Consider the following 55,652-nt stretch of genomic DNA (forward strand, 5'->3'; position numbering starts at 1 on the left):
CCCCAGGGCGAGCTGGTCGCCTTCGGCGCGCTCACCTATGCGCTTCTGGAGGCGGGCCGGCTGCCGGGCACGGTGTGGCTCACCGCGGCCTTCGGCGCGCTCGCCTTCGCCTTCGATCTCGCCGCATCGCTTAGCACCGGGATCGACGCGAGGAAACTCGCCCGCAGCGCCGGCCTCACCCTCGCCCTGCCGGCGGCCCTCCTTGCCGTCACCTATGGGGTGGCGGGGGCGGGCTTCGGACCCGGCGTGCACATCCTGCTCACCCTCGCCCTCGTCACGCCGCTCGGCCCCTACATCTACCGGGTGGCGTTCCAGCCCATCGCCTCCGCCTCCATCCTGGCCCTGCTGATCACCGCCGTGGGCGTGCATCTCGCCCTGGTGGGCCTCGGGCTCGTCTTCTTCGGCGCCGAGGGGGTGCGGGCACCGAGCCTGTCGGAGCTGACGCTGGAACTCGGCCCCCTGCTGGTGAGCGGGCAGAGCCTCGTCATCTATGCCGTGACGCTGCTTGCCATCGGCGCGCTCTGGCTGTTCTTCGAGCGGGCCTTGTGGGGCAAGGCGCTGAAGGCGACCGCGGTCAACCGCCTCGGCGCGCGTCTGGTGGGCATCCGCACCACCTTCGCCGGCGCCCTCGCCTTCGGCCTCGCCGCGCTCGTCGGCGCGCTCTCCGGCGTCCTGATCGCGCCGGTGACCACCATCTATTACGACACCGGCTTCCTCATCGGCCTCAAGGGGTTCGTGGCCGCCATCGTGGGTGCGCTGGCGAGCTATCCGCTCACCGCCCTCGCCGCCCTGGCGGTGGGCATCGTCGAGGCCTTCTCCTCCTTCCTCGCCTCGGACCTGAAGGAGGTCATCGTCTTCATGCTGATCATCCCGGTGCTGGTGTGGCGCTCCCTCACCCAGCCCCATGTGGAAGAGGAGGACTGAGCCCGTGACACTCCCTCCCGCCGCGACCCATGCCCACCCCCTCCGCTCCGAGGCGCCGATGACCGCACGCTCCGAAGCCGCGCTGCCTCCGACCGCCGCCGGCGGGCCGCAGACCGACAATCAACGCAGCATCCCGCGCGGCCGGCTGAAGCTGCCGCCGCTCGAACCGCGCATCGCCATCGCCGTGTTCGCGGCGATCATGGCGGCGCTGCCGCTTGTCCCCGGCGTGCCGCTCTTCGCCATCACCCTGATCGGCAATGTCGGCCTTGCCGCGCTGGTCGCCCTCGGCCTCGTCCTGCTCACCGGCGTGGGCGGCATGACCTCGTTCGGGCAGGCCGCCTTCTGCGGCTTCGGCGCCTACACCACGGCGGTGCTCACCACCGCCTACGGTTGGTCGCCCTGGGCCACCCTGCCGGTGGCCCTGCTGGTGGCGGGCAGCGCGGCGGTGGTGCTCGGCCTTCTCACCGTGCGCCTGTCGGGACACTTCCTGCCGCTCGGCACCCTGGCCTGGGGCATCAGCCTCTATTACCTGTTCGGCACCCTCGACATCCTCGGCCGCCACGACGGCATTTCCGGCATCCCGCCCTTCTCCATCGCCGGACATGACCTGACCGACCCGCGCACGGTGCATTACCTCATCTGGGGCCTGGTCATCGGCGCAGTAATCCTCACCATGCACCTGCTCGACAGCCGGGTAGGCCGGGCCATACGGGCGCTGCGGCGCGGGCAGATGGCGGGCGAATCCTTCGGCATCGACGCCGCGCGCATGAAGCTCGTGGTGTTCGTCTATGCCGCACTCCTCGCCGGCCTCTCCGGCTGGCTCTACGCCCATGTGACGCGCACCGTCACCCAGACCCCGTTCGGCATCAATGCCGGCATCGAATATTTGTTCATGGCGGTGCTGGGCGGCGCCGGGCAGATCTTCGGCGCGGTGGTGGGCGCGGGCCTCGTCACCGTGCTGAAGGAGGCGCTCCAGCGCGTGCTGCCGCAGGTCTTCGGCCATGGCGTGCAGCTGGAGGCGGTGGTGTTCGGCATCCTGCTGGTGGGGCTGCTGCAGGTGGCGCGGGAAGGCGTGTGGCCCCATCTCGCCGCTCTGTGGCCGGCGCGCAGGCGGCCACTGCCCCCCGACGCCCCGGCCCTGGCGCGGCGCGTCGCCTCCGCGGCACCGGTGGAGAAGCTGCTGGTGCTCGACGGCGCGGTGAAGAAATATGGCGGCCTCACCGCCGTGAACGCCGTGTCCTTCGCCGTGGGGCGCGGCGAGATCGTCGCCCTGATCGGGCCGAACGGCGCCGGCAAGAGCACCACCTTCAACCTCATCACCGGCGTCACCCGCCTCACCACCGGCGCGGTGCGCTTCGAGGGCATGGACATTACCGGCGCCCCGCCGCAGGAGATCGCGCGGCTCGGCATCGCCCGCACCTTCCAGCATGTGAAGCTCAATCCCGAAATGAGCGTGCTCGAAAACGTGGCGCTGGGCGCCCACCTGCGCGGCCATGCCGGCATCCTCGCCTCCATGCTCCGCCTCGACCGGCGCGACGAGGCCCGCCTGCTGGCGGAGGCCCGCCGGCAGATCGAGCGCGTGGGCCTCGCCGAGCACATGATGAAGCCCGCCGGCAGCCTTGCCCTCGGCCAGCAGCGGGTGGTGGAGATCGCCCGGGCGCTGGCCCTCGACCCGGTGCTGCTGCTCCTCGACGAGCCGGCCGCCGGCCTGCGCCACAAGGAGAAGGAGGCGCTCGCCGCGCTGCTGCGCAGCCTGCGCGCCCAGGGCGTGAGCGTGCTGCTGGTGGAGCACGACATGGGCTTCGTGATGGGGCTCACCGACCATATCGTGGTGCTCGATTTCGGCACCAAGATTGCCGAAGGCCCGCCCGCGGCCATCAAGACCAACCCCCAGGTCCTCGAAGCCTATCTCGGAGGTGTGGCATGAGCGTCGAGCCCGGCATCCGCCCCGGCACCGTGGAAGCCGCGCTGCTTCTCGACATTTCGGGCGCCTCCATCGCCTATGGCAAGGTGCGCGCGGTGGAGGGCGCATCCCTGCGCGTCGGTGCCGGCGAGATCGTCACCGTCATCGGCGCCAACGGGGCCGGCAAGTCCACCCTGCTGAACGCCGCCATGGGCGTGCTGCCGCTCGCCGCCGGTGCCATGAGCTTCCTCGGGCGCGACGTCAGCCGGCTGGCCGTGGAGGAGCGCGTCGCCCTCGGCCTCAGCCTCGTGCCCGAGCGGCGCGAGCTGTTCTCCACCATGAGCGTAGAGGACAATCTGGTGCTGGGCGGCTTCCGCGTGGCCCGCGCCACGGCGCGCGACACCCTCGCCGAGGTCTATGACCGCTTTCCCCGCCTCAAGGAGCGGCGGCGCCAGCTCGCCGGCACCATGTCCGGCGGCGAGCGGCAGATGCTGGCCATGGGCCGCGCCCTCATGGGCCGCCCGAAGCTGCTGATGCTCGACGAGCCCAGCCTCGGGCTTGCCCCGCGCATCGTTGCCGACGTCTTCCGCATCATCGCCGATTTGCGCGCGTCCGGCGTCTCCATCCTGCTGGTGGAGCAGAATGCGCGCGCGGCGCTCGCCGCCGCCGACGTCGCCCATGTGATGGAGCTCGGCACCGTGACCCTGTCCGGCCCTGCCGCCGTGCTCGCCCGCGATGCGCGGGTGATCGAGAGCTATCTCGGCCTCCACTGATCCTTCCGATACCCCGAGGGCGCCATGACCTATCGTCCGCCGATCGACGAGATCCTGTTCACGCTGGCCCAGGTCGCGGTGCCGCCCGGCAGCCCGCCACCCCTGCCGGCGGAGGAACTGGCCGCCATCCTGGAAGAGGCGGGCCGCTTCTGCGCCGAGCGCATCGCCCCCCTCGACCGCACCTCCGACCTTGTGGGCGCGCGCTGGGAAGACGGCCGCGTCACCACCCCGCCCGGCTTCAGGGAGGCCTATGCGGACTGGATCGCCGGCGGCTGGAATGCGGTGGCCCAGCCGGAGGCATACGGCGGCTCCGGCCTTCCCGTATCGGTGGGCACCGCCGCCATGGAGATGTTCACCTCGTCCTGCATGGCGCTTTCCACCCTGCCGGTGCTGTCGCAGGGCGCGGCGGACGCCATCGAGGCCCACGCCTCGGAGGCATTGAAGGCGCTCTATCTGCCCAGGCTCGTCTCGGGCGAATGGACCGGCACCATGAACCTCACCGAGCCGCAGGCGGGCTCGGACCTCGGCCTCCTGCGGACCCGCGCCGAACCCCTCGGTGACGGGCGCCACCGCATCACCGGCTCGAAGATCTTCATCACCTTCGGCGCCCACGACCTCGCGGAGAACATCATCCATCTGGTGCTGGCCCGCCTGCCCGATGCTCCGGCCGGGGTAAAGGGCATCTCCCTGTTCCTGGTGCCGCAGCGCTTCGTGGCGGCGGATGGGACGCTGGGGGCGGAAAACGACCTGCGCTGCGCCGGCATCGAGCACAAGCTCGGCATTCGCGGCTCGCCCACCTGCACCATGGTGTTCGGCGATGGCGGCGGCGCCATCGGCTGGCTGGTGGGGGAGGAGAACAAGGGCCTCGCCTGCATGTTCACCATGATGAACAAGGCCCGCCTCGCCACCGGCCTCCAGGGCGTCGCCATGGCGGAGAAGGCGACGCAGAAGGCCGCCGCCTATGCGCTGGACCGCCGGCAGGGGCGCGCCTCCGGCTTCGACGGTGCGGCGCCCATCGCCGCCCATCCCGACCTCGCCAAGACCCTCGCCCGCATGAAGGCGCTGACCACCGCGGCCCGGGCCATCGCCTATGCGGCGGCCGCCGCCATCGACGGCGGAGCCTCCGGCGATGCGCGCGCCAGCCTGCTCACGCCGGTGGTGAAGGCATTCTGCACCGACATCGGCTGCGAGGTGGCCTCTCTCGGCATCCAGGTCCATGGCGGCATGGGATTCGTGGAGGAGACCGGCGCCGCCCAGCTCCTGCGCGACATCCGCATTGCGCCCATCTATGAGGGCACCAACGCCATCCAGGCCATTGACCTGGTGATGCGCAAGATCGTCCGCGAGGGCGGCGCCGAGGTGGCGCGCCTCATCGCCGAATGCCGGGCGGACGTGGCACGGGCCGAGAACCGGGTCGGCCCCTCGGCGGCGATCCTGGCCGATGCGCTCACCGCGCTCGAAGCCGCCACCGCCCACCTGCTGTCCCCCGCCACCGGCGAGGCTGCAAAGCTGCTGGTGGCGCAGACCTATCTGCGCCTGTTCGGCCTCGCTTTGGGCGGCGCGCTGCTGTCGCGCGGCGCCGCGGCGGCGGGGACAAGGCAAGCCGACTGGACCCGCCTTGCGCGCATCTATGCGGAAGACATCGCCGCCGAGGCCGTGGGCCTTGCCGGGCAGGTCCTCTCCACCCGCCGCGATCCCGCCGACTACCGCGCCCTCGCCGGCGTCGGCTGACACGGCCCGAGCAAATGGAAAGGGCTCCCGGATCGCCTCCGGGAGCCCTTTTTCATGGACCTCATCGAGGAGCGCGCGACCCCCTCCTCACTCGACCAGAACCCACTTGCCGTCCTTGACCGTGATCAGGATGCGGGCGCGGTCGTCCACGCCATAATGGTTGGTGGGGGTGTAATTGTAGACGCCCTGGCTTGCCTTCAGTTCCTTCTCGCTCTCCAGCGCATCGCGCAGGGCGGCGCGGAATTCGGGCGTGCCCGGCCGGGCGGTCTTGAGCGCCACCGGCAGCACCCGCTCCAGCAGTTGGAACACGTCGTACATATGGGCGCCGAACTGGGTGACGCTGCCCTCGCCGAACTTGGCCTCATAGGCCTTGGTATAGGCGATGCCCGGAGCCTTGGTGGCACTTGCCTCCGGCTGCTCGGCGGCGGCCACCACCGGACCCGAGGTGAAGATCACGCCTTCCGCGCTCTTGCCGGCGATGCGGATGAAGTCGCGCGTCACCGCCCCGTGGGTCTGGTAGATGGGGCCCTTGTAGCCGCGTTCGCGCAGCGCGATGACCGGCAGGGCCGCGGCCGTGCCGGAGGCGGCGACCAGCACCGCATCCGGCTTCTGGGCGAGGAGCTTCAGCGTCTGCCCGGCCACGGAGGTGTCGGCGCGCGCGAAGCGCTCGTCGGCCACCATGGACAGGCCCAGCGGCTCCCCGTTGGCCTTGAACTCCTTCACCCAGAGGTCGCCCCAGCTGTCGGAAAAGCCGATGAGCGCCACCCGCTTCACCTTGCGCTTCAGCATGTCCTCATAGAGGCCCTTGGCCATCAGGGACACGGGCTGGGGCATGGCGAAGCTCCATTTCTCCTTGCCGGGCTGGAAGGGAATGGGGCTGAGCGCGAAATGCGGCACCTGCGCTTCCGCCGCCACGTTGGCGACGGCCAGGGTGGCGGGCGTCACCGCCGAGCCGACGAGCACGTCCACCTTGTCCTCGGTGGCGAGGCGCCGGGCATTGGTGGTGGCGACCGTGGGGTCCCCCGCATCGTCGAGCGGGATGATGTCCAGCTTCAGCCCGGCGATCTCCCTGGGCACCACGTCGAGGGTGTTCTTCTCCGGGATGCCGAGGGCCGCGCCCTGCCCGGTGGTGGAAATGGAGGCGCCGATGCGCACCACATCATCCGCCAGGGCGTTCGTGCTCCCGAGGGCAAGAAGCAGCGCCGCACCTGCGAGCGGACGCCGAAAGGCATAGGTCATTCTCGTCTCCTCCCCTGTTTGATTTGCCCCGGCCGCCCCGCTTTGCGGTGGTGCTCCGGCCAAAGGATTGGTTGCCGCTCAGCCTTCCGAGAGCCGCCGGATCACCTCCTGCGGGATCGGGCGGGATTTCAGTCGCTTGGGATCGTCGGGATGCGGACCGACCCAGACGCGGGTCTCATAGCCCTCGATGGCGAGCACCTCGCCTTCCGGCACCGGCTTCAGCACCTTGTGCAGCACGTCGAAGCTGGAGGTGCGGATGGCGCTGATGGTGGTCTCGATGATGATGTCGTCGCCGAAGGAGGACGGCACCATGAATTTCGCCCGCGTATCCACCATGGGGTAGCCGACGATGTCGAACTGCCGGATGAGGTCCCGCTTCAGCCAGCCCGCCTTCTCGAACAAGGCGTGGGTGGAGGCGTCGAACATGGCGAAGTAGCGCGGGTAGAAGACGATGTTGGCGGCGTCGCAATCCCCCCATTCGATGCGCACGGTCCGGCGGTTCACCAGCATGGCTTCCTCCTTCAGCGGGGCGGCAGGCGCAGCGCGCCGTCGAGGCGCACGGTCTCGCCGTTGAGGAACGTGTTCTCCACCATATGCACGGCGAGGGCGGCGAACTCCGCGGCTTCGCCGAGGCGGGAGGGGAACGGGATGGAGGCGCCCAGCGCCCGCTGCACCTCTTCGGGCAGGGTCTTCAGCAGCGGCGTTGCGAACAGGCCCGGCGCGATGACGTTCACCCGGATGCCGAAGGCGGCCAGCTCGCGGGCGATGGGCAGCGTCATGCCGACGATCCCGGCCTTGGAGGCGGCATAGGCCGCCTGCCCCACCTGCCCCTCGAACGCCGCCACCGATGCGGTGGAGACGACGACGCCGCGCTCGCCATCTTCCAGCGGGTCGAGCCTCGCCATGGCGGCGGCGGCCAGGCGCAGCATGTTGAAGGTGCCGAGGAGATTGACCCGCACCACTTTTTCGAAATCGGCCAAAGGCTGCGGGCCATCCTTGCCCACCACGCGCTTCGCATTGCCGATTCCCGCGCAATTGACCAGGATGCGGGCCGGCCCGTGGGCTGCCGCAGCGACCGCAAGCGCGGCCTCTGCCGAGGCGGGATCGGCCACGTCGCAGGGCGCGGCGACGCCGCCGATGGCACAGGCCACCTGTCGCGCCGCGTCGGCATTAAGGTCCAGCACCGCCACTCTGGCGCCACGCGCCGCCAGCGCCTGCGCGGTGGCACGGCCGAGGCCGGAGCCGCCGCCGGTGACGATGGCGGCCGTCTGTTCGAATTTCATCTGTTGCTCCCGCGTCCGCTCAGGCGACTTCAGGGTTTTCAACCAGCATGGCGATGCCCTGCCCGCCCCCGATGCAGGCCGAGGCGATGCCGTAGCGCAGGCCCGACCGCTTCAGTTCGCGCGACACGGTGAGGGCGAGCCGAACGCCGGTGGCGCCAAGCGGATGGCCGATGGCGATGGCGCCGCCGTTCACGTTCAGCCGGTCCGCGTCGAGGTCGAGCTCACGGGCGCAGGCCATGATCTGGGCGCCGAACGCCTCGTTGATCTCGATGCGGTCCACGTCGGCGACGGCGATGCCCGCCTGGGCGCAAACCGCCCGGATGGCCGGCACCGGGCCGATCCCCATGATGTGCGGCGGCACCCCCACGGCGGCGCTGGCGACGATGCGGGCGAGCGGCGCCCTGCCCTTCGCCTTCAGCCAGCCGCCGGAGGCGAGCACCACGCTTGCCGCCCCATCCACCACGGCGGAGGAATTGCCGCCGGTCTGCACCCCGCCGAAGGCCGGACGGATCTTCGCCAGCACCTCCAGGGGCGAGGGCCGCACATGGCTGTCCTCCTTCACCACCTCGCCCTTGGCCTTCAGCTTGATGGCGCGGGGCTTCAGGCCCTCCGCCTCGAAGGTCTCGTCGGTCACGGCCACGATCTCGCCGTCGAAGAAGCCCGAGGCGCGGGCAGAGAGCGCGCGCTCGAAGGAGCGGGCGGCGAAGGCGTCCACCTCTTCGCGGGTGATCTGGAAATCCCGGGCGAGGTTCTCCGCCGTGCCGCCCATGGTGGTGTCGCAATCGGTGTCGAGCAGGCTTTCCCAGAGAAAATCCTTGAACTCCACCTGGCCCATGCGAAAGCCGCCGCGATGGGTGTAGGCGGCCACGGGATTGCGGCTCATGGATTCGGTGCCGACGCACAGCCCCACCTCCGCGCGCTTCTGGGAAAGGGCGTCGGCGGCCTGGGCGATCACCTCCACCCCGGTGCCGCAGATGCGCTGGACCAGATGGGCCGGCACCTCGGTGCGCGCTCCGCAATAGAGCCCTACGTGGCGGGGCAGGAAATAGGCATCGAAGCTGGCCTGCGCCATGTTGCCGGCCACCACCGTGCCGACCTCGGCCGGATCGACGCCGGCGCGGCGCAGCGCCTCCCGTCCGGCCTTGATGCCGAGGTCGGTGGGCGAGACCTGGGACAGGGCGCCATTATAGTCCACGAACGGCGTGCGGGCTCCGTCCACGAGAAATACGTCGTCGAAACTGAGCGTGACCGCGCCTGGAACCGTGCTCATGGAACAGCCTTTCTTGCGACATGCGTCGGACCATCGGGCGCCGGCCAAGCCGTGCGCCCACAAGATCGTCAGGGTATTGGGAGGCTAGAGCACGCGCCGATCAGCTTGCATCGCAAGCAGATCGGATAACGCGTTCTCTATCCTTAAGTGAGAGGGCGATTCACCGATCAAATTGACTCAATTTGATCGGATCGCGCTCTAGCCGGGAGCGGCGGGCGCCGCAGCCGGCCGGCGGCAGCTCTAAAGTTTCACCACGTTGGGCGCGCCCTCGGCCGAATAGAGGATCTCCACCTCACCGGCACGGTTGGCGAGCACCGCACGCTGGTTCAACGACCCCTTGTCGGTGGATTCCCCAAGGTCGATGGAGGGCGGCTCGGCCAGAAGAGCGACGCGCATCACGCGGGTGGAGGATCCGGTGGAGAGGCTGGCAAGCTCCGCAAGCCGCCCACGGAAGGCGTCATGTACCGCCGGATCACTCAGCACCTCGGACAGGGGCGCAAGACCGGGCAGATGGGGCACGAGGGCGCGGACCGCCCCCTCCTCGGGAAACACCAGCATGCCGATGTCGTCGCGGTCGTGGCCGGTGACCACGGCATCCCTCACCAGCGGATCGAGCTTGCCGATGAAGTCCATGCGCAAGGGTCCGACACTGACCCAGGTTCCGGTGGCCAGCTTGAAGTCCTCGGAGACACGCCCGTCGAATTCGAAGCCCGCGGCGAAATTGTTCGGCTCGGCAAGCCGCAGCGCGTCGCCGAGCAGATAGAAGCCTTCGGCGTCGAAGGCGCTCTGGGTCAGGTCCGGGCGGCGCCAGTAGCCGGGCGTGATGTTGGGACCGCGCAGGCGCGCCTCCAGCTTGCCGGCGTTGGGCACGAGCTTGAGCTCGACGCCGCGATGGGGCACGCCGACGATGCCCGGACGATCCACCTCACGCACGCCGATGAGCGCGCCGGGGGCGGTCTCGGTGGCGCCGAGGGACGTGGTCATGGTGATGGGATGGCCCACCGTCTCGATGGAGAGGTCGCGGTAGGCATCCCAGACGGGCTTCGCCAGCCCCGCCCCGGCATACATCATCAGCTTGAGCCGGGAGAAGAAGTTCAGCCGCAGCGCCTCGTCGGCCTGGAGATGGGGCAACAGCGCCTCGAAGCCTTTCGGCACGTTGAAATAGATGGTGGGCGCGATCTCCCGCAGATTGCGCACCGTTGCGTCGAGGCCGTTCGGCACGGGCTTGCCGGCGTCGATGTAAAGGGTGCCGCCATTGTAGAGAGCGATGCCGAAATTATGGTTGGAGCCGAAGGTGTGGGCCCAGGGCAGCCAGTCCACCAGCACCGGCGGCTCGTCCTTCAGGAAGGCGATGGCTTCCGCCAGCATGACCTGGTTGGCGCAGATCATGCGATGGGTGTTGGTGACCGCCTTGGGATAGCCGGTGGACCCGGAGGTGAGCAGGAATTTGGCGATGGAATCCGGCCCCACCTGGGTGCGCGCGGAGACCACCGCCGAGGAGATGGGGCGCTCCATCAGGCTGGCGAATGCGGTTGCGCCCAGTTCCTCCGCACTGTCGTCGGAGACGACGATCTCGACGCCACGCTCCTTCACCTTCTTCAGCGCCCGGGCATAGGCCTTGCCTTCGGCGGCAAAGACGAGCCGCGGCGTGAGCAGGTCGAGGGCATAGCTGAGCTTGCCGAGGTCCTGCGACACCAGCGAATAGGCCGTCGACATGGGGCAGGTGGGCACGCCCACGGCCATGCCGGCGAGGGAGAGGAGGGCGTGGTCAATGCCATTGCCGGAGAGAATGAGCACAGGCTCGTCGTCCGACAGGTCGCGGGCAAGCAGTGCTGCACCGATATGCAGGATCTGCTCGAAGGCGGCGCCGTAGGTCAGCTCGCGCCAGCCGCCGCCGGCCCGGCGCTCGGCGAGGAACACCCGCTCGGGCGTCACCTTGGCCCAATGCTCCAGCCGATCCACCAGCGAGGCGGCGTAATGGGGCAGAGGCTTGGCCGAACGGACCACGATGACCCCGTCCGGCCGCGTTTCCACCACTGGGTCGAGCTTGCCGAACAGGCGCAAGGGTGCGCTCGACGGAATCATGGCGTGCATCATTCCCTCCCGCAGGCCGTCGCCGCCTCGCGGCGCGACGCCTCGTCGTTTCCTCGGCCCCGCCCGTTCTCCGGCGTGGCCCTCCTGCCGGTTGATCCGGCGTGATGCTTGGACCGCCCGGATCAGTCCGGGCGGGTCACCTTGGCGGCGCGCTTCTCAAGGAAGGCACGCACGCGGGTCTTGGCTTCGCGATCGCCCTGGGCGACGGCGGAAACGAGGGATTCCATCAGATAGCCCACGCGCGGATCGCTGTCCGCAATGCGCGGCAGGGCCTGGATGACGGCGAAATTGGTGAGCGGGGCATTGCCGCAGATGCGACGGGCGAGGTCGAGCGCGTGGGCGAAGCCCTCGCCCTCCCCCACCAGATATTGCGAAAAGCCGAGGCTGACGCCCTCCGCCGCCGAATAGGAGCGCCCGGTCAGCATCATGTCCGCCATGCGCGCGACACCGATGAGCTTGGGCAGCCGCACCGACCCGCCACCGCCCACGAAGATGCCGCGCTGCCCCTCGGGCAGGGCATAGAAGGCGGAAGGCTCGGCGACGCGGATGTGGGCGGCGCAGGCGAGTTCCAACCCGCCGCCGATGACCGCGCCCTGGAGCACCGCCACCACCGGCACGCGGCCGAACTCGATCTTCTCGAAGCAGCGGTGCCAGGCACGGGAGTGGAACACACCGTCGGTCACGTCCCGTTCGGAGATTTCCGAAAGATCGAGCCCGGCGGAGAAATTGGGGCCGATGCCGCGGATCACCACCGCCCGCACATCGTCGGGAATGGACGAGAAGCACGCATCCAGCGCCTCGATGGTGGAATCATTGATGGCATTGCGCTTGGCCTGCCGATCGAGACCCACGATGAGAATATCGCCGTCCCGCGCAATCGCCAGGGGACCTTCCGTGAGGCGATGATGCGCCCCACCGAACGCGCTCGCTACCTGAGCCGGCGCCGCATCAGCCATGGGCCTCCCCCTCTCGCATTTCCATTTTTTGTTATTATCTATAACATTATTTGGAAGTCAATCGGCCCCGTCGCGGGCACGGTGTTTTTTGATGCGATGGGGCGGGCCTGCGACGCAGGCCGCCAGCACGAACAGGGCGAGGAAGACGGCGCGATCCCCCGCTCCGCTTCCGCCGAACAAGCCGGACGGCATCGTCCGCTTGCCATCTCTTGCGGGACGAGACCTACACCTTCAGCTTATTTCCGCCGTGCATTTCTCCGGCATTGTTCTGCATACCGCCGTAGATCCAGTCGACGCTCTGGTACCATTCCTCAGGCGTCTTGTTGCGCATGATCGCATTGCGCAATTCGGCATGAGCGCCGGCCGGGTGATAGATGTGCTCGCCGATCCAGCGCGACTGCAGTTGCACCCGGGCCGTTCTGAGATGCCGCTTGCTGACATAGGACGCGATCGCGCGCGCGACGTCGCCGGTGGCGGCTTCGAACTCGACGCCGAGGCAGACGGCATCCTCCATCGCCATGCACGCACCCTGGGCGAAATACTGCATCATGGGATGGGCGGCATCGCCCAAAAGGACGACCCGGCCGTCCTGCCATTTGCCGACCGGCTCCCGGTCGCACAGCACCCAGAGCTTCCAGTCCTTGCCGATCTCGATGATCTTCTGTGCCTTTTCATGGATATGGGTGAAGCCGCGCCGGACCTCGTCATGGCTGACCGGCTGGCCGGCCACCGGCTCCGGCGCGTCGTTGTGATAGGTGACGACGAGGTTGAAGAGCTTCCAGCCCGACAATGGATAATGGACCAGATGGCATTTCGGCCCGGCCCAGAGGGTGGCGGCATTCCAGCGCAGATCCTCGGGCATCGCTTCGGCCGGAATGACCGAGCGATAGGTGGTATGACCGGAAACACGCGGCTTGACGTTGCCGACCACGCGCTTGCGGACATTCGACCACAGGCCATCGGCCCCCACCAGCATCCGGCCCCGCACCCGCTCGCCATTGGCGAGAATGGCCGTCACCGTGTTTTCGTCCTGCTCATAATCGACGACTTCCGAACTGGTGCGAAGCTCAACCAGGGGATTGTCGCTGCAGGCCTTGAGAATGACGCCGTGCAGGTCGCCGCGATGGATGACTCCGTAAGGATTATTATAGCGCCTGCGAAAAACATCATCGAGCGGGATGCGGGCGACCTCCTGCGCGGTCATCGCATCCATGAAGCGCAGGCTGTCGATATAGACGGCCATGGCGCGGGCCTGTTCGCCGATGCCGAGCGCATCGAAGCAATGAAAGGCATTGGGACCGAGCTGGATGCCGGCGCCGATTTCGCCGAGCCTTTGGGCGCGTTCGAGCACGATCGAGCCCCGGCCGCGCTGGGCCAGGCCGATGGCGGTGGAAAGGCCACCGATGCCGCCGCCGGCGATCAGGATGGGGAGCTGTTCAGTCATCGTCGGGGTCCTCCAGAATTGGCGCCGCAATCTTGTGTACGGCCGTAGGAACAGCGTTTGCCGTCCGGTATCCGGCGGCATTGGTGCGGCTTGGTGCAGGTGGCGAGCGGTCGCCGCAGCCGGCGACCGCGGTTGTCAGTCTTCGGCGTCCGGCTGGCGGCCGGGCACGGCCTCCGCAAATGCCGGCAACGCCTGGCAGGCGGCGCGGATTTCGGCGAGCCGCGTCAGGTCGGAAATGTCCACATGGAACCGATCCGCCGAGGCAAGCTGCGGGATCAGGCAGATGTCGGCGAGGGAGGGCGTATCGCCGAAGGTGAATGCGCCGCCATGAGTCTGACGACGGGCGAGCGCCTCGCAGGCTTCCAGCCCCGGCCTGATCCATGCGCCGCACCAGGCGTCCTTGACCGTCTGGTCGGCGCCAAAGCACCGTTCGAGGTCATTCAGCACCCGCACATTCTGCAACGGATGGATATCCGCCGAAATATCGAGCGCAAAGGCGCGCACTTTGGCCCTGAGGGCGCGATCTTCGGGGATCAGCCGGACATCGGGAAAGGTCTCGTCCAGCCACTCGATGATGGCGAGCGACTGATTGAGCACCAGGTCGCCGACAACCAGCGTCGGCACCAGTCCCTGCGGGTTGAGCGCCAGATAATCGGGTGCCCTTTGCTCCCGGCGCCGCAGATGGACGGGCCTGAACTCGTAGCCCAGCCCTTTGAGATTGAAGGCGATGCGGCAGCGCCAGGCGGCCGAGGACCGGAAATAGCCGTAGAGGATCATTCGGCAGCTCCGATCGTCAGCTTGACCGGATCGAGCCCATCAATGCCGCCGGTGATCACATGGCCCGGGACCACCGGGCCGACGCCGGCCGGCGTGCCAGTATAGATGAGGTCACCGGGGGCGAGGTGATAATAGTGCGAAAGATGCGCGAGCAACTCGGTCACGCTCCAGATCAGGTCGGAAAGATGGGCGTCCTGCTTCCGCACGCCATCGACGTCGAGCCAGATGCGCTGGGAACCGACCGCGCCGAAGCCGGCCGCCGGGGCGATGGGAGCGATTACCGCGGAGCGCTCGAAATCCTTGCCGAGATCCCAGGGACGGCCGGAGCCGCGCGCCTTCAGCTGCAGGTCGCGCCGCGTCATGTCGAGGCCGCAGGCATAGCCGAACACGGCGTCGGCCGCCTCGTCCTTCGACGCCTTGAACAAGGGCTTGCCGACGGCGACGACGAATTCCATCTCATAATGATAGTTTTCGGTGCCTGAGGGATAGGCGACCGTCTCGCCGGACTGGACCAGCGACAACGGGTTCTTGAGGAAATAGAACGGCGCCTCCCGGTCCACTTCGACGCCCATCTCCTTGGCATGTTCAGCATAATTGCGGCCAACGCAGAAAATCCGGTGTACCGGATAGACATCATCCGTGCCGTTGACCGGAACGGTGGGAAAGGACAGAGCGGCAAACAGGTGCTTGGTCTCAGGCATGGAAATTTTCCTTTTCTACAATGTCCGCATTCGGCCGGAACGCCGGTGAAGCCAGGGCGGCGATGCGCTGCTGCAAGTCTTCGACGGTTCCGGCCGCCGCCCCCGATCCGCAACCGCAGAGTCAATGGGCAAGGTCGTGCAGGGGGCCCTCCATCACCCGGCCCGCCACGGCGATCCTGCCGCCACCGTCATGGCAGGCGGACGCGGCAAGCGCCGGCTCCATTCGGCCGGTGCAATTCCACGTCCGCCAGTTCATTGAGCTTGCGGGCAAAATAGGCGGCGCCCCGCCGCGCCCAGCCCCTGGCGCAGGCGCAGCGCCTCTCGGGCCGCATCCAATGGTGTGGATCGGGCAGCCTCAGGGCTCACGGCCGTCCACCTGAACGCGGTCGAAATGCAGCCGTTCCATGATCGGCGCATCCGAGAAGCGAAACAGGTCGAGCGTGGTCTCCGCCTGAAGCGACCACGGTATCCATGACGGGATGACAAAGATGTCGCCCTTTTCGAGCGCCTTAGTCTCGCCGTTCAACATCACCGCCCCGCGGCCTTCGAACACCTGGAACACGGTGGAGCCCACTTCCCGCCGCGTCGCGGTCTGCGTGCCTTCGCGCAGGCGATGGAATTCGGCGCGGATGGTGGGCATGACATCGCCGCCAGTGGTCGGATTGACATAGCGGATCGCCGCATGCCCCTGGCCGACGGTTGCCGGGACGCCCTCCTCCTCCAGCAGGAGCTGCTCGGTCAGAGCCCGATCGGTGAATTCCCAGCGATAGGCGCCGATGGGCGAACTGACGGTATTCTGCAGGCCCGACAGCGGGCGCAGGCCGGGATGGCACCACAGCCGCTCGCCGCGCGAAAAAGCCGGAGTCGCATAATCGGTGACGCGCTCGGCGCCGAACTCGAAGAAGCCGACGTCGTTGATCTGCGCGAAGGGAATGTCGAGCCCGTCAATCCAGGCCATCGGCTGGTCGGTGTCGTTGTGGTGGCCGTGGAAGTTCCAGCCGGGGGTCAACAGGAAATCGCCGCGGCTCATTCTGACAGGATCGCCGTTGACCACGGTCCAGACGCCCTCGCCTTCGCACACGAAACGGAATGCATTCTGCGAATGCCGGTGTTCCGGCGCGGTCTCGCGCGGCCCGAGATACTGGATGGCGCACCACAAGGTGGGGCTGATATAGGCATGGCCGCCCAATCCGGGATTGCCGAGACCGAGCGCCCGGCGCTCGCCGCCGCGGCCGACCGGCACGAGATCGCCGGAGCGCCTGGCCAGCGGATAGAGTTCGGACCATTTCCACAGATGAGGAACCGCCTTCGGCTTCGGATGGCGCGGCATCAGATCACCGAGCTGCGTCCAGAGCGGGAGGATGTGGTTGCGCTCGAAATCGGCATGGAGCTGGCGGAGCTCCGGCGTATCGTCCGGCGCCATGGCATGCGCAGCCGCAGTGTCCTTCATGTTTTCCTCCCGCCGTTGGCGCCTGTTCCCGGCCCTCGCGGTGGGGACCGGATTGGGTGGCGCTTCCTTGTTTGATTGCTCCGCCGGTCGGCTCCGGCAATTACTAAGTATGCTTAGTATTTTGCGCTGTCAACAGCGCAGGAGTTTTCTAGGATGGCCCCATCCGGTACCCAGAGTGGATCGAGAAGTGCCAATGCCGCCCCGACACGCCGCGCCACAAGACCCTGACCAATCGCCGCTTTTCGACCTACCGGGGCATCTGATCCGTCGTCTCCAGCAGATCGCCGTCTCGATCTTCATCGTCAGATGCGAAGCGGCCGGCTATGACCTGACGCCCGTGCAGTTTGCGGCGCTGACGATGATCCGCAGCCATGGCGGCCTGGCGCAGACGACGCTTGCAGGCCTGATCGCCTACGACGCGGCCACCCTGGGCGGTGTGGTCGAACGGCTGGTGCAGAAGGGGCTGGTCCGCCGGGAAACCTCAAGCCAGGATCGCCGCGCCAAGAGCCTCCATGTCACCGCCGAGGGTGAAGCACTGCTTGAGGCGGTCGCGCCCGTCGTCGCCGATGTCCAGAAGGCGATACTCGCAGGTCTGACGCCGGCCGAGCAGCGCACCTTCATGCATCTGCTGCGAAAGGCAACCGATGCCGGCAATGCACTGAGCCGTGTGCCGCTGCGCAAGTCCGGGGATACGCTCTAGTGGATCAAGGCGTTGTGGTTCGACCTCGTCGCGTCTTTCGTTCGCCCCATCTGCCCCATCGACGGGAGCCGGCCGAACGCTGTCGCCGGAAACCCGCGGCCACCCGGAGCGCGGCGGCCACCACTCCGCCATCGCTGTTGGTCGCCTTGGCACAGGTGCCCAAGGGATGCTGGGTGGGCAGTGCCCGGGCGCGGATATAGTCGTCCAGCGCGGCATCGGTCCGCCCCACCGCCACCCGCCCCCTTGAAACGGGGCGAGCGCCGGGCGCGCGGCAATGTCCTGGGCCATCCGGATAGCCGCCCTCCTCGAACTCCCGCAGCACCGGATAGATGGTGCCCTCGGTGGGGGAGCAGCAGCCGTTGGTGGTTGCCTCCACCGCCCGTGCCACGTCGTAGCCGTGCATGGGCCGCTGGTGCAGCACGCACAGGATGAAGAACTTGGACAGGCTCGTCTTGATGGTGCCGTTCCAATAGGCCCGGCTCAGGAAATCGGGGCCCGGCTTCGGCACCGGCGCCGGCGGAACGGATGGAGCGGCCGATGGAGCGGTTCGAGATATGCGGGAAGGCTATGCATTGATCATTGATGCGTCAATCATCAACGCATGCTTGAAAGCGCTCCCTTCAGCAAACGCGCCGGCCCTCGGCATCGATCACGACCTCGCCATCCTCCTTCGCGAACGGCCCCGTCTGCGGCGCGGGCAGAATGTCCAGCACCCGTTCCGACGGCCGGCACAGCCGCACGCCCAGCGGCGTGAACACGAAGGGCCGGTTGATGAGGATGGGATGGACCATCATGGCGTCGAGCAGCGCGTCGTCGGTGATAGCGGGATCGTCGAGGCCGAGTTCGGCATAGGGCGTGCCCTTCTGCCGGGTTGCGGCGCGCACCGTGAGGCCCGCTGCGGCGATGGCGGCGGCGACCTCCCCCCGCGCGGGCGGGGTCCTGAGATATTCGACGATTTTCGGCTCGATGCCGGCGTTGCGGATCATGGCGAGCGTGTTGCGCGAGGTGCCGCAGGCCGGATTGTGCCAGATGGTGACAGGGGATGGCTCGGTCATCGTTCAGGCTCCGAAGATTAGATGATGGCGTGGCGGACCTTGGCGGACACCCATTCGCTCACCACCACCGTGGCGAGGATCACCATGAGGATCAGCGTCACCTGCGGCCAGGCCAGCGTGTTGAGCGAGCTTTCCAAATTGAGCCCGATCCCGCCCGCGCCGACCAGGCCGAGCACGGTGGATTCGCGGATGTTGATGTCCCAGCGGAACACGCTGATGCCGGCAAAGGCGGGCATGATCTGCGGCACGATCCCGTAGGCAAGCGTCTGGGCACCCGAGGCGCCGGTCGCCCGGATTGCTTCCACCTGGGTTTCGTCGATCTCCTCGATGGCCTCGTACAGGAGCTTGCCGATGAAGCCGATGGACCTGAGCGCGATGGCGATGATGCCGGCGAGCACGCCGGGTCCGAGGATCGCCACCAGCAGCAGCGCCCAGATGATGGAATTGATGGAGCGCGAGGCGACGATGGCGAACAGCGCCAAAGGCCGCACGAAGGCGGCGCTGGGGGTGGTGTTGCGGGCTGCAAGGAAGGCCACCGGCACCGAGAGAAGGATGGCGGCGAGCGTGCCGAGGGTGGCGATGTTCAGCGTGTCCCACAAGGGCTTGAGCAGCGCCGGAAAATAGGACCAGCGCGGCGGCACCATGCGCGCGCCGATGTCGGCAGCCTGGGTGGGGGCGTCCCATACGAAGGCCCAGATGGTGCCCTGCGTCATCACCCGCCAGCAGAACACGGTGAAGGCCACGGCGAGAAGCCAGCCAAACCACACGGCGATCTGCCCGCGCGGGGTGCGCCGCTGCCAGGACCTGCGGCCTTCGGGGAGGGCTGTGACCGGCATTATTTCACCCGCCCTCGGACCAGGCCGGAGACATATTCGCTGGCCATGACGATGGCGATGATGAGGATGAGGATGGCGGCGGCGCTGTCGAATTCATAGCGGTCGATGGCGGTGTTCAGCGTGGCGCCGATCCCGCCCGCGCCCACGATGCCGACTACCGCGGATTCGCGGAAATTGATGTCGAGCCGGTAGAGCGAAAGCCCCAGCAGGCGCGGCGCCACCTGGGGCAGCACGCCGAAGGCGATCAGCGATGGCCAGGGCGCTCCGGTGGCGCGGATCGCCTCCACGGGAGCGGGGTCGATGTCCTCGATGTCCTCCGCCAGCAGCTTGGAGAGAAAGCCGATGGTGGCGAACGACAAGGTGAGGAAGCCGGCGAACGGCCCGAAGCCCACCATGGCCACCAGCAATATGGCGACGATGATCTCCTGCAGGGAGCGCGACACGGCGATGATGGACCGGCAGACGTAATAGACGGGGCGCGGCACCACGTTGCGGGCGGCACCGATGCCGATGGGCACCGAGATGGCGATCCCCGCCACGGTGGAGGTCACCGTCATGGTCAGGCTCTCGATCATGCCCTGGACGATATCGTCCCAGCGCCGCGAGAAATTCGGTTCCAGGAAGCCGGAGACGAAGCGCAGGCCGCGCGCCCAGCCGTCGGAGAGGCGCGCCCAATTGACCTCGACGCTGCCGAGGGCGAGCGCCAGATACAGCGCCGCGCCAACGAGCAGCGCATAGCGCAGATAAGGATTGGCGATGAGCGGCGGCGGGCGCCAGCGGCGCGCCGTGGTGGGAGCAGCGTTCACAGCGCCCTCGCGGCGGCGGCGGGCGTCGCCTGCGCCCGCAGGACGCGAACCGCATCCTGCGCGGCGGCTTCCTCTGCCGCGTCGTCCTCCACCTCGCGGATGGTGCGCGACCAGTCCTCCTCGCCATAGATGGCGGTGAGGGCGGCGGTGTCGAGCGCCTCCGGCGGGCCGTCGAACACGATGCGCCCGGCCTTGAGGCCGATGATGCGCTGGACGAACATCTGCGCCAGCGCCACGTCGTGGATGTTGACGATGGCCGCCAATCGCCGCTCGGCGCACACCTCGACGATGAGGCGCATGATCTGGCGCGAGGTCTTGGGATCGAGGCTGGCGGTTGGCTCGTCCACCAGCAGGATGTCCGGCTCCTGCACCAAGGCGCGGGCGATGCCCACCCGCTGGCGCTGGCCGCCGGAGAGCTCGTCGGCCCTTTTGTCCACATGGTCGAGAAGGCCGACGCGATCGAGCACGGCGAAGGCCCGGTCCATGTCGGCCTGGGGAAACCGGCGCAGGAAGGCGCGCCAGAAGCCCACATAGCCGAGCCGCCCGGAGAGCACGTTCTCCATGACGGTGAGGCGTTCCACCAGGGCATATTCCTGGAAGATCATGCCCATGCGCCGCCGCGCGCGACGCAGGCCCGCCCCGCCGAGGCGGGTGATCTCGGTATCGCCGAGGCGGATGGAGCCGGACGTCGGCTCCACCAGCCGGTTCACGCAGCGGATGAGGGTGGACTTGCCGGCGCCCGATGGGCCGATCAGGCCCACCACCTGGCCGGCGGGGATGCCGAGCGAAACATCGTCGAGGGCCTTGTCCCCCTTGGCATAGCGCTTGGACAGGCCGGCGATGGTCAGCATCCCGCAGTCTCTCTTGTGCCGGGCCTACAGCCGGAGCCTATTTGCAGCCGGAGCCTATTTGCAGGTGTAGCTCACGCCCATGGCGTCGTCGATCTGCCGCACCACCGCCCAGGTGTCCTTGAAGGTGATGGGGATGAACTTCTCCTGCGGCGGCTCGGCGGACTTGAACTCCTTCTGCAGGCCGGTGCCCTCCCAGTTGAAGCTGAAGAACGCCTCTTTCACCTTCGCCGCCAGATCGGGCTTCAGGTTGTAGACATAACCATAGCCGGTGGTGGGGAAGGTCTGCGACTTGTAGATGGTCACCACCTGCTCGGGCTTGATCACGCCGCGGGCGATCATGCGCTTCATCACGGAATTGGCGATGGCGGCGGCGGGATAATCCTTATTGGCCACGCCGATGATGGAATTGTCATGCTTGCCGGAGAAGGCCGGCTCGAAGTCCTTGCCGGCCTCCATGCCGAACTGGGACTTCAGGAGCGCGGACGGCGCCTTGTAGCCGGAGTTCGAAGTCTCCGAGGTAAAGGCCATCTTCTTGCCCTTGATGTCCTCGACCTTGGTGATGCCGGAGCCGGGATAGGTGATGATCTCCATCTCGTAGCCATAGGCGCCGTCCTTGGACGCCATCATGGTGAAGGGCACGAAGCCGGCGCAGGCCACCGCGATGGGGTTGGAGCCGGTATTGAAGCCGGCCACGTGCAGCCGCCCGGCGCGCATGGCTTCCAGCTGCGCGGCGTTGGACTGCACGGGGAAGAACTGCACCTTCTTGCCCGTCACCTTGGCGAGATGGTCGAGGAATTCTGCCCACACCTTGGCGTAGACGGCGGGGTCCTCCACCGGAGTATAAGCGAAGATGAGGGTGTCGGGGTCCAGCTGCTTCGCCGGATCCGACGGGGTGTCGGCCACCATGTCGCCATTGGTGTCGGTGAAGCGGGGGTCGAGCTTGAACTCCGCCTGCGCGAAGGTTGGGGCCAGCATGGTGGCCGCGAGCAGGGCGGCACAGGCGAGGGAGCGCAAAAGCGTCATGGCTTCATCTCCGAATGGATCGCGTGTTCAATACGACTGTTGTGTGACGCGCGGACTACGGCGCCTGCACTTCATCTGCCCGCCGGGGCGGCCTTCCCCGTGGCTTGGGCATGGGTCGGCAGCAGCAAAGTGGTGAGCCAGCAGATGCCGAGCATCACGGCGGAGCCGGCGAGGCAGGTCGTGATGCCCCCCATCTGGTAGAGCAGGCCGGAAAGGAGCGTTCCGGCGAAGCGCCCGGCGGCGTTCGCGGCATAATAGAAGCCCACGTCCTCCGCCGCCTTCTCCGATCCCGCATAGGCGAGGATCAGATAGGAGTGCAGCGAGGAATTCACCGCGAAGGCGGCGCCGAAAATGCCGAGTCCGATGACGACGATGAGGTCCGGCCGCAGGGGCGTTACGGCCAGAAGCGCGATGATGACCACGGGAACGAGCGCGAGCCCGAGTGCCCACCAGCGCGCCGCCGGCACTTCCTTGGACAGGCCGTCCGGGCTGCGGCTCACCACCGCAGGCGCCGCCGCCTGCACGATGCCGTAGCCGATGGTCCACAGTGCCAGGAAGCCGCCCACCATGGGGAAGGTCCAGCCGGTGCCATAGAGGAACACCGGCACGCCCACCACGAACCACACGTCCCGCGCGCCGAACAAGGCGACGCGGGCGGCGGCGAGCAGATTCACCCCCCGGCTCTTGCCGAACAATTCCTTGGCCGAGGAACTGGCCTTGGCCTTGCCCATCATGGGCGGCAGGGACAGGAGCACGCCGAGCAGGACCACGGCCAGCACGCCCGCCATGAGCCACAGCGAGAGGCGGAAGCCGAACGCCTCCAGCAGCACGCCGCCGAGGAAGAAGCCGAAGCCCTTCATGGCATTCTTGGAGCCGGTGAACCACGCCACCCAGCGGAACAGGCGCCCTTCGGCATTGCCCTTCGCTTCCGCCTCCGTGACCTTGATGGCGGATTTGGAGGCGGTCTTGGTCAGGTCCTTGGCCACCCCGCACACGCCCTGCGCCGCCACCACCCAGGCCACCAGGAAGGCGGTTTCCCACGAGGGGGACATGGCCGAGAGCAGCAGGAAGCCGGCGATCTGGGTGGTGAGCCCCACCGTCAGCATCCGGGTGATGCCGAAGCGCGCAGCCAGCCAGCCGCCGATGAAGTTCGCCCCGATGCCTGCCGCCTCATAGAGCAGGAACAGGAAGGCGAGGGTGAAGGGCGAGTAGCCGAGCTTGAAGAAGGTGAACAGCACCAGCATGCGCAAGGCGCCGTCGGTCAGCGTGAAGCCCCAATAGGCCGCCGTGACGATGGCATAGTTGCGCAGGCCCGCGGAGGAAGAAGCCGCCGCCATCACAGTCCCGCCTGTTCGAGATGGCAGGCGAGGTCCACCATGCGGCAGGCATAGCCCATCTCGTTGTCGTACCAGGCATAGACCTTCAGCAGGGTGCCGTCGGTGACGAGGGTGGACGGCCCGTCCACGATGGCGGAGCGGGTGTCGCGGGCATAGTCGGCCGACACCAGCGGGCGCGGCTCGAAGCCGAGGATGCCGTTGAGCGATCCGTTCGCGGCCTCGGCGAACAGGGCGTTCACCTCCTGTGCGGTGGTCTCGCGGTTCAGCTCGAACACGCAGTCGGTGAGCGAGGCGTTGAGCACGGGGGCGCGCACCGCATGGCCGTTCAGCTTGCCCTTCAGCTCGGGATAGATGAGGGCGATGGCAGTGGCGCTGCCGGTGGTGGTGGGCTGCAGCGAGAGCATGGCCGAGCGCGCGCGGCGCAGGTCCTTGTGGGGCGCATCCACCACCACGTTGGTGTTGGTGGGATCATGGATGGTGGTGATCTGGCCGTGGCGGATGCCGATGGCCTCGTGCACCACCTTCACCACCGGGGCCAGGCAGTTTGTAGTGCAGGAGGCGGCGGTGACGATGGGATGCATCCCGCGGTCGTAAAGGTGCTCATTCACCCCCACCACCACGTTGAGGACGGACGGGTCCTTCACCGGGGCTGCGACGATGACCCGCTTGGCGCCGCGCTTCAGATGGCCTTCAAGCACCTGCGGCGTGAGGAACTTGCCGGTGGATTCCAGCACCACGTCCACCCCGAGGTCGCCCCAGGGAATGTCTTCCGGCTTGGCATGGGACGAGAACGACATGGCCTTCTCACCGATGCGCACGCTCGCCTCATCGTGGGAGATGGGCGCGCGCCAGCGGCCCTGCACGCTGTCGAATTCCAGCAGGTGGGCGCAGGCTTCGGCACCACCCTTGATCTCGTTGAGATGCACGATGTCGAGCCGGTTGCCGCCGCGCGGGTCGTTGTCCGGGCGCTGCGCCGCCCCCATGGCTGCGCGCAGCGACAGCCGTCCGATGCGGCCGAGGCCGTTGATCCCTACTCTCATGGCACCGTCATTCCTTGTGATCTTCGAAAAGGGGGGCGGCCTCGGCGCGATGGCTTCAGGCCCGCGGAGGTCCGGCGGCGGCTCCCCACCTCACGCGGCCCGCCCGAAAAGCGTGAGGTCCGTTGCACCTTCCATCTTCCCGATCTCGCCGATGCGTTCTTTCAGCGAAGCAAGGTCAAGCTGCTCGAACGGCAGGTTGACGAAGGCGGAGATACGCCCGGCGAGCCGGCGATAGGTGGCAAGGAAGGCCGCCTTCTGCTCCGCCTCGGTTCCCTTCACCGCCAGGGGGTCCGGCAGGCCCCAATGGGCCTGGAGCGGATGACCGGGGAAAGCGGGGCAGATTTCGCCCGCCGCAGCGTCGCAGGTGGTGATGACGAAATCCATCCGTGGCGCGTCCGGCCCTGCGAAGCTGTCCCAGCTCTTGGAGGCGAGGGGCCCCGTGTCGTAGCCGAGCGCGGCCATCAGATCGAGCGCCAGGGGGTGCGGCTTGCGCTTCGGCCGGCTGCCGGCCGAATAGGCCCGAAAGCGGCCGCGCCCCTCGCGGTTCAGCAGCGCCTCGGCGATGAGCGAGCGCGCCGAGTTGGCCGAGCAGACCAGCAGTACGTTGTAGACGCGATCATTCGCGGCTGCGGGCCGAAGCTGGGGAAAGGCGAGCGCACCGGTGCCGCGCCGCTGCGACACGGCAAAGCCCATATCCCCCATCAGCTGGGCGAAGAGCGGACCGGCGAGCGAGAGGGTGACGGCATAGAGGATGGAGCGGCCTTCCCGCCGTGCCGAGACGAGGCCGGCGCGCTCCAGCACGGCGAGATGGGTGGACATGGTGTTGTGCGGCACCGCCAGCAGACGGGCGATGTCGCCGGCCGGCAGTCCGTAGGGCACATAGCGCAGCAGAAGCCGGAAGGTCTCCAGGCGCGTGACCTGCGACAGCGCATCGAAGATCCGCGTGGCCTCGTCTGCGTTCAGCTTCGTCTCGTTCATCTCGCCTCGCTGTCGCAATCTTTCCCCCGGACATTCCGCCCGGGCGCTCAGGAGCCGCCCTTGAAGGTCTTCGCCCAATAGTCCTTCACCTGCTGGACCAGCGCCGGCGGCAGGGGAACATAGCCCAGCTGGGACGCATATTTCTCGCCCTCGCCAAGGGCGAAGCGCCAGAACTCGAAGGCCGCGCTGCTGTTGGCCGGGACCCTGGGCTCCTTGTACATGATGGCGAAGGTGGTGGCGGCGATGGGATAGGCATCCTCGGCGGCGGAATCGTTGATGATCACGAAGAAATCCTTCGCCGCGGTCCAGTCGAAGCTCAAGGCCGCGGCCTGAAACGACGCCGCGCTCGGCGTGATGAACTTGCCGGCGCGGTTCTGCACCAGGCCATAGGCGAGCTTGGCCTGCACCACGTAGGTGAATTCAACATAGCCGATGGCGTTTTTGACGCGCTTGACCTCGGTCGCAACGCCCTCGTTGCCCCGAGCGCCCGTTCCCGTCGGCCAGGCGACCGCGCTGCCCTCCCCGACCTGCTGCTTCCATTCCGGGCTCGCCTTGGCGAGGTAGGACACCCAGTTGAAGGTGGTCCCCGATCCGTCGGAACGGTGCACCACCACGATCTTGGCGTCGGGCAGCTTGATGTCGGGATTGAGGGCCTTGATGGCGGGGTCGGACCAGGTCGCGACCTTGCCAAGATAGATGTCGGCGAGAAGCGCGCCGGTGAAGCGCAGCTGGCCGGGGCCGACGCCCTCCACATTGAACACCGGCACGACGCCGCCGAACACGATGGGGAACTGGCCGAGGCCGTATTTCTCCAGATCTTCCGGCTTCAGCGGCTTGTCGGAGGCGCCGAAATCCACCACGCCGTCCTTGATGCGGTTGACGCCGGCCGACGAGCCGACCGACTGGTATCCCACAAGGGTTCCCGTGCGCTCGCGAAAGCCTTCAGCCCACTTCCAGATGATGGGATAGGCAAAGGTGGAGCCCGCGCCCCGCACCTCGGCCGCATGCGCGGCGGGCGAGAGTGTGGTCAGGGCCGCAAGTGCAACTGCGGCAGTCAAGGCAAGAATGCGGTTCACGGCTGGCCTCCCCCTGTCGCCCTTCGATATGGGGCGAGATTCTGATCATCGCCGCCATAAGCTAAAATGTCGATAGGCGTGGACAGATCGCTATATGCATCACATGACATTGGTATGACGCGCACCTTCCTGAGCATTCCGATACGGCAAGTATTGCTATCGTTATGTCGATACCTATCGAATTAAAATAGCGTAAACGCCCTCCCTCGATCGGGATGTGTCGCCGCCAAATTGTATTAATTATGGAATATCCGGGCCGACTACGAAGAGTAAATGGTCGCGCAGGTCTCCGATGTATCGGATTATTGCCTTGCAAGATGGATTATAGATTTCAGGTGCAGCCATATTGTGGCGCGATGTGGCCGAAATATAGGTCATAAATACATGAATAAAAGCGGCAATCAATTACATTAAAACCTTCTCAACATGACAATTCGATTCAAATATACGATTCTGTCATAAAGTTGTTGTCTAAATTGCTTAGAGTCCGTAAGGCCAGGCGAGCGTCGAGAGCCCTGGCGACATTGTCCAGGGAGACGGCAACCTCATGAAGATCATCACTCTCGCGAGCGCTTTCGCGCTGCTCGCTACCGGCGCAGCCTTCAACGGCGCTGCCGCCCAGGCTCTGGTCAAGGCCGACGGCTCGTCCACGGTGTTTCCCGTGACCGAGGCCATGGCCGAAGAGTTCCAGAAGCAGAACAAGGATATCAAGGTGACTGTCGGCATCGGCGGCACGGGCGGCGGCTTCAAGAAGTTCTGCCGCGGCGAGACCGACATCTCCAACGCCTCGCGGCCGATCACCGCGAGCGAGCAGAAGGCCTGCAAGGAAGCCGGCATCGAATATATCGAGCTGCCCGTGGCGCTCGACGCGCTCACCGTCGTCATCCATCCGTCCAACAGCTGGGCGAGCGAAATGACCGTGGCGGACCTGAAGAAGATCTGGGAGCCTGAGGCCCAGGGCAAGATCACCAATTGGAAGCAGGTGCGCGACAGCTTCCCTGATCGTCCTCTGGTGCTCTACGGCGCGGGCGTCGATTCCGGCACGTATGACTATTTCACTGCCGCCATCGTCGGCAAGGAACACTCGAGCCGCGGCGACTTCACCGCCTCCGAGGACGACAACGTGCTCGTGCAGGGCGTCGCCGGCGATCAGAACGCCCTCGGCTTCTTCGGCCTCGTCTATTACGAGGAGAACCACGGCAAGCTGAAGGCCGTGAAGATCAAGCTCAACGATGCCGCCCCCGCCGTGGAGCCCTCGGTGGAGAACGCCCGCACCGGCAAGTACCAGCCCCTGTCCCGCCCCATCTTCATCTATGTGAACAAGAAGTCGGCGGACACCCGCCCCGAGGTGGCGAAGTTCGTGGAGTTCTACCAGGACCCCAAGAACGCGGTCGAACTGGTCAAGGAAGTGGGCTACGTGCCGCTTCCCGAGGCGGCCCTGAAGGCGTTCCAGGAGCGCTTCAGGAAGCGTGAGATCGGCACCGGCTTCACCGGCTCCAAGGTCGGCGTGTCGGTCGAGGATCTCCTGAAGGAAAAGCTCGTCTACTGAGGTCTGATCCAGAGGGAGGCGCTCCGGCGCCTCCCTCCATCTAGGTGAGGGTTGGTCGTGGTCGCAGCGGTATCTCCAGTCTCAAGAACGGGCCAGCGGGGCCTGACGGTCTCTCCGGCCTTCCTGGCCCGCCGCCGGGTGGTGGACCGCACCATGCGGGTCGTCCTCTTCCTCAGCGCCGCCGTATCGGTTCTCGTGACGGGGGGCATCGTCTACGTTCTCTTGTCCGAAAGCGTGAAATTCTTCGCCCAGGTGTCGATCATCGACTTCCTGACCGACACGCAATGGACGCCGGTGTTCCAGGACAAGCACTTCGGCATCATGACCCTGGTGTCCGGCACCTTGATGAGTTCGCTCATTGCGCTTCTCGTGGCCATCCCGGCGGGGACCGTGCTCGCCATCTACCTGTCGGAATTCGCCCGGCCGCAGGTGCGCGAGGCCATCAAGCCGTTCCTTGAGCTGATCGCCGGCGTGCCCACCGTGGCCTTCGGCTATTTCGCGCTCCTGTTCCTCACGCCCATCTTCCAGATCTTCATTCCGGGGCTCGCCAGCTTCAACCTGCTCGTGCCCGGCATCGTCATGGGCATCATGATCCTGCCCTACATCGTTTCCGTAAGCGAGGACGCCATGCGCGCCGTTCCTGCGGAGCTGAGGGAGGGCGCCTACGCGCTCGGCTTCACGCGGCTCCAGACGGCGACGCGGGTGGTGATCCCCGGTGCCTTCTCCGGGGTAACGGCGGCCTACATCCTCGGCATGTCGCGGGCGGTGGGCGAGACCATGGTGGTGGCCATCGCCGCCGGCCAGCAGGCCAAGCTCGCCCTCAACCCGCTGGAGGGCGCCGCCACCATCACCGCTTACATCGTCCAGATCAGCCTCGGCGACGTGCCGCACGGCTCCATCGCCTATCTCACCATTTTCGCCGCGGGCATGACGCTGTTCCTCATGACCTTTGTCTTCAACATCCTCGCCTTCTGGCTGCGCCAGAAGTACCGCGAAGTCTATTGAGGGGATGGCCGTGAAGCCGCTCGCCGCTCAACCCTCCCGCCGCTTCTCGGACGCCGAGATCGTCACCCGGGCGCATCGCTCGGACCGCAATTTCGCGCTCCTCGGCCTGGGCGTCCTCATCCTCACCATGATCGTGCTGCTGTCGCTCATCATCGACTTCATGGTGGATGGGCTCGGGCGCATCGATCTTGATTTCCTCACCCGCTTTCCCTCCCGGCGCGCGGCGGATGCGGGCATCCTGTCCGCCTGGGTCGGCACCGCACTGGTGATGATCGTCACGACCGTGCTCGCGGTGCCGCTCGGCGTCGCCGCAGGCCTCTATCTTGAGGAGTATGCGCCGCGCAACTGGATGACCCATCTCATCGAGATCAACGTCACCAATCTCGCCGGCGTGCCCTCCATCATTTACGGCCTGCTGGCCCTCGGCCTGTTCGTGCAGAGCTTCGCCATGGGTCAGACCATCCTCGTGGCGGGCATGACGCTGGCGCTGCTCATCCTGCCCATCATCATCGTCGCCACACGCGAGGCGGTACGCTCCATCCCGCTCGAAGTCCGCGAGGGCGCCTATGCGCTCGGTGCCGACAAGTGGCAGACGGTGAGCGGCTACATCCTGCCCACCGCGCGCCCCGGCATCCTCACCGGCGCCATCGTCGGCATGTCGCGGGCCATCGGCGAAACCGCGCCCATCATCACGATCGGCGCCCTCACCTTCATCGCCTTCCTGCCGCCGCCGCCGCTTCAGGAGACCTTTCCGTTCATCAATTTCGACTGGCTCAACTCGCCGTTCACGGTGATGCCGATCCAGATGTTCAACTGGGTTTCACGTCCCCAGGCGGCGTTCCACGTGAACGCGGCGGCAACCGGCCTCATCCTGCTCGCCATGACGCTGCTGATGAACGCCGTCGCCATCTGGCTGCGCTACAAGATCCGCCGGAGCATGCGCTGATGCTGCAGCCCGGCCATTCGGAGAATGAGATGACCGCCGTGACCCCCGCATTGGACGCCATGGCCGGTAAGGCACCCGTGCCGCTGCGCGCCGCCGTTCGCAAGCTCGATTTCTTCTACGGCGACAACCAGGCGCTCAAGGCGGTTGAGCTTCCCATCGTCGAGGGCAAGGTCACCGCCCTCATCGGCCCGTCGGGCTGCGGCAAGTCCACGCTCCTGCGCTGCTTCAACCGCATGCACGATCTCTATCCGGGCAACCGGTACGAGGGCGAGATCATCCTCTATCCGGAGGGGGTCAACATCGTCGCGGCGGAGGTGGACCCCATGCTTGCGCGCCTGCGCATCGGCATGGTGTTCCAGAAGCCCAATCCGTTTCCGAAATCGGTCTATGAGAATGTGGCGGCGGGCCTCTACATCCGTGGCATCCGCAACCGATCGGAGGTGGCGGGGCGGGTGGAAGCCGCGCTGCGCCAGGCGGCCCTTTGGGACGAGGTGAAGGATCGCCTTCAGGAATCCGCCTATGGATTGTCCGGCGGCCAGCAGCAGCGCCTGTGCATCGCCCGCACGCTCGCCCCCGACCCGGAGCTGATCCTGTTCGACGAGCCCACCTCCGCCCTCGACCCTATCGCCACGGCGAAGATCGAGGAACTGATGGACGAATTGCGCGGCGCCTACACCATCATGATCGTCACCCACAACATGCAGCAGGCGGCGCGCATCTCCGATTTCACCGCCTTCATGCATCTCGGCCACATGGTGGAGTACGACGTGACCAGCCGCATCTTCACCAACCCCGCCGAGGAGCGGACGCAGGCCTACGTGACCGGCCGGTACGGCTGAGGCGTTCGGCTCGGCGGGAGGCGATCATGGTGATGTCCTCGCGCTCGAAGTCGCGCCATGTCAGGATGTTCTTGGGGCTGCCCGTTGCGACATAGAAGCCGCCGCATGCGGAAGGTAACATTTGCATAGATGCCGTTCCGGCTGAACTTGAGCCGCTCGGCGACGTCTTCGACGGTAAGGGCCTTTGACGTATCCATGCAATTCTGGACTCTCAATTCATCCAGTTTCTAGTTTCATGTCATTTGGCGGATAACGCTGCATCCGGCCAGCCATCCTGACCGCTTCGGCTTTACGGAGATGGGCGACAAGGGCTACGACAGCAACGCCCTCCGCCGGCTGGTCGAGGAGAACGGCCCGATGCCCAACATCCCGCCCAAGGCCAATCGGCGCTAGAAAAACTGCTTCTCGCCAGTCCTCTATCGCGACCGAAGCGCCATCGAGCGCATGGTCTGTCGTCTCAATAACTTTCGCCGCGTCGCAACCCGATACGCCTCGAACCCAGCTTTCCTGCCCTTGCCGACTATAAGAGCGGACCACACGATTATCTGGAGCTGGTGCGGCGTGCGAGCGAGGCGGTCCACGTTCCCATCATCGCCAGCCTCAACGGCATCACCGACGAGGGCTGGATCTCCTATGCCCGGCAGATCGAGGACGCCGGCGCCCGCGGCCTGGAGCTGAACATCTATTTCATCCCCGCCGACATCTCGCAGACCGGCCGGGAGGTGGAGCAGCGATATCTCGACATCCTACGCTCGGTGCGGGCGGCGGTGTCCCTGCCCATCGCCGTCAAGCTCAGCCCCTATTTCAGCTCCATCGGCCACATGGCGCTCGAACTCGAGGGCGCGGGGGCCGATGCATTGGTGCTGTTCAACCGCTTCTATCAGCCCGATCTCGACCTGGTGCGCCTGAAGGTGCTGACCGACCTGACGCTCAGCGATCCAGCCGAGATCCGCCTGCCGCTGCTCTGGCTCGCCGTCCTCTCCGGCCGGGTGAAGGCGTCCCTCGCCGCCAGCACCGGCGTCGCCACCACCGACGAGGTGGTCAAGTATCTCCTGGTGGGAGCCGACGTGGTAATGGCCACTTCGGCCCTGCTACGCCATGGCGTCGGCTATGTGGGCGACCTTCTCGGAGGCCTCGACACCTGGCTCGCGGCCCGCGAGTTCACCTCGCTGGAGCATGTCCGCGGCATCATGAGCCAGAGCCGCCTGCGCGACCCCCAGGCCTTCGAGCGCGCCAATTACCTCAAGATCCTGCAGGGATACCGCGCGGGCTGATACCGAGGGTCGACGAGTCGATGCACCGGACGTTGGAATCAGGCCTTCATGTCGTGCAAGGCGAGGAAGGCCTTGTAGAGGACGCGCGGATCGTACTTCCCCTTGTACACCGGCGGCGGCTCCCGCTTCAGTCCCATGAGGGCATAGACCGCGGCCTGCGCCGAGCGGATCGAATATTCCACCGTGAACACTACGTCGTCTGGCAGCTCGCAGAACTGGCCGGTGAAGGCGAGGTTGCTCCAGCCGTCGGGAATGACCTGCGGCCGGTCGCCTTTCTCGCGACACAGGAACTGGCTGGTGATGAACGGCATCATGCAGGGGATGCAAATGGAGGTGTCCAGGATCCGCCCGGCCTCGGCCTCGATCCGCAGGTGGCCCATGAGCTCGGTCATGATCTCGCGCCCGCTGCAGGCCGACATGGGCTTGGCGACGAAGTCGCCCGGCGCGTCGACATGGAGGCCGTAGCCCCAGAACACGCTGACATCCTCGGGCTGGCCGATGTAATGCGGCTGGTGCGGAACGACGAACGACATCAGCCAGCGCGATTGCGGAAAGGTGACGAGGCCGCCTTCGCCGGGCACGTTGCCGGTGAAGTCCCGCACGATCCGCAGGAACGCCGGATCGCGCAAGGTGGTGGTGAAGGACAGCCATTTGGATTCGTCGATATGGTCGGCGAACACCGCCGGGCGGCCGAATTCCGGGCGGCCCGCGGCGATCTTCTCCCACAGCGTCCAGGCGCTGCCCTCGGCCTTGCCGTTGAGCACGGGCGCGGTGCCCATGGAGCCGAGGCTCGACGCGTCGGTCATCGAGCCCAGGGTGACGAGGACGAAATCCCCCGCCTCGACTTCGATCTCCCAGCCCTGCCCCGCCCGCTCGCAATCAATGCGCGTCACCACCTTCGCGCCGTCTCTCTCGCCGAAGTTAAGGTCGGTGACGCGGGTGTTCAGCTCGAACCGGACGCCGCGGGCCGCGAGCCATTTGCGCAGCGGCAGCACCATGGAATCATACTGGTTGTAGGTGGTGCGCATGATGCCGTGCAGGCGGTTGAAGCCGGACACCAGATGGGCGAAGCGCACCAGGTAGCGCTTGAATTCCACCGCGCTGTGCCAGGGCTGGAAGGCGAAGGTGGTGCACCACATGAACCAGAAATTGGTATTGAAGAATTCCGGGTCGAACTGTTCCGCGATGCTGCTGCGCCCCAGCATCCCCTCGGGCTCCAGCGCCAGCCGCTCGATGGTGAGGATGTGTTTTTCGCTGAGGCCGAAATCGGGCGCGGTCTGCCGCTCGCCGTCACGGACGAGGCGGGAGCTGGACGAGGTTTCCATCGTCTCGTTCCAGTCGAAGATCTCCTTCGTGACCGTGCGGCTCTCGTCGAGGGCACAGTACACGACGATTCTTAGTAGGGCCTTGATCGATCAGTAGGATTTCCGATTCGGCGGAGAGCGGATCGGGATTTTGCATGAGAAGAGACATCATCGCCGCTTTGAGGCATTGCCTGGACAAGCACTTGTCGATGCGCAAGAGCCGGCTTGAGAGCTTCTGCGTCTTTGTCGTCGGCGTTCTGCTGTCGCGCACCATCAATCTAAGTCACCTTGCCGGGATGTTCCCGACGCGGGCGGAGATTGCTTCAAACTATCGCCGCCTCCAGCGTTTCTTCGAGCAGGTCGAGCTGGATAGCGATCAACTGGCCCGCGTCGTGGTGAGGATCGCACGGATCGGATCGGGGCCCTGGCTTCTTGCCCTCGACCGCACCAGTTGGAAGTTCGGGCGACGCGACGTCAACGTCCTGATGCTCGCCATCGTCCATAACGGCATCGCCATCCCGCTCATGTGGGACGTGCTCGACAGAGCCGGCAACTCGACCACGGCCCATCGCGAAGCCCTGCTGTCCCGCTTTTGCAATGTCTTCGGTGCCGAGGCTGTAGCCGGATTGATCGCTGATCGGGAATTCGTCGGCACGGCCTGGATGGCCTTTCTGGTCGAGAACAACATCCCGTTCATCCTGCGCATCAAGGACGCCTTCCAGATCCGTCTGGCTGATGGCCGCTGCTGCCCGGTCGTTTCCTTGTTCCGGAAGCTCGCCATCGGCGGACGCCGCTACGTGCGCGAAGATTGCCGCCTCGGTTCACGCGGCAGCGCTCTCGGGCCGCCCGTAAAGCTCGCGGCGACACGACTGGCCAGTAAGGAACTGCTCGTTGTGGCAACCAACACCGATCCCGGGATCGCCCTGGCCAACTATCGGCGGCGCTGGGAAATCGAAACCCTGTTCGCGGCCAGCAAGACGCGCGGTCTCAACCTCGAGGACACTCACATCACCAACCCGGAGCGGATCGCCAAGCTCATCGCCGTGCTGGCCGTCGCCTTCACCTTCGCTCATACAACTGGGGAATGGAGCGCCAGACATCGACCAATTATCATCAAGACCCACAAGCGCAAGGCAAAGTCGATTTTCCGCGTCGGCTTCGATCTGCTGAGAAAAATCCTGATCCAAGGAGGACGCGAAGCCGTTCAATGCTGGAACGCCATCATGACAGGGCAACCTCCAAATCCACAAGGCCCCAGAGCAGGCCCACATCCAGCATGAAAGAGTCGTGTACTGTGCCCGATACGACAAGCTCGCGCGGAACTATCTCGCTTCCTTGTGCCTCGTCGCTCTCGTCTCATGCTGGCTACGTTGAGTCTCGACCCTAGCACGCTGCGCATGCCCTGCCGGACGTGGTCGTCATCGTCGACGATGAAGATGACCGGCGGCGCGGCTACCCCGAGCTTCCCCGGCCGAAGGCGGGGCGCCTGCCGCCATGGGCGCGGGATGATCGGAAAGCAGCCCCTGGATGATCCGCGCCAGTTCGTCCGCCTTCACCGGCTTGTTGAGTTGGACGCAGTCGTGGGTCGCGATGTCGCACAGGGCGGCCGTCGATATGTCGCCGGTCACGATCACCACGGGAACCGGGCTGCGCAGCCTCGCGCGCAGCCGTGCCGCGGCGTCCAGACCGGTCATGCCGTTGGGCAGGTTGTAGTCCGTGAGAATGAGGTCGGGCCGGATCGCGCCCCGCTCCACCATGTCCAGAGCGCCGACGCCGTCGGCTGCGGCAGTCACCACGTGTCCCTCGCCGGCGAGGAGCAGTTCGAGCAGGGAGCGGACGTCGGGATCGTCCTCGATCACCAGGATCGAGGCCTTCTGGCCCGTGGGCTCGGTGATCCTTCCGGGGCGGTCACCCGGCGGGGCCACGTCCTGACGTGCTGATACCCCATGCGAGATCTTGACATCGATCGAGAAGACCGAGCCATGGCCGGGACGCGAGCGCACCCGGATAGGATGGTCCAGCAGCAGGCCGAGCCGCTGCACGATGGAGAGGCCGAGCCTCAGGCCGAGATTGCGTTCACGGGCCGCGTTGTGGAGCTGGTGGTATTCCTCGAAGAGGGCCCGCAGCTCGGTGTCGGGAATGCCGATCCCGGTGTCCCACACCTCGATGCGCAGCCACGGTCCATGCCTGCGGCAGCCCACCAGCACGCTGCCGCGTGGAGTATATTTCAGCGCGTTCGAGATGAAGTTCCGCAGCATCTGCTCCAGCAGGCGCTGGTCGTTTTCCACCGAAAGGTGGCACGGGATCACGCGCAGGGTCAGCTTCTTGGCGCGCGCGTGATAGGTCAGTTCCTCCCGCATGCGGTCGAGCAGGTCGTTGATCGGGAAGCTGACGACATCCGCCCGGATGGTGCCGGCCTCGATCTGGTTGATGTCGAGCAGCGCGTTCAGCATGCCCGACATGGCGTTGATGGTTTCATCCAGCCGCTTGACCAGCCGCTCCGCCTTCTCGCCCTCCGCCGCCTTGGCCAGAAGACCCTGGAGCAAAACGAGCGCCTGCAGCGGCTGGCGCAGATCGTGGCTCGCGGCGGCCAGGAAGCGCGACTTGGCGTTGTTGGCCAGCTCCGCGTCCCGCCGGGCGGCCTCCAGCGCGTCCCCGGCCCGCCGGCGCTCGGTGATGTCGACGAAGGTGATGACGACGCCATCGACGCCGTCGCCCTCGGTGCGATAGGGCAGGATGCGGCGGACGTACCACGCCCCGGTCCGCGCCTCGATCTCCCGCTCCTGCGCCGCCGAGCCCGCCAGCACCGCCTGGATGTCCGGCATCAGCGTCCCGTCGGCGGCCAGCGAGTTGAGATCCGAAAGCGGCCGTCCCACATCGCTCGGGATGACGGCGAACAGTGACCGGGTCGCCGGGGTGAAGAAGCGGATCTTCAGCTGGGTGTCGAGGAACAAGGTCGCCACGTCGGTGCTGTAGAGCACGTTCTGAAGATCGCTCGAGGTGGTGCGCTGCCGCTCCAGGGTTTCCTGGAGTTGGCCGTTGAGGGCGGTGAGCTCCTCGTTGAGGGACTGCAGCTCCTCCTTGGAGGCCAGGAGCTCCTCGTTGGTGGACTGGAACTCCTCGTTGACAGACAACGCCTCCTCGTTGACCGCTTTTTGCTCCTCGCTGGACAGCTCGAGATTGCGGATGGCGCTCTCGAGTTCGGTCCGCGTGGATTCCAGCTCCTGTTCGAGTTCGGCCACGCGCGGCAGCTCACGCTCGGGCATCGGCCGGTCGGGCCGGCCGCTGGAGACCACAGCGGGACTGTCGAGAAAGCAGACCAGCAGCAGCTCTTCACCCTGGCTCAGCACCGGATGGACAGCGATGCTGAAGGCGACGGCCTTGCCGTCCCGGTGGGTCCGGCCGCCCTCCACGACCACGCGTGTCTTCTCCTGCGTCGCCCGCTGGATCGCCGCCCTGAGCTTGGTGCGCACCCCCTCCCGCGCCATGGAGAGCAGATCATGGGTCGGCTGCCCGGGGGCCAGCCTCAGATAGGCGTCGGTCGACCCCAGGTAATAGAGGCACTCGTAGTTGCGGTTGATCAGCACCGCCGCCGGCGCATAAGTCTCCAGGATGAGCCGCCGGCAGAGTTCGGCGAGCGTGGTCTGGCGGGATGGCGAAGAGGCCTGTGCCGAACGCGTGGAAAGGTTCACGCCGTCCGAGGTGCCGATCGAGAAGCTCAGATCCCCCGGCCGGCGCTGCCCGGTGTGCCGGTAGACCCGCGCAGGCTTGGAGACGACCTCGAACCGGGCCTCGGCGCTGCCGACCTCTTCCGCCGTTCCAAGCAGGAGAAGGCCGCCCTCGATCAGCGCAAAGTGGAACAGCGAAATGAACCTGGCCTGCGCCTCCGGGACCAGATAGATGAGGAGGTTGCGGCACGAAATGAAATCGAGCCGTGAGAATGGCGGGTCCGCCAGCACATTCTGCACCGTGAACACCACCGCGGCGCAGGTTCTGCGCAATCCTGAAGCCGTGCGCATCCTTGGTGAAGAAGCGGTCGAGGCGCTCGGGCGACAGGCTGCTCGCAACTGCCTCGGAGTAGAAGCCCTCCCGTGCCTGGGCGACAGCATCCGGATCGACATCCGAGGCGAACACCTGGACCCGGACGTTGCGCTTGGTCGCGGCGATCGCCTCGAAGAACAGCATGGCCAGGGAATAGGCTTCCTCCCCGGTGCTGCAACCGGGCACCCAGATGCGGAGCGGGCGATCGGGGGGATGGTCGCGCACCAGCTTGGGGATGATGTCAGTGGCGAGAAACTCGAACACCTGCGGGTCGCGGAAGAAGCTGGTGACGTTGATGAGCAGGTCCCTGGCCAGGAGATCGAGCTCGGCCGGATTTTTCCGCAACAGCTCCAGATAGCGGTCCATGTCGTCGACGCCCATGGACGCGAGGGCCATGCGCCGTTCGGTCCGGCGCTGCAGCGTCCCGGGCTTGTAGAGAGTGAAGTCGAACGCCGTGCTCGCCCGCAGGAGATCGACGATCTGCGCCAAAGCGGTGTTTGCCGGCGCATCGGCCGGCTGCCGCCCGTGCGTCAGCAGCGCTTCGGGGATCTTCTCCACCGGAAGCACGAGATCCACGGCGCCGGCGGCAATCGCGCTGCGTGGCATGCCGTCGTAGTCGGCCTCCTCCGGGTCCTCGGCGACGGTGAAGCCGCCCTTCTCCTTCATCGCCTTCAGACCGGCGCTGCCGTCCGCGCCGGTTCCCGAGAGGATGACGCCGATGGCGTCGGCGCCGTACTCAGCCGCCAACGACTTCAAGAGGAAATCGAACGGGAGTCGCGCGCCGTGCGGCGCGTCGGGTGCGGAGAGGCGCAGGTGGCCGGCATCGACCGACAGATAAAATCCGGGCGGGATGATGTAGAGGTGATCGGGCTCGATGAGCATGCCGTCCGCCGCCTGCCGCACCACCATCGCGGTGTGCGGAGCCAAAAGATCCGCCATCATGCTTTCGTGGGTCGGATCGAGGTGCAGGACCAGAATGAGCGCCATCCCGGGGCCAGCGGGAAATGCGGCAAGCAGTTTCTTGCAGGCCTCCAGGCCTCCGGCCGAAGCGCCGATCCCGACCACGGGAAATTCTGGGAACGAACGGACCGAGGCTGCTGCCAAGGGAAGCCCCTCTGATTTTAGCGAGTCCCCTCGGGCTGCACGGGCTGGCAACTTCGGCATTGTTTCTCATCTGCCTGGTTCACGAGAAGCCTTCGCGGGCATCATCTAAGTTCTTTTACCACAATAAAAATAATATAGTGAAAAATCGCCTTGAAATCTTGATTTCTATCAAAATAAGCGTTACGGAACTGCTTCGCTGCGGGAAGGCTCAGGACCAGATTCCGGGGCTCTTATGCTGATGAGCCTGCACATGCTGCGCCCAGAAGTCCTTATGACAGCATTTTAATCAGGCCGACACGCCTCGCCTTGGGGGGCACGCATTGCTGGTCACGGGACAGTGACCGGCCTTGTCCCGAGCCAGCCGGCCCCGAAGCCGCCCCATGATCGAGCGCAATGTAGCTAGGACCGAACGTGACTAATAGGAATGCGGTGGACCAGACGAGCATAGCCAACCCCGCCCGCGTGCCCAAGCGGCAAGGTTCGCGCCGCATTGTTCGTGCGGTGTGGGCCCAAAAATGGCGCATCAGTGGCGCTGCCGTCCTTGTTGCGGCGCTCGCCTGGGGCTTCGCGCGCTGGCTGCTCGGTCCCGAAGTGGTCGTCTATCCCGCCACCCGCGGCGAGCTGGTGAAGACCGTGGTGGCGAGCGGTCACGTGGAGACGGCGTTCCGCGTCGAGATCGGCAGCCAGATCACCGGGATGGTCCGCGAGGTGCTGGTGGACGAGGGGCAGGCCGTGACCCAGGGGCAGCCCCTCATCGCCCTTGAAACCAACGAGCTGAAGGCCCTGGAGGTGCAGGCCGAGGGCGCGAAGGCGCAGGCGGAAGCCCGCATCCGGCAGATGAAGGAGCTGACCCGGCCGGCCGCCGACGAGGCCCTGAAGCAGGCCAAGGCCAACCTCGCCAATGCCGAGGCGGCCTACGACCGCGCCCAGCAGCTCGCCAAGACCGGCGCGGGCACGCGCGTCACCCTCGACGACGCGACCAAGAATATCGACGTCGCCCGCACCCAGGTGCGCACCGCCGAGCTGCAGGTCTACACCACCAGCCCCGGCGGCAGCGACTATGTGATGGCCGAGACCCAGCTGAACCAGGCGGACGCCAACCTGACCATGGTGCAGGCGCGCCTCGGCTACGCCACCATCACCGCGCCGCGCGACGGCGTCCTCATCACCCGCAACGTGGAGCGCGGCGCCGTGGTCCAGGCCGGCAAGGCGCTGCTGGTGCTGGCGCCCGTCGGCGACATGCAGCTGGTGCTGCAGATCGACGAGAAGAACCTCGGCCTCCTGAAGCTCGGGCAAACCGCGCTGGCCTCGGCCGACGCCTATCCAGACCGGCGCTTTGCGGCCACGGTGACCTACATCAACCCTTCCGTCGACATCACCCGCGCGTCGGTGGAGGTGAAGCTCACGGTGGCCGATCCACCCCCCTATCTGCGGCAGGACATGACCGTCTCCGTCGACATCGCGGTGGACCGGCGGGCCGCGGCGGTGATCGTTCCGGCCCGGACGGTGCACGATGCGACATCCGCCGCGCCCTGGGTGCTGGTGGTGCGGGACGGCCGGCCGCGGGCGCAGCCCGTGCGCATCGGGCTGCGCGCCGGGGACTATGTGGAGATCCTGGAGGGGGTCGCGCCGGGGGAAATGGTGATCCCGCTCGCGGCCGGCGTGCGGGCCGGACAGCGCATCCGGCCGGTGAAGGCATGAGACGCTGGCTGCCCTTCGCCTGGATCGCCGCCCTGCGGTTCCTCGCCGAGGGGCGGCTGCAGACCACCTTCATCCTCAGCGGCATCGCCATCGGGGTTGGCGTGATCGTCTTCATGTCGGCCATGCTGGCCGGGCTGCAGGCCAATTTCATCAAGCGGGTCCTCACCTCCCAGCCGCAGATCCAGCTTTTGCCGCCCGACGAGGTGGCCCGGCCCCTGCGGCAGCGCGAGGGGGTGTTCGAGGCGGCGGTGGTGCAGCGCCCCGCCCAGCGCGTCCTGTCCATCGACCAGTGGCAGGCCATCCGCGACGCCATGCGGGCGCGGCCGGATGTGCTGGTGGCGGCGCCCACCGCATCGGGGGCCATGCTGGCGGTCCGCGGCGACGCCAGCCGTTCCATCACCCTCACCGGGATGGAGCCGGAGCAGTATTTCCAGATCGTGCGGGTGCCGGACTACATCGTCGCCGGCGAGCTGCGGCTGGGCACCGACGACATACTCATCGGCACCGAGCTCGCCAAGGATCTCGGTGCCACGGTGGGCGACAAGCTCAACGTCACCTCCGCGGAGGCGGGCAGCCGCATCCTCACCATCACCGGCATCTTCGACCTCGGCAACAAGGGCGCCAACCAGCGCAACACCTTCGTGGCGCTGCGCACGGCCCAGAGCCTGCTCAACCTGATCGGCGGCGTGACCACCATCGACCTGACGGTGAGCGACATCTACGCCGCCGAGACCATCGCCCAGGAGATCGAGGCGAGCCTGCCGGTGCAGGCCGAGAGCTGGATCGCCACCAATGCCCAGTTCTTCACGGCAGTGCGGGCGCAGCAGAATTCCAACACGCTGATCCGCCTGTTCGTGGCGCTCTCGGTGGCCTTCGGCATCGCCGCCGTGCTGATCGTCTCGGTGATCCAGCGCTCCAAGGACATCGGCATCCTGCGGGCCATGGGCACCGCGCGGCGGCAGATCCTGGAGATCTTCCTCATCCAGGGCGGGGTGCTCGGCTTCCTCGGATCCCTCGTCGGCTCCGTGCTCGGGGCCGGCGCGCTGATGCTGTGGCACCATCTGGCCCGGCAGGTGGACGGCACCGAGCTGTTTCCGCTGGTGCTGGAGCCGAGCCTCTTCATCGCCGCGGCCGCGATCGCCACCCTCACCGGCGTCGCCGCCGGCGTCGCCCCGGCCGTGCGGGCGGCGAGCCTTGATCCGGTGGAGGCGATCCGTGGCTGACGTGCTCGTGCTCGACCAGATCCGCAAGTCCTACAATGTGGGCACGCCGGTGGAGATCGAGGTGCTGCACGGCATCGACCTCGCCATCCGGCCCGGCGAGTTCGTGGCCTTGATCGGCCCGTCCGGCTCCGGCAAGAGCACGCTGCTCAACATCATCGGGCTGCTGGACCGGCCCACGTCCGGGCGGCTCGTCATCAATGGCGAGGACACGACGGACCTGCCGGACGCGGCCCTGACCAAGCTGCGCGGCCACACCATCGGCTTCGTGTTCCAGTACCACTACCTGATCTCGGCCTTCACCGCGGCCGAGAACGTGATGATGCCCATGCTGGTGGACCGCGGCCATCCCGACCGCGACATGGAGCGGCGGGCCGCCGAGCTGCTCGACCGGGTGGGCCTCAGCAAATGGCGGGACAACCGGGCGACCAACATGTCCGGCGGACAGCAGCAGCGCGTCGCCATCGCCCGCGCGCTGGCGATGAACCCCACGCTGGTCCTTGCGGACGAGCCCACGGGCAACCTCGATACGGCCTCGGCCGACGCGGTGTTCGAGCTGATGCGGCAGATCAACCGCGAGCGGACGACCACCTTTCTGGTGGTCACGCACAATCTGGATCTGGCCCGGCGCTGCGACCGCATCGTCGAGGTGGTCGACGGCCGGCTCACCGCGGATCCAGGACCCGCGGGCTGAAGCGGGAGGGCGACGGCGGATGATGCGCGTGCGAACCGTTGCCGCGCGGAACACGCAGAATTCCCACCGCCGGCTTCATGCCGCTAAAAATAGGACGGATAACCGAGGATCGGAAGCAGCCGGGATATGATCGCGCCCAGGCAGACCAGAACCACGAGGATCTTGAGAAGATATGCCAGCCGGGCATCCGCGCAGAATTTATCGATAACCCAGAACAGGATCGCGCCGACGACGACGATAATCAAAATCCCGATCACCAGACTGATCATGACGACCTCCTGCCGCAGATGCGGAATACACTCTTAAAATACCACTTCGTAATTAAAATGACACCACTTCCTTCGTTCCGTCGAGACATTCATCTTTTGAGAACGACTCCGAGCGCGAGGACGGCAAAGGCAATCAACGCAAACCAGAAGCCGTATAACGTAAGGTATGGAAGCAACATCACACGTCCAAGAAGCGCAAGCGCGGCCAGGACCAGGGAAACCACGAAAACTGGAACTGGTGGCGCGTATAAATTCATGTTTCCTCTCCCACTTCCGGGTCGCGTCGAATGAAATGATCGGCCCATCCGCAACACTTGAAGGAACAAACCGGTTGAAGAATTTGAGAATGAACGGCCCTCAAATCGCCGGCGACTGAAAGCCTTCATGTTGTCCGCTGCTCGGAACCAGCCGCTCGCATTCTGCCGCAGAGCGATCTGCCGGAATTCTCCCGGAGGCCGCACCCCGGAGGCCGAGTGATCACGGGGTCCAAATCGAACCGCGGCGCCTTTTTCTTCAGCGTTGCCAAGTGGAACCCGCATCGGGCTGACCGCCTGCGAGGAGACACAGCCTATCATCTTGACCGCTCGCCTTTTGATGTCAATCGGCCGTCAGCGTCGCGTCCCTCTGATGCCTGATGAAACGGTTCGGCTCGCGCGCCTTGCGCTGGAGCGAGCGCAAGCGGCCCGCGACTGCCTCCCATCACGGCCAGTTGATCACGCCCGTTCGAGGATCGCGATTGAGTAGTTTCCGAGCCTATCTGGCATCCACCGTCCGGCGCAGCGTGGCCGCCATGGATGGACGCCAACGCATCTCTCGCGTTTCATTCGCAACCTCCAAGGTATCAGCGATGAATGTCATAGCCAAGCTTTCTATGATGAAGGCTCTTGTCTATCACGGACCAGGGAAAAAGGCGTTCGAGGACCACGCAAAGCCGGAAATCACTGCCCCCACCGATGCGATCGTGAAGATTACCAAGACCACCATCTGCGGCACCGACCTGCACATCCTGAAGGGCGATCTGCCCAGCTGCCAACCCGGCCGGATCCTCGGCCACGAAGGCGTCGGGGTCATAGACAGCGTCGGCCCGGCGGTCACCGCCTTCAAAGCCGGCGACCGGGTGCTGATCTCCTGCGTCAGCGCCTGCGGCAAGTGTGAGTATTGCCGCAAGGGCATGTTCTCGCACTGCACAACCGGTGGCTGGATCCTGGGGAACACCATCGACGGCACCCAAGCGGAGTTCGTGCGCACCCCGCATGCCGACACCAGCCTCTACCCCATCCCCGACGGTGCCGACGAAGAGGCGCTGGTGATGCTGAGCGACATCCTGCCCACCCGCCGCTCTACAAACCGCTCAAACATGCCATCCCCGAATCCCGGACAATCGGAAGCATTGATTTCGGCTGATTGGAAGTCAATGGCCCGCCAATTGGAATAGCATGGGTCGCCATCTGGAAGCGTAAGGGGGAAGGCTTTTCCCCTGCGGTCCAATCTGCCGTCTTGGCCGACCCCTTCTATGTGGAGACCCCAGGCTGGGCCAAAACTCGCCCCGGACCGGCCGCCTGACTTGCTTCCCAAGTGGGTGATTGAAAGGGGGCGCCCAGTTTGGCGCCCCAAGTTGTTTCAGCGGCCAGAACGGGTCGGTGATCGCCTCATGCTCTGCGACATCGGGAAAGAAGGTCACGCGCTGGCAACGGACTGGGAAGCCGCACGCCTCCGCTCGCCACGACCTCGTTCGCTTGAATGATCCGGCGCACGGGGCCAGCGGTGCCCGCGCCCATGTTGCGCTGCAACGTGATTTGATCTAAATCAACTCCATTCATCAGGACCCGGTGCAAGCCCGGGTGGCTCTTCCGGCCGCCGATCCGCCGGACCACGCATAGTCAGCGCATCCTCGTCGCCGTTTCGGCGGACGCTCACTTATTGCGAAGCCTCATCCCATGACCCGTTCTTCCCGCTATCTCCGCGACTGGACCTCCCATATCCGCGCCGACGTGCTCGCCGGCATCGTCGTCGCCCTCGCCCTCATCCCGGAGGCCATCGGCTTCTCGGTGATTGCTGGCGTCGATCCCAAGGTGGGGCTGTTCGCCTCCTTCGCCATCGCCTGCGTCTCCGCCGTGGTGGGCGGGCGGCCCGGCATGATCTCCGCGGCCACCGCCGCCACAGCGGTGGTGATGGTGAGCCTCGTGCGCGACCACGGGCTGCAATATCTGTTCGCCGCCACCATCCTCATGGGGCTGATCCAGATCGCGGCCGGTTTGCTGAAGCTCGGGCGGGTGATGCGCTTCGTCTCGCGCTCGGTCATCACCGGCTTCGTCAACGCGCTGGCCATCCTCATCTTCATGGCGCAGGTGCCGGAGCTGATCGGCGTGCCGCTCCAGACCTATCCGATGATCGCCGCGGGGCTCGCCATCATCTACCTGTTCCCGCGCCTGACCAAAGCCGTGCCGTCGCCGCTGGCGGCCATCGCCGCGCTCACCCTCTTCGCCTGGTGGAGCGGAATGGATCTGCGCACGGTCGGCGACCTCGGCGAACTGCCCTCCAGCCTGCCAGTCTTCGCCCTGCCGCAGGTGCCGCTGACGCTGGAGACGCTGCAGATCATCCTGCCCTACTCGCTGACGCTCGCCGCCGTGGGCCTGCTGGAATCCCTGCTCACCGCCCAGATCGTGGACGACATGACCGACACGCTGAGCAACAAGAGCCAGGAATGCGTCGGCCAGGGCACCAGCAACATCGCCTCGGCGCTCATCGGCGGCATGGGCGGATGCGCCATGATCGGCCAGTCGGTGATCAACGTGACCTCCGGCGGGCGCGGGCGGCTCTCCACCTTCGTGGCCGGATCGTTCCTTTTGTTCCTCATCCTGGTGCTGGACGGCCTCGTGCGCATCATCCCCATGGCGGCGCTGGTGGCGGTGATGATCATGGTGTCCATCGGCACCTTCTCCTGGCGCTCGATCCTGGACCTGCGCAGCAACCCGCGCTCCTCCTCGGCGGTGATGCTGGCCACCGTCGTCACGGTGGTGGCGACCCACAACCTCGCCATCGGCGTCTTGGTCGGCGTGCTCCTGTCCGGCGTGTTCTTCGCCGGCAAAGTGGCGCGCCTCGTCCATGTGACAATGCGGGAAGACGAGGTGTCAGGGAGCGTGACCTACACCGTGACGGGCCAGATCTTCTTCGCCTCGGCGGAGGTGTTCCTGCGCGGCTTCGACTTCGATGCCCCCGCCCGCGCGGTGGTGATCGATGTCAGCCACGCCCATTTCTGGGACATCACCGCCGTCGACGCCCTCGACAAGGCGGTGCTGAAGCTGCGCAAGTCCGGCGCCGAGGTCACCGTCCACGGCCTCAATGAGGCCAGCGCCACCATGGTCGACCGCTTCGCCCGCCACGACAAGGACGAGCCCGTGACGGCGCGCCTTCATTAGAGGGGCCTGGAGCACAGCAGGACACCCCCCTCCGTGACCGGAGGAGGCACCACCTGCGGACGGGCTCCCGTCACAACGACGAAGAGCCCCGTGGTGGACAGGGCTCACCTGCCGCGCGGCTTTGCCGGTCCTGCAGGCGAGGGAGCGCGGCGCACATGCCATGAAGCGGCCATAGCCGGCGACGCTGCAGAATCGGTGCTCAGGCGAACTGCACGCCACGGCCGATGGACCAGTTCTCCTTGGGTGCATCGGTGATGACCACGAACACATCCTCCGATCGGATGCGTGGCCATCCTGTGAAACAATGGCTGGTCCCTCCTGGGGGCATCACGCACGTTGACGCCCCCAGGCCAAGTCGGCTGGTATCGGTGAGACTGTCGGAATGATGCAAACAGGTATCCTCCTCGCCTTGGCCTCGGCGGGCCTGTTCGGCGCAAGCACGCCGTTCGCCAAACACCTTCTGGGTTCCGTCGATCCCTGGATGATGGCCGGCCTGCTCTATCTGGGAGCCGGCCTCGGCCTCGCCGCGGTACATCTGTCCCGAACCGCTTTGCGGCTGCCAGCCGTCGAGGCGCCGCTGCGGCGGGCGGACATGCCCTGGCTTGCCCTGGTCATCGTCGCCGGAGGCCTCCTCGCTCCTCTGCTGCTCATGTTCGGCCTGTCCCTCACCGACGCGGCGTCGGCCTCGCTGCTGCTCAATCTGGAAGGCCTCGCCACTATGGGCATCGCCTGGCTGGTGTTCCGCGAGAACGTGGACCGGCGGCTCCTGCTCGGTGCCTTCGCCATCCTCTCAGGTGCCGTCCTCCTGTCGTGGGAGGGGCGCATGTCCTTGCAATGGGGTTCCCTGCAATGGGGCGCCCTGCTGATCGCCGGCGCCTGCCTGTGCTGGGGGATCGACAACAACCTGACGCGCAAGCTCTCATCCGCCGATCCGGTCCAGATCGCCATGTTGAAGGGGCTGGTCGCAGGCACCATCAACCTGCTCATCGCTCTTGCCAGCGGTGCCGGCCTTCCCTCGGCCGTCACTCTCCTCGCGGCGGGCGTCATCGGCTTCCTGGGCTACGGAGTCAGTCTTGCTCTGTTCGTCCTCGCCTTGCGCCATCTCGGTGCGGCGCGGACCGGGGCCTATTTCTCCCTCGCGCCGTTCGTGGGCGCGGTGCTCGCGGTCGTCATGCTCGGCGAAGCGATTTCGGTGCAGTTGGTGGTCGCCGGGTGCCTGATGGCGGTCGGCCTCTGGCTGCATCTGTCCGAGCGGCACGACCACCCCCATGCCCATGAGGCGATGGAGCACGAGCATCGGCACGGCCACGACGAACACCACCGCCATGAGCACGAACCAGGGGTGCACCCCGGCGAGCCGCACACCCACTGGCACCGGCATGCGCCGCTGGCGCATCGGCACCCGCACTATCCCGATCTCCATCATCGTCACCGGCACGGGACCTAAAGCCGTCCGCGCCTTCGCGGGGACGGTTCACCATCGCGGCAGCGCCCGGCCTGGAGCCGGGTCGTCTCAAGGGAGGTGCGCGCCGCCAGGAGAAGGGTCGTCGCGCCCCGCCCGGCGCGTCAGGGCGGACACCGTTACCAGCAGGGCTGCGAGGACCGCGAAACCGGCCCCTGCGGCAAAGGTCGCCGCGGAGCCGATCCGCTCCCACAGCACCCCCGCGACCACGCTCGCCACCAGCATGGCGACGCCGGTGGCGAGATTGAACAGGCCGAAGGCGGAGCCCCGCAGCGTCGCGGGCGCGTGCTGGGCAACCAGCTTGGCGAGCAGGCCCTGCGTGAGCGCCATGTGCGCGCCCCACAAGGCGATGCCGAGAAAGGCGCCCCACAGCCCCGGCGCGAAGGCCAGCATCAGGTCCGCGCCGATGAGGACCGCCAGCCCCACCAGCAGCAGGCGCGTGGGCGAGGCCTGGTCGGACCAGGCACCGGCGGGATAGGCGCCGAGCGAATAGACGACGTTCATGGCCACGAGAACAAGCGGCGCGAGGGCCAGCGGCAGGCCCTCATCGTGCGCCTTCAGCACGAGGAAGGCTTCGCTGAACCGCGCAAGGGTGAACACCACGCCGATGGCGACGACGCCCCAGAACGCGCCGTCGAACTGCCGGAGATCGGCAAGGCGCACCGGCGGCGGACGGCCGGTGGCGCCCTCCTCCCCGACGGCGCGATCCTCGACCCCCAGGATGACGCACGCCACCGCAAGCGCGCCGGGAATGAGGGCGAACCAGAACACCGTTCGCATGTCGTCGGCGAACAGCGCCATCAGCGCGATGGCGAGCAGCGGGCCGAGGAACCCCCCGACCGTATCGAGCGCCTGGCGCACCCCGTAGGCGCGCCCGCGGATGGAAGGCGGCGTGACATCGGCCACCAGCGCGTCCCGGGGCGCGCCGCGGATCCCCTTGCCGATGCGGTCGGCGAAGCGCGCGGCAAACACCATGGCCGGTGCGCCAGCGAGGGCGAAGAACGGCTTCGACGCGGCGCCCAACCCATAGCCGATGAGGATGAGCGGCTTGCGCCGGCCGATGCGGTCGGACAGGTAGCCGGAAAAGACCTTCACGATGGCGGCGGTGGATTCGCCCACCCCCTCGATGAGGCCCACCACGGCCACGCTGGCCCCAAGCGTGGCCGTGAGAAAGAGGGGCAGCAGCGCGTGGATCATCTCCGAGGAGATATCCATGAACAGGCTCACGAACCCGAGCGCCCAGACGGTTCTCGGAATCGACGGGCGCTTATCGCTGTCTTGAGCCGGAGCACGCATCATGGCTCTCAACCTGACGAACCCGACCGGCGCCCACAAGGGCTCATGCGCCCTCGCCCCGTTACGCTGCGCGCACCTGCATCATACGGCGCTTGTCAGGTCGCCGTTGCGCAACGGGCTTTGCCGCGGGTCGCTTCAGTTCGAGGGAGAGGTCGGAAAGCCCCAAGGGTATCGGCTCCGTCCGCCTCGTTATTTTAGCTGCGTCTCGACCGGCAGGCCGTGCCTGCTCCAGGCCAGCATGGAACCGTCGTAGAGCATGACGTCCCGGTAGCCGAGCAGCTCGTGCAGCACGAACCACGAGATGGCGGAGACATGGGCCGTGTTGCAATAGGCCGCCACCGTCTGCCGGGGACTGAGGCCGACGGCGGAATAGGCGCGGGCGAGTTCCTCCTTCGGGCGATAGGTGCCGTTGGCGGCAAAATTCGCATCGAAAGGAAAGAGGGTCGCGCCGGGAATGTGGCCCGCCTTCGCGATGTTCGGGCGCTTCTCCAGGCCCACATAGAAGCTGAAGAAGCGCGCGTCGAGGATGCCCGCATCCTTGCGCGTCTGGAGCGCCTCCATCTGGGCCGTGTCGGCGAGGAATTCGCGGCGCGGCGGTCGGGCGTTGAAATTCCCGGTCTTCGCCGCCTCATCCTCGCCCCACACCTCGCGGTTCTCGGCCACCCATTTCGTCGTGCCGCCGTCCAGGATGGCCACCTTGTCGTGGCCATAATATTTGAGCTGCCAATAGACGTAGGCGGCATAACCCGCATCGTCCGGTCCCCGCCCGCGGTGGGTGAGCACGAGCGGCGTATCGTCGTTCACCCCGGCCGATCGCATGAGCGCCGAGAACGCCTCGGGCGGCAGGTTCATGTCGGTGATTTCCACGCCGCGTTCGGTGGTGGTGCCGCGGGCCTTGCGGAAATCGAGGCGCACCGCGCCGATGAGGTGGCCGCCCTCCTTGTAGCTGGTGTCGTCATTGCGCACGTCGAGGACGAGGACATCGTCCTGGTGGGCTGCGAGCCACTCGGTCGAGACCAGCGGGCCGGGAAGGTCCAGGGCGGCTGCCGGCGCCGCAGGCACGGCCGCGAGGAGCCCCAAGGCAAGCACGCCTGATAGCATTTTGAACATTGGCGTTTCTCCCATTTCTTGGTTTGGACTTCGGGGGATGACGTCGCGTCAGCCCGACGCGACCGGCAGTCCGGCGGCGCGCCATTCCGGCATGCCGTCTTCCATGCGACGGGCTGAAAAGCCCCTGGCGCGCAGGCGCGCGACCGCCTCGACCGCGAGCAGGCAATAGGCGCCCCGGCAGTAGGCGACGATTTCCGTCGCCGGATCGAGCTCGGCGAGGCGGGCGTCGAGTTCCTCAAGCGGGACGCTGACGGCGCCGGGCACGTGGCCGAAGTCGAACTCCTCGCGGGGCCGCACGTCGATCACCGTGACGAGGCCCGCCTGCGCGCGTTCCACAAGGTCGGCGCGGCCGACGGGTTCGAGCCCGTCCCGCCCGTCGAAATAACGCGCAAGCAGAGCGCCGACGGACGCCACATTGCGTTCCGCCGTCTGCCGCAGCACTGACATGAGCTGGACGATCCCGTCGTCCACCAGGCGGTAGAGGACGAACTTGCCGTCGCGGCGGGCATCCAAGAGGCCCGCGCGACGCAGCTGCTGCAGGTGCTGGGAGGCATTGGCCATGGAGAGCCCGGTCAGCCTTGCGAGGGCCTCGACGCTGCGTTCGCCCTGGGCGAGATGCTCCAGCAGCTCGACGCGGTGCTCGTGGCCGAGGGCGCGCGCCACCGCGGCCAGCTCGGCGAACAGAGCGCGTTTGGGATCCGTTGACTTGCACATGTCGGAGACGATACATCATTAAAGAGATCAATTGAATGTATAACTCTCCCGCGCCTGTCGCAAGGGGCACCGTGGGGAACCGGCGGAGTCGGACATGCACGCGCTGTTCATTCTCAACGATCCGCCCTACGGCACGGAGCGCGTCTATAACGGCCTGCGCGTCGCCGCCGGCATCCTCAAGCAGGATGCGGGAAACCGGGTCACCGTGTTCCTCATGGCGGATGCGGTCGTCGCCGCGAAGGCGGGCCAGAAGACGCCGGACGGCTATTACAATGCGGAGCGCATGCTGAAGCGGGTCCTCGCCGGCAATGGCGAGGTACTTCTGTGCGGCACCTGCATGGACGCCCGGGGCCTTTCCGAAACCGACATCATGGCCGGCGCGCAGCGCAGCACCATGGATGAACTCTCGGCTGTCACCGTTTCGGCCGACAAGGTCCTGGTGTTCTGATGACCGCACCCGCCATTGCGCAGGCGATGCCGCGAAGCCGCATGATCCGGCAGGTCGCGCTGCTCTCGGCCGCCCAGGCGCTGTTCCAGACGGCATCGGTCATGGTGATGACGGTGGCCGGCCTTGCCGGCGCCGCCATCACCCCCGCGCCGGAACTCGCCACGCTGCCGGTGGCGGCCATGTTCCTTGGGACGGCGATCGGCATCGCCCCGGCATCCCTGTGGATGGCCCGCGTGGGGCGAAGGATCGGCTTCGTGGCGGGCGCCGTGCTGGGAACCCTCGGCGGCCTCCTGGGGGCGCTCGGAATCTTTTATGCGTCGCTGCCGCTGCTCTGCCTCGGGACCGGCCTCGTCGGCGCCTACCAGGCCTTCGCGCAATTCTATCGCTTTGCCGCAGCGGAGGTGGCCACCGACGCCTTTCGCCCCCGCGCCATCTCCTTCGTTCTTGCGGGCGGGGTGGTGGCCGCCATCGCCGGACCTATCCTGGGGCGCTTCGGCGGCCCCTTGCTGGCGGCGGACTATGCCGGCTCGTTCCTGATTCTCGCTGTCGTTTCGCTGCTGGCAGCGGGTCTCCTGCTGGGCGTGGACATGCCGCAGCCCGCGCGGAGCGCATCGGGCGGCGGGCGCCCCCTGGGCGCGATCATCCGGCAACCCGCCTATCTCGTGGCCCTGTTCGGCGCGGCCACGGGCTATGGCGTGATGATCCTCGCCATGACGGCGACGCCGCTCGCCATGTTGCACCATCATCACGACCTTTCGGACGCGGCGACGGTGATCCAGCTGCATGTGCTTGGCATGTTCCTGCCGTCCTTCTTCACCGGCGCGCTCATCTCCCGCTTCGGGGTGCTCAAGGTGATGCTGGCCGGCGCGTTCCTGCTGGCGGGCCATGTTCTCATCGCCCTGTCGGGCACGCAATTCCTCGCCTTCGCCTCTGCGCTCGTTCTGCTGGGCGTGGGCTGGAACTTCCTGTTCATCGGCGGCACCACGCTGCTCACACGATGCTACGCGCCGGAAGAGCGCGCGCAGGCGCAGGCGGCCAACGACCTCGTGATCTTCATCGTCGGGGTGGCGACCTCGCTCGGCGCCGGCGCCATGCTGCACCTGCTCGGCTGGCAGATCATGAACGCGGTGCTCCTGCCCTGGCTCGCCTTCGCGGTCCTCGCCCTCGTCTGGCTCGGCTGGCGCGAGCGGCGGGGCTAGACGTCTACGGCTCACGCGACGCGTTCGCCCGAGCCTTGGCCCCTTGGTTCGCAGCAGGCAGGCGAACCGTCGCCCGCAGTCCCCCTTCGGGCCGGTTGGACAGGCTCACCTCGCCCCCATGGGCGCGCAGGATGGCGCGGGCGATGGGAAGGCCGAGGCCAGTGCCGCCGGTTTCGCGCGAGCGGGAGGTCTCCAGCCGCTCGAAGGGGTCGAACACCCGCTCCAGGTCCGCCTCCGGGATGCCCGGTCCGGCATCGTCAATCGTGATGAAAGCCGCCTCCCCGGCATGGCTGATCCCGACCGTCGCGCCCGCGCCATAGCGCTGGGCGTTCTCCAGGAGGTTGCGCAGCGCGCGGCGCAGGGCCATCCGGCGGAGCGGGAGGACGTGCGGCGCCGACACAGCGAGGGTGACAGGCGGGCCCGAGGCGGAAAGCTCCGCCGCAAGATCGGCCAGGAGGCCGTTCAGGTCTACCGGCTCCAGGGGCTCCGCCACCGACACGCCGCGCGCGAAGGCCAAGGTGGCCTCGGTCATCTCCTGCATCTCGTCGAGGATGAGGGCCATGCGCTCGCGGATCTCGTCGTCCTCCACCATCTCCGCCCGCAGCCGCAAGGCGGTGATGGGCGAGCGCAGATCGTGGCCGAGCGCCGCCAGCATGCGCGTACGCTCACCGATCATCTTGTAGAGCCGCTCATGCATCCGGGCCAAAGCCTCGGCGAGCGCACGCACCTCGCGCGGGCCGTCGCGCGGCAAGGGCGGCGGCTCGGCGCCGAGCCCGAACGCATCGGCGGCCGCGGCCAGCTTCCGCAGGGGGCCGGTGATCCGCTTGAGGCCCAGCCAGAGCGCGCCAAGGAGCAGCAGCAGCGTCAGCAGGGTTGAGGCCAGCGCCTGCGGCGGCAAATGCATGCCGGGCCGCTCCAGCCGGGCGGCGGCGTTGAGCCAGAGGCCATCCGCGAGCGGCAGCGAAAGGCGCAGCTCAGCCGGTGCGATGCCGTAGTCCCTCAGCCATCGCATGGGGGGCGGTGGCCCATGGCCGCGATGAAAGGTGTCCCAGGCCTCCTGCGCGCGGGCGCCGGGCCAGTCCACCGCAATGTCCGAACGGCCCTCGGGCACCGCAGGATCGGGGGAGAGCGCGAAGCGCAGGGCACGGGAGGTGGCCGCCTCCACCAGATCGCCGCGCACGGGCGCGGGCGCCGCGTCAACGAGCCTTGCGAGCCGCGCCGCGTGCTCGGCCGCCATGGCCCGCTGGTCCGCCCGGATGATCGCGCCCCGCTCCGCCGTGAACAGCCAGAAGCTGGCGAACTGGCCGAGGATCATGGCCGCCACCGAAAGCAGGGCCACCTGGGCCAGCAGGCTGGTGGGCAGAAGCCGCCTCATCTCGCCTCCCGCACATCGGCGGCGAGGCTGTAGCCGCCTGCCCGGATGGTGGTGATGATCTTCGGCTCGGCGGGGTTCGCCTCGATCTTGCGGCGCAGGCGGCTGACCTGGTTGTCGATGGTGCGGTCGAAGGCGTCGGCGCTGCGCCCGCTGGTCAGGTCCATCAGCTGGTCGCGGGAGAGCACGAAGCGGGGCCGCTCCAGAAATGCCACCAGCAGCCTGAATTCGGCAGTGGTAAGCGCGACCTCCCGTCCGTCCGCCGCATGCATGAGCTGGCGTGTGTCGGTATCGAGGATCCAGCCGGCAAAGGCCAGCCTGCGCCCGCCAAGGGCGCCTGCCAGCGGCTCGGGCCGCTCGCTGCGGCGCAGGATGGCCTTCACCCGCGCCAGCAGCTCGCGGGGGCTGAAGGGCTTCACCAGATAGTCGTCCGCCCCGATCTCGAGCCCGACCACCCGGTCGGTCTCCTCCGCCAGCGCGCTGAGCATGAGGATGGGCGGGCCGCCCGCTGCGCTCAGGCGACGCGCCGCCGAAAGCCCGTCCTCGCCCGGCATCATCACGTCGAGGATCACGAGATCGAAGCGTCCGCCCCGCAGATGCTCGTCCATCTCGGCCGCTGACTTCGCGGTAGTGGCGCGCAGGCCGTTCTTCTCCAGGTACCGGCCGACCGCGTCGCGGATCTCGCGGTGATCGTCCACGACCAGGATGTGAGGAATGTGAGGGTGCTCGGCCATGGGGCATGGTTTAGCGCCTCCTTGGGCGACCCGGAAAACCAAATGTCGCGTCCGGTCGCGAAGGCAGGGGCTTGCGACAGAGCGATACACTTCGCCCCTTCCGCCGATATCCTGTTGCGACGCAGCCCGCCCATCCTCCCCCAATCGAAATGCACAACCGATGAGGTGAGGACATGAAACGCAAGACGCTCGCAATCCTGGGCGCCGTCGCCGCTATTGCCGTGGTGGGCGCGGTCTCGATCCCCGCCATTGCCGGTGGCCCGGGCGGCTGCTGGGGCGGCGGCCCGGGTTTCGGCATGATGGGCGGCCACGGCGGTCCCGGCTGGCAGGGCATGGGTGGCCCAATGGGCGGTCCCATGGGCCGCGGCATGCATGGGCCCATGGGCCGCTTCGCCGCCGCGCAGGTCTTCATGACCTTCGACGCCGACGGGAACGGCACAGTGACCGTCGCCGAGGCGGAGGCCGGCATCGAGAAGCTGCGGGCGAGCCATGATGGCGACAGCAACGGCACCTTGTCCCGCGAGGAGTTCGGCAAGCTCTTCGCCGAGGTGACGAAGACCATGGCCGACCGCCCCTTCGCCATGCTCGACGCCAATGGTGACGGCCAGCTGAGCGCCGAGGAGATGCGCTTCCCCGCCCAGATGATGGCGCGGATGCAGGCGTGGCACGGCCAGCAGGCGGCGCCCGGCACCAAGCCGGGGAACTGATCCGGAGCCGGGGGCGGCCCCGCGCCGGGGCCGCCCCATCCCCCGATACGGAAAGGCAAAGACATGACCGTCCCCGTCGCCGCCGGATATTCCCGCACCCAGATCGCCCTGCATTGGGCAGTCGCTGCCCTTGTGGCCGTCCAATATCTCTTCAACGATGCCATCGCCGAGGCCTGGAGCGCCCATGTGCAGGGCAAGGCCTATGGGTTCGACCCGCTGGTCCCTGCCCATGTGGCGGGCGGCGTCCTCATCCTCGCACTGGTCCTGTGGCGCATCGCCCTGCGCGCGACGCGCGGCGTCCCGCCGCTGCCCGAGAGCGAGCATCCGGCGCTGCATCTGCTGGCCCAGGTGACGCACCTTGCTTTCTATGGGGTGCTGATCGCCTTGTCAGTCTCCGGCGCCCTCGCCTGGTTCGCCGATGTCCGGCTCGCGGCCGGCGCCCACACTGTGCTGAAGGTGGTGCTGCTGGCGCTGATTGCCCTGCACGTCCTCGCCGTGATCTTTCACCAGAGCGTGCTGAAGACCGGCGTCATGCAGCGCATGGTGCGTCCCGGCACCTGAAGGCGAGTGCGGCGCGGGACCTCAGGCGGGCGACGCCGCATCGGCTTCCAGCCGGCCATCGCGAAGGGCGAAGATGTGGTCGAAGCGATCAAAGATCTTCTCGTCGTGGGTGACGGCGATGATCGCGGCCTCCTGATCGATGGCGACTTTGCGCAAGAGGTCCATGACGATCCCGGCGCGCTTGGAGTCGAGGGCCGCGGTGGGCTCGTCGGCCAGGATGATGCGCGGGCGATTGGCCAGCGCGCGCGCGATCGCGACACGCTGCGCCTCGCCGCCCGAGAGCTTGGCCGGCATCGCCGAGCGTCGATTGCCGACCTCCAGATAGTCGAGGAGCTCGACCGCGCGTGCCCGGGCGGTCTCGGCATCCTTGCCGGCCAGTCGCAGGACGAGAGCCACATTCTCGGTTGCGTCGAGAAACGGAATCAGGTTGTGGAACT

49 protein-coding genes, 4 pseudogenes and 1 other annotated feature (2 of these 54 only partly in view) are annotated in these 55,652 nt (G+C 66.9%); of the genes and pseudogenes, 22 read left to right on the forward strand and 31 right to left on the reverse strand.

Annotated elements, in window-relative coordinates; all coding sequences use genetic code 11:
- The 4 genes from ACI7BZ_RS20635 to ACI7BZ_RS20650 form a co-directional block, all read left to right on the forward strand.
- Positions 1-924: the 3' portion of a branched-chain amino acid ABC transporter permease gene (locus tag ACI7BZ_RS20635; RefSeq protein WP_414119000.1), read on the forward strand. It extends 117 nt beyond the left edge of the window; only the last 924 of its 1,041 coding nucleotides appear in the window; the start codon falls outside the window, past its left edge; its stop codon occupies positions 922-924.
- 199 nt (positions 925-1,123) lie between these two features.
- Positions 1,124-2,851 (forward strand): branched-chain amino acid ABC transporter ATP-binding protein/permease, encoded by a 1,728-nt coding sequence (locus ACI7BZ_RS20640; RefSeq protein ID WP_414119229.1) that lies wholly within the window; start codon positions 1,124-1,126, stop codon positions 2,849-2,851.
- Positions 2,848-3,600: an ABC transporter ATP-binding protein gene (locus ACI7BZ_RS20645; protein WP_414119001.1), complete on the forward strand. Its 753-nt coding sequence runs from the start codon at positions 2,848-2,850 to the stop codon at positions 3,598-3,600. Before ACI7BZ_RS20640 ends, ACI7BZ_RS20645 begins: the two co-directional genes overlap by 4 nt.
- A gap of 24 nt (positions 3,601-3,624) precedes the next feature.
- Positions 3,625-5,331 (forward strand): acyl-CoA dehydrogenase family protein, encoded by a 1,707-nt coding sequence (locus ACI7BZ_RS20650; RefSeq protein ID WP_414119002.1) that lies wholly within the window; start codon positions 3,625-3,627, stop codon positions 5,329-5,331.
- Between the two features lie 87 nt (positions 5,332-5,418).
- On the opposite strand, the gene ACI7BZ_RS20655 is transcribed toward ACI7BZ_RS20650, so the two are convergent.
- From ACI7BZ_RS20655 to ACI7BZ_RS20700, 10 genes are all read right to left on the reverse strand, one after another.
- Positions 5,419-6,570: an ABC transporter substrate-binding protein gene (locus tag ACI7BZ_RS20655; RefSeq protein ID WP_414119003.1), complete on the reverse strand. Its 1,152-nt coding sequence runs from the start codon at positions 6,568-6,570 to the stop codon at positions 5,419-5,421.
- A 78-nt stretch (positions 6,571-6,648) separates the two neighbouring features.
- Entirely contained in the window at positions 6,649-7,080 is a 432-nt protein-coding gene (locus ACI7BZ_RS20660) for an acyl-CoA thioesterase (RefSeq protein ID WP_414119004.1), read from the reverse strand.
- Between the two features lie 11 nt (positions 7,081-7,091).
- Positions 7,092-7,853, reverse strand: coding sequence for an SDR family NAD(P)-dependent oxidoreductase (locus ACI7BZ_RS20665; RefSeq protein WP_414119005.1), 762 nt, complete (start codon positions 7,851-7,853; stop codon positions 7,092-7,094).
- Between the two features lie 19 nt (positions 7,854-7,872).
- A complete protein-coding gene (locus ACI7BZ_RS20670; RefSeq protein ID WP_414119006.1) occupies positions 7,873-9,123 on the reverse strand; it encodes a thiolase family protein in 1,251 nt (416 codons plus the stop codon).
- A gap of 240 nt (positions 9,124-9,363) precedes the next feature.
- On the reverse strand, positions 9,364-11,217 hold the full coding sequence (locus ACI7BZ_RS20675; protein ID WP_414119007.1) for a feruloyl-CoA synthase: 1,854 nt from the start codon (positions 11,215-11,217) through the stop codon (positions 9,364-9,366).
- Between the two features lie 122 nt (positions 11,218-11,339).
- On the reverse strand, positions 11,340-12,173 hold the full coding sequence (locus ACI7BZ_RS20680; protein WP_414119008.1) for a crotonase/enoyl-CoA hydratase family protein: 834 nt from the start codon (positions 12,171-12,173) through the stop codon (positions 11,340-11,342).
- 223 nt (positions 12,174-12,396) lie between these two features.
- Positions 12,397-13,617: a 3-hydroxybenzoate 6-monooxygenase gene (locus ACI7BZ_RS20685; RefSeq protein ID WP_414119009.1), complete on the reverse strand. Its 1,221-nt coding sequence runs from the start codon at positions 13,615-13,617 to the stop codon at positions 12,397-12,399.
- 135 nt (positions 13,618-13,752) lie between these two features.
- The gene (gene maiA / locus ACI7BZ_RS20690; protein WP_414119010.1) at positions 13,753-14,394 is read right to left on the reverse strand and encodes a maleylacetoacetate isomerase; all 642 of its coding nucleotides are present in this window, start codon (positions 14,392-14,394) and stop codon (positions 13,753-13,755) included.
- Positions 14,391-15,095 carry a fumarylacetoacetate hydrolase family protein gene (locus ACI7BZ_RS20695; RefSeq protein WP_414119011.1) on the reverse strand — a complete coding sequence of 235 codons (705 nt, stop codon included), beginning with the start codon at positions 15,093-15,095 and terminating at the stop codon, positions 14,391-14,393. The genes maiA and ACI7BZ_RS20695 overlap by 4 nt, the downstream gene beginning before the upstream one ends.
- 355 nt (positions 15,096-15,450) lie before the next feature.
- On the reverse strand, positions 15,451-16,545 hold the full coding sequence (locus ACI7BZ_RS20700) for a cupin domain-containing protein (RefSeq protein WP_414119012.1): 1,095 nt from the start codon (positions 16,543-16,545) through the stop codon (positions 15,451-15,453).
- A gap of 193 nt (positions 16,546-16,738) precedes the next feature.
- On the opposite strand from ACI7BZ_RS20700, the gene ACI7BZ_RS20705 reads away from it, so the two are divergent.
- Positions 16,739-17,245, forward strand: a complete 507-nt coding sequence (locus ACI7BZ_RS20705; protein ID WP_414119013.1) for a MarR family winged helix-turn-helix transcriptional regulator — start codon at positions 16,739-16,741, stop codon at positions 17,243-17,245.
- A 4-nt stretch (positions 17,246-17,249) separates the two neighbouring features.
- Here ACI7BZ_RS20705 and ACI7BZ_RS20710 read toward each other — a convergent pair whose 3' ends face one another.
- The 10 genes from ACI7BZ_RS20710 to pstS all read right to left on the reverse strand — a co-directional run bounded on the left by ACI7BZ_RS20710 (position 17,250) and on the right by pstS (position 26,247).
- The gene (locus tag ACI7BZ_RS20710) at positions 17,250-17,753 is read right to left on the reverse strand and encodes a helix-turn-helix transcriptional regulator (RefSeq protein WP_414119014.1); all 504 of its coding nucleotides are present in this window, start codon (positions 17,751-17,753) and stop codon (positions 17,250-17,252) included.
- Between the two features lie 112 nt (positions 17,754-17,865).
- The gene (gene arsC, locus ACI7BZ_RS20715) at positions 17,866-18,300 is read right to left on the reverse strand and encodes an arsenate reductase (glutaredoxin) (RefSeq protein ID WP_414119015.1); all 435 of its coding nucleotides are present in this window, start codon (positions 18,298-18,300) and stop codon (positions 17,866-17,868) included.
- Positions 18,301-18,317: 17 nt separating this feature from the next.
- Positions 18,318-19,136 (reverse strand): phosphonate ABC transporter, permease protein PhnE, encoded by an 819-nt coding sequence (gene phnE, locus ACI7BZ_RS20720; RefSeq protein WP_414119016.1) that lies wholly within the window; start codon positions 19,134-19,136, stop codon positions 18,318-18,320.
- The gene (gene phnE / locus ACI7BZ_RS20725; RefSeq protein ID WP_414119017.1) at positions 19,136-19,942 is read right to left on the reverse strand and encodes a phosphonate ABC transporter, permease protein PhnE; all 807 of its coding nucleotides are present in this window, start codon (positions 19,940-19,942) and stop codon (positions 19,136-19,138) included. Before phnE (ACI7BZ_RS20725) ends, phnE (ACI7BZ_RS20720) begins: the two co-directional genes overlap by 1 nt.
- Positions 19,939-20,793, reverse strand: coding sequence for a phosphonate ABC transporter ATP-binding protein (gene phnC / locus ACI7BZ_RS20730; protein ID WP_414119018.1), 855 nt, complete (start codon positions 20,791-20,793; stop codon positions 19,939-19,941). The genes phnE (ACI7BZ_RS20725) and phnC overlap by 4 nt, the downstream gene beginning before the upstream one ends.
- A 54-nt stretch (positions 20,794-20,847) precedes the next feature.
- Positions 20,848-21,816: a phosphate/phosphite/phosphonate ABC transporter substrate-binding protein gene (gene phnD, locus ACI7BZ_RS20735; protein ID WP_414119019.1), complete on the reverse strand. Its 969-nt coding sequence runs from the start codon at positions 21,814-21,816 to the stop codon at positions 20,848-20,850.
- Between the two features lie 71 nt (positions 21,817-21,887).
- Positions 21,888-23,153, reverse strand: a complete 1,266-nt coding sequence (gene arsJ / locus ACI7BZ_RS20740; RefSeq protein WP_414119020.1) for an organoarsenical effux MFS transporter ArsJ — start codon at positions 23,151-23,153, stop codon at positions 21,888-21,890.
- Positions 23,153-24,193: an ArsJ-associated glyceraldehyde-3-phosphate dehydrogenase gene (locus tag ACI7BZ_RS20745; RefSeq protein WP_414119021.1), complete on the reverse strand. Its 1,041-nt coding sequence runs from the start codon at positions 24,191-24,193 to the stop codon at positions 23,153-23,155. The genes arsJ and ACI7BZ_RS20745 overlap by 1 nt, the downstream gene beginning before the upstream one ends.
- Before the next feature lie 90 nt (positions 24,194-24,283).
- A complete protein-coding gene (locus ACI7BZ_RS20750) occupies positions 24,284-25,171 on the reverse strand; it encodes a metalloregulator ArsR/SmtB family transcription factor (protein WP_414119022.1) in 888 nt (295 codons plus the stop codon).
- A 47-nt stretch (positions 25,172-25,218) separates the two neighbouring features.
- On the reverse strand, positions 25,219-26,247 hold the full coding sequence (gene pstS, locus ACI7BZ_RS20755) for a phosphate ABC transporter substrate-binding protein PstS (protein ID WP_414119023.1): 1,029 nt from the start codon (positions 26,245-26,247) through the stop codon (positions 25,219-25,221).
- A 547-nt stretch (positions 26,248-26,794) separates the two neighbouring features.
- Here pstS and ACI7BZ_RS20760 point away from each other — a divergent pair.
- The 6 genes and pseudogenes from ACI7BZ_RS20760 (at position 26,795) to ACI7BZ_RS20785 (ending at position 31,860) form a co-directional block, all read left to right on the forward strand.
- The gene (locus ACI7BZ_RS20760) at positions 26,795-27,796 is read left to right on the forward strand and encodes a PstS family phosphate ABC transporter substrate-binding protein (RefSeq protein ID WP_414119024.1); all 1,002 of its coding nucleotides are present in this window, start codon (positions 26,795-26,797) and stop codon (positions 27,794-27,796) included.
- Between the two features lie 153 nt (positions 27,797-27,949).
- Positions 27,950-28,801, forward strand: a complete 852-nt coding sequence (gene pstC / locus ACI7BZ_RS20765) for a phosphate ABC transporter permease subunit PstC (protein WP_414119025.1) — start codon at positions 27,950-27,952, stop codon at positions 28,799-28,801.
- 4 nt (positions 28,802-28,805) lie between these two features.
- The gene (gene pstA, locus ACI7BZ_RS20770) at positions 28,806-29,747 is read left to right on the forward strand and encodes a phosphate ABC transporter permease PstA (RefSeq protein ID WP_414119026.1); all 942 of its coding nucleotides are present in this window, start codon (positions 28,806-28,808) and stop codon (positions 29,745-29,747) included.
- Between the two features lie 29 nt (positions 29,748-29,776).
- Entirely contained in the window at positions 29,777-30,586 is an 810-nt protein-coding gene (pstB, locus tag ACI7BZ_RS20775) for a phosphate ABC transporter ATP-binding protein PstB (protein ID WP_414119027.1), read from the forward strand.
- A 297-nt stretch (positions 30,587-30,883) separates the two neighbouring features.
- Positions 30,884-31,075: pseudogene (locus ACI7BZ_RS20780) on the forward strand (IS5/IS1182 family transposase); the annotation flags it as partial.
- A complete protein-coding gene (locus ACI7BZ_RS20785; RefSeq protein WP_414119230.1) occupies positions 31,072-31,860 on the forward strand; it encodes a dihydroorotate dehydrogenase-like protein in 789 nt (262 codons plus the stop codon). The pseudogene ACI7BZ_RS20780 and the gene ACI7BZ_RS20785, both read left to right, overlap by 4 nt.
- A 38-nt stretch (positions 31,861-31,898) precedes the next feature.
- Here ACI7BZ_RS20785 and ACI7BZ_RS20790 read toward each other — a convergent pair whose 3' ends face one another.
- Positions 31,899-33,248, reverse strand: a complete 1,350-nt coding sequence (locus ACI7BZ_RS20790; RefSeq protein WP_414119028.1) for an oleate hydratase — start codon at positions 33,246-33,248, stop codon at positions 31,899-31,901.
- A gap of 71 nt (positions 33,249-33,319) precedes the next feature.
- On the opposite strand from ACI7BZ_RS20790, the gene ACI7BZ_RS20795 reads away from it, so the two are divergent.
- Complete coding sequence (locus ACI7BZ_RS20795; RefSeq protein ID WP_414116892.1) at positions 33,320-34,444, forward strand: IS4 family transposase; 1,125 nt, start codon at positions 33,320-33,322, stop codon at positions 34,442-34,444.
- A 138-nt stretch (positions 34,445-34,582) separates the two neighbouring features.
- On the opposite strand, the gene ACI7BZ_RS20800 is transcribed toward ACI7BZ_RS20795, so the two are convergent.
- From ACI7BZ_RS20800 to ACI7BZ_RS20810, 3 genes and pseudogenes are all read right to left on the reverse strand, one after another.
- Positions 34,583-36,856 carry a PAS domain-containing protein gene (locus ACI7BZ_RS20800; protein WP_414119231.1) on the reverse strand — a complete coding sequence of 758 codons (2,274 nt, stop codon included), beginning with the start codon at positions 36,854-36,856 and terminating at the stop codon, positions 34,583-34,585.
- A 132-nt stretch (positions 36,857-36,988) separates the two neighbouring features.
- Positions 36,989-37,285, reverse strand: a pseudogene (locus ACI7BZ_RS20805) (CheR family methyltransferase); the annotation flags it as partial.
- Positions 37,209-38,369 (reverse strand): annotated as a pseudogene (locus tag ACI7BZ_RS20810) (chemotaxis protein CheB); the annotation flags it as partial. The pseudogenes ACI7BZ_RS20810 and ACI7BZ_RS20805, both read right to left, overlap by 77 nt.
- 351 nt (positions 38,370-38,720) lie before the next feature.
- On the opposite strand from ACI7BZ_RS20810, the gene ACI7BZ_RS20815 reads away from it, so the two are divergent.
- Genes ACI7BZ_RS20815 through ACI7BZ_RS20825 form a run of 3 tightly spaced genes read left to right on the forward strand, consistent with a single transcriptional unit; the run spans position 38,721 to position 41,924 of the window.
- Positions 38,721-40,010: an efflux RND transporter periplasmic adaptor subunit gene (locus tag ACI7BZ_RS20815; protein ID WP_414119029.1), complete on the forward strand. Its 1,290-nt coding sequence runs from the start codon at positions 38,721-38,723 to the stop codon at positions 40,008-40,010.
- Entirely contained in the window at positions 40,007-41,233 is a 1,227-nt protein-coding gene (locus ACI7BZ_RS20820; protein WP_414119030.1) for an ABC transporter permease, read from the forward strand. Before ACI7BZ_RS20815 ends, ACI7BZ_RS20820 begins: the two co-directional genes overlap by 4 nt.
- Entirely contained in the window at positions 41,226-41,924 is a 699-nt protein-coding gene (locus ACI7BZ_RS20825; protein ID WP_414119031.1) for an ABC transporter ATP-binding protein, read from the forward strand. The genes ACI7BZ_RS20820 and ACI7BZ_RS20825 overlap by 8 nt, the downstream gene beginning before the upstream one ends.
- A gap of 83 nt (positions 41,925-42,007) precedes the next feature.
- Here the strand turns inward: ACI7BZ_RS20825 and ACI7BZ_RS20830 are convergent, their stop codons facing one another.
- Positions 42,008-42,193: a hypothetical protein gene (locus ACI7BZ_RS20830; RefSeq protein ID WP_414119032.1), complete on the reverse strand. Its 186-nt coding sequence runs from the start codon at positions 42,191-42,193 to the stop codon at positions 42,008-42,010.
- Positions 42,194-43,067: 874 nt separating this feature from the next.
- Here ACI7BZ_RS20830 and ACI7BZ_RS20835 point away from each other — a divergent pair.
- The 3 genes and pseudogenes from ACI7BZ_RS20835 to ACI7BZ_RS20845 all read left to right on the forward strand — a co-directional run.
- Positions 43,068-43,530 (forward strand): annotated as a pseudogene (locus tag ACI7BZ_RS20835) (alcohol dehydrogenase catalytic domain-containing protein); the annotation flags it as partial.
- A 482-nt stretch (positions 43,531-44,012) separates the two neighbouring features.
- Positions 44,013-44,068 (forward strand) — a sequence feature (sul1 is cis-regulatory element that is thought to sense ions involved in sulfur or methionine metabolism; They are found in Alphaproteobacteria).
- A 62-nt stretch (positions 44,069-44,130) separates the two neighbouring features.
- Positions 44,131-45,612, forward strand: coding sequence for a SulP family inorganic anion transporter (locus ACI7BZ_RS20840; protein ID WP_414119033.1), 1,482 nt, complete (start codon positions 44,131-44,133; stop codon positions 45,610-45,612).
- A gap of 382 nt (positions 45,613-45,994) precedes the next feature.
- Positions 45,995-47,059, forward strand: a complete 1,065-nt coding sequence (locus ACI7BZ_RS20845; protein ID WP_414119034.1) for a DMT family transporter — start codon at positions 45,995-45,997, stop codon at positions 47,057-47,059.
- Positions 47,060-47,125: 66 nt separating this feature from the next.
- Here the strand turns inward: ACI7BZ_RS20845 and ACI7BZ_RS20850 are convergent, their stop codons facing one another.
- From ACI7BZ_RS20850 to ACI7BZ_RS20860, 3 genes are all read right to left on the reverse strand, one after another.
- Positions 47,126-48,373 carry an MFS transporter gene (locus ACI7BZ_RS20850; protein WP_414119035.1) on the reverse strand — a complete coding sequence of 416 codons (1,248 nt, stop codon included), beginning with the start codon at positions 48,371-48,373 and terminating at the stop codon, positions 47,126-47,128.
- A 186-nt stretch (positions 48,374-48,559) separates the two neighbouring features.
- Positions 48,560-49,480: a sulfurtransferase gene (locus ACI7BZ_RS20855; protein ID WP_414119036.1), complete on the reverse strand. Its 921-nt coding sequence runs from the start codon at positions 49,478-49,480 to the stop codon at positions 48,560-48,562.
- 48 nt (positions 49,481-49,528) lie between these two features.
- Positions 49,529-50,194, reverse strand: a complete 666-nt coding sequence (locus tag ACI7BZ_RS20860) for an ArsR/SmtB family transcription factor (protein ID WP_414119037.1) — start codon at positions 50,192-50,194, stop codon at positions 49,529-49,531.
- Positions 50,195-50,288: 94 nt separating this feature from the next.
- Here ACI7BZ_RS20860 and ACI7BZ_RS20865 point away from each other — a divergent pair, with 94 nt between their 5' ends.
- On the forward strand, positions 50,289-50,642 hold the full coding sequence (locus ACI7BZ_RS20865; protein WP_414119038.1) for a DsrE/DsrF/TusD sulfur relay family protein: 354 nt from the start codon (positions 50,289-50,291) through the stop codon (positions 50,640-50,642).
- 41 nt (positions 50,643-50,683) lie between these two features.
- Positions 50,684-51,841: an MFS transporter gene (locus tag ACI7BZ_RS20870; protein ID WP_414119039.1), complete on the forward strand. Its 1,158-nt coding sequence runs from the start codon at positions 50,684-50,686 to the stop codon at positions 51,839-51,841.
- A gap of 4 nt (positions 51,842-51,845) precedes the next feature.
- On the opposite strand, the gene ACI7BZ_RS20875 is transcribed toward ACI7BZ_RS20870, so the two are convergent.
- Together ACI7BZ_RS20875 and ACI7BZ_RS20880 are read right to left on the reverse strand one after the other, a co-directional pair.
- Positions 51,846-53,216 (reverse strand): ATP-binding protein, encoded by a 1,371-nt coding sequence (locus tag ACI7BZ_RS20875; RefSeq protein WP_414119040.1) that lies wholly within the window; start codon positions 53,214-53,216, stop codon positions 51,846-51,848.
- Complete coding sequence (locus ACI7BZ_RS20880) at positions 53,213-53,947, reverse strand: response regulator (protein WP_414119041.1); 735 nt, start codon at positions 53,945-53,947, stop codon at positions 53,213-53,215. Before ACI7BZ_RS20880 ends, ACI7BZ_RS20875 begins: the two co-directional genes overlap by 4 nt.
- 173 nt (positions 53,948-54,120) lie before the next feature.
- Here ACI7BZ_RS20880 and ACI7BZ_RS20885 point away from each other — a divergent pair, with 173 nt between their 5' ends.
- The gene (locus tag ACI7BZ_RS20885; protein WP_414119042.1) at positions 54,121-54,654 is read left to right on the forward strand and encodes an EF-hand domain-containing protein; all 534 of its coding nucleotides are present in this window, start codon (positions 54,121-54,123) and stop codon (positions 54,652-54,654) included.
- A 63-nt stretch (positions 54,655-54,717) separates the two neighbouring features.
- The gene (locus ACI7BZ_RS20890; protein ID WP_414119043.1) at positions 54,718-55,215 is read left to right on the forward strand and encodes a cytochrome b; all 498 of its coding nucleotides are present in this window, start codon (positions 54,718-54,720) and stop codon (positions 55,213-55,215) included.
- Between the two features lie 21 nt (positions 55,216-55,236).
- On the opposite strand, the gene ACI7BZ_RS20895 is transcribed toward ACI7BZ_RS20890, so the two are convergent.
- Positions 55,237-55,652, reverse strand: partial view of an ABC transporter ATP-binding protein gene (locus tag ACI7BZ_RS20895; RefSeq protein ID WP_414119044.1) — the 3' portion only. Its footprint extends 298 nt past the window's final position; the window shows 416 of its 714 coding nt (coding positions 299-714); its start codon lies beyond the right edge, outside the window; the stop codon is at positions 55,237-55,239.

The organism is Xanthobacter sp. AM11 (assembly GCF_047444035.1).
Lineage (GTDB): Bacteria > Pseudomonadota > Alphaproteobacteria > Rhizobiales > Xanthobacteraceae > Xanthobacter.

What these genes read in the sequence shown, in the direction of transcription:
- ACI7BZ_RS20640 (WP_414119229.1), top strand. Translation starts at nt 1,124, where the DNA reads ATGGCGGCGCTGCCGCTTGTCCCCGGCGTGCCGCTCTTCGCCATCACC.
- ACI7BZ_RS20645 (WP_414119001.1), top strand. Translation starts at nt 2,848, where the DNA reads ATGAGCGTCGAGCCCGGCATCCGCCCCGGCACCGTGGAAGCCGCGCTG.
- ACI7BZ_RS20650 (WP_414119002.1), top strand. Translation starts at nt 3,625, where the DNA reads ATGACCTATCGTCCGCCGATCGACGAGATCCTGTTCACGCTGGCCCAG.
- ACI7BZ_RS20655 (WP_414119003.1), bottom strand. Translation starts at nt 6,570, where the DNA reads ATGACCTATGCCTTTCGGCGTCCGCTCGCAGGTGCGGCGCTGCTTCTT.
- ACI7BZ_RS20660 (WP_414119004.1), bottom strand. Translation starts at nt 7,080, where the DNA reads ATGCTGGTGAACCGCCGGACCGTGCGCATCGAATGGGGGGATTGCGAC.
- ACI7BZ_RS20665 (WP_414119005.1), bottom strand. Translation starts at nt 7,853, where the DNA reads ATGAAATTCGAACAGACGGCCGCCATCGTCACCGGCGGCGGCTCCGGC.
- ACI7BZ_RS20670 (WP_414119006.1), bottom strand. Translation starts at nt 9,123, where the DNA reads ATGAGCACGGTTCCAGGCGCGGTCACGCTCAGTTTCGACGACGTATTT.
- ACI7BZ_RS20675 (WP_414119007.1), bottom strand. Translation starts at nt 11,217, where the DNA reads ATGCACGCCATGATTCCGTCGAGCGCACCCTTGCGCCTGTTCGGCAAG.
- ACI7BZ_RS20680 (WP_414119008.1), bottom strand. Translation starts at nt 12,173, where the DNA reads ATGGCTGATGCGGCGCCGGCTCAGGTAGCGAGCGCGTTCGGTGGGGCG.
- ACI7BZ_RS20685 (WP_414119009.1), bottom strand. Translation starts at nt 13,617, where the DNA reads ATGACTGAACAGCTCCCCATCCTGATCGCCGGCGGCGGCATCGGTGGC.
- maiA (WP_414119010.1), bottom strand. Translation starts at nt 14,394, where the DNA reads ATGATCCTCTACGGCTATTTCCGGTCCTCGGCCGCCTGGCGCTGCCGC.
- ACI7BZ_RS20695 (WP_414119011.1), bottom strand. Translation starts at nt 15,095, where the DNA reads ATGCCTGAGACCAAGCACCTGTTTGCCGCTCTGTCCTTTCCCACCGTT.
- ACI7BZ_RS20700 (WP_414119012.1), bottom strand. Translation starts at nt 16,545, where the DNA reads ATGAAGGACACTGCGGCTGCGCATGCCATGGCGCCGGACGATACGCCG.
- ACI7BZ_RS20705 (WP_414119013.1), top strand. Translation starts at nt 16,739, where the DNA reads ATGCCGCCCCGACACGCCGCGCCACAAGACCCTGACCAATCGCCGCTT.
- arsC (WP_414119015.1), bottom strand. Translation starts at nt 18,300, where the DNA reads ATGACCGAGCCATCCCCTGTCACCATCTGGCACAATCCGGCCTGCGGC.
- phnE (WP_414119016.1), bottom strand. Translation starts at nt 19,136, where the DNA reads ATGCCGGTCACAGCCCTCCCCGAAGGCCGCAGGTCCTGGCAGCGGCGC.
- phnC (WP_414119018.1), bottom strand. Translation starts at nt 20,793, where the DNA reads ATGCTGACCATCGCCGGCCTGTCCAAGCGCTATGCCAAGGGGGACAAG.
- phnD (WP_414119019.1), bottom strand. Translation starts at nt 21,816, where the DNA reads ATGACGCTTTTGCGCTCCCTCGCCTGTGCCGCCCTGCTCGCGGCCACC.
- arsJ (WP_414119020.1), bottom strand. Translation starts at nt 23,153, where the DNA reads ATGGCGGCGGCTTCTTCCTCCGCGGGCCTGCGCAACTATGCCATCGTC.
- ACI7BZ_RS20745 (WP_414119021.1), bottom strand. Translation starts at nt 24,193, where the DNA reads ATGAGAGTAGGGATCAACGGCCTCGGCCGCATCGGACGGCTGTCGCTG.
- ACI7BZ_RS20750 (WP_414119022.1), bottom strand. Translation starts at nt 25,171, where the DNA reads ATGAACGAGACGAAGCTGAACGCAGACGAGGCCACGCGGATCTTCGAT.
- ACI7BZ_RS20760 (WP_414119024.1), top strand. Translation starts at nt 26,795, where the DNA reads ATGAAGATCATCACTCTCGCGAGCGCTTTCGCGCTGCTCGCTACCGGC.
- pstC (WP_414119025.1), top strand. Translation starts at nt 27,950, where the DNA reads ATGCGGGTCGTCCTCTTCCTCAGCGCCGCCGTATCGGTTCTCGTGACG.
- pstA (WP_414119026.1), top strand. Translation starts at nt 28,806, where the DNA reads ATGGCCGTGAAGCCGCTCGCCGCTCAACCCTCCCGCCGCTTCTCGGAC.
- pstB (WP_414119027.1), top strand. Translation starts at nt 29,777, where the DNA reads ATGACCGCCGTGACCCCCGCATTGGACGCCATGGCCGGTAAGGCACCC.
- ACI7BZ_RS20795 (WP_414116892.1), top strand. Translation starts at nt 33,320, where the DNA reads ATGAGAAGAGACATCATCGCCGCTTTGAGGCATTGCCTGGACAAGCAC.
- ACI7BZ_RS20820 (WP_414119030.1), top strand. Translation starts at nt 40,007, where the DNA reads ATGAGACGCTGGCTGCCCTTCGCCTGGATCGCCGCCCTGCGGTTCCTC.
- ACI7BZ_RS20830 (WP_414119032.1), bottom strand. Translation starts at nt 42,193, where the DNA reads ATGATCAGTCTGGTGATCGGGATTTTGATTATCGTCGTCGTCGGCGCG.
- ACI7BZ_RS20840 (WP_414119033.1), top strand. Translation starts at nt 44,131, where the DNA reads ATGACCCGTTCTTCCCGCTATCTCCGCGACTGGACCTCCCATATCCGC.
- ACI7BZ_RS20845 (WP_414119034.1), top strand. Translation starts at nt 45,995, where the DNA reads ATGATGCAAACAGGTATCCTCCTCGCCTTGGCCTCGGCGGGCCTGTTC.
- ACI7BZ_RS20850 (WP_414119035.1), bottom strand. Translation starts at nt 48,373, where the DNA reads ATGATGCGTGCTCCGGCTCAAGACAGCGATAAGCGCCCGTCGATTCCG.
- ACI7BZ_RS20855 (WP_414119036.1), bottom strand. Translation starts at nt 49,480, where the DNA reads ATGTTCAAAATGCTATCAGGCGTGCTTGCCTTGGGGCTCCTCGCGGCC.
- ACI7BZ_RS20860 (WP_414119037.1), bottom strand. Translation starts at nt 50,194, where the DNA reads ATGTGCAAGTCAACGGATCCCAAACGCGCTCTGTTCGCCGAGCTGGCC.
- ACI7BZ_RS20865 (WP_414119038.1), top strand. Translation starts at nt 50,289, where the DNA reads ATGCACGCGCTGTTCATTCTCAACGATCCGCCCTACGGCACGGAGCGC.
- ACI7BZ_RS20870 (WP_414119039.1), top strand. Translation starts at nt 50,684, where the DNA reads ATGATCCGGCAGGTCGCGCTGCTCTCGGCCGCCCAGGCGCTGTTCCAG.
- ACI7BZ_RS20875 (WP_414119040.1), bottom strand. Translation starts at nt 53,216, where the DNA reads ATGAGGCGGCTTCTGCCCACCAGCCTGCTGGCCCAGGTGGCCCTGCTT.
- ACI7BZ_RS20880 (WP_414119041.1), bottom strand. Translation starts at nt 53,947, where the DNA reads ATGGCCGAGCACCCTCACATTCCTCACATCCTGGTCGTGGACGATCAC.
- ACI7BZ_RS20885 (WP_414119042.1), top strand. Translation starts at nt 54,121, where the DNA reads ATGAAACGCAAGACGCTCGCAATCCTGGGCGCCGTCGCCGCTATTGCC.
- ACI7BZ_RS20890 (WP_414119043.1), top strand. Translation starts at nt 54,718, where the DNA reads ATGACCGTCCCCGTCGCCGCCGGATATTCCCGCACCCAGATCGCCCTG.